The following is a 56543-nucleotide window of genomic DNA, read 5'->3' on the forward strand; positions in this document are numbered from 1 at the left end:
GTGATCGACGTGCTGTTGCATGGGGCGCTGGAGCGTTTCGTGCTGGACCCGCGCCTGACCGCACGGGCCTTGCAGAACCTGCTGCGCAACGCCATGCGTTATTGTGAAAAGCGCATCCAGGTCGGTGTGCTGGTGGGTGATCAAGGCTGTGAGATCTGGGTCGACGACGACGGCATCGGCATTCCCGACAGTGAGCGCGAGCGCGTGTTCGAGCCGTTCTACCGTCTGGATCGCAGCCGCGACCGCGCCACCGGCGGCTTCGGTCTTGGCCTGGCCATCAGCCGCCGGGCCCTGGAAGCTCAGGGCGGCACGCTGACCGTCGAAGCCTCGCCACTGGGTGGCGCGCGCTTCAGGCTGTGGCTGCCAACACCTGATAGCTAACACCGTCCCTGTGGCGAGGGAGCTTGCTCCCGCTGGGCCGCGAAGCGGCCCCCATACGCCTCACCCAAACAACCCCGCCGCAATATTGATCGAAAACCCCAGGATCGCCGTGTTGAACACAAACCCGATCAACGATTGCGCCAGGACGATCTTGCGCAGTTGCCGCGTGGCGACGCCCACGTCCGAGGTCTGCACCGCCACGCCGATGGTGAAAGAGAAATACAGGAAATCCCAATAGTTGGGCGTGGTCAGCCCTTCGGCAAACCGCAACGCCGGCTCCTTGCCTTCCCAGGTGTAATACAAGCGCGCGTAGTGCACGCTGAAGATCACCCCGATCAGCAACCATGAACCGATCACGGTCATTGCCGTGAAACCGTAATGCAACAGCTTGCTGGCGGCATTCAGGTCGCGGCTGCCGGCCAGTTCGAGGGTGATCGTCGCCAGGCTGGCCAATGCCGCGATGCAGACCACCAGCAGGACCAGCCCGGCATTTTCATCTTCGATTTCGGCGATGCGCCTCACATCGGGCGCCTTGGCCCGCACGGTCAGCCAGGCCATCAGCACCAGGTAGGTCCAGACCCCGGCGTTCCAGCCGATCAGGATTTTGCTGATGATCGAGTCCACGGGAACCAGGATACCCACCGCCAGGCCAAGGACCGTGGCGCTGGACAGACGCGGGTGGGTGCGGGCGAGGAAGGGCATGGAGACTCACTGTCCGAAGGGGGAGGCGGCTAGTATGAGCGATCAAGCGAAGGGGCGACCGTCTATCGCGCTGGACTCGATCAATTGCACGCCCGCTTCCTGCATCCGCCGGATCGCCGCTTCCATCGAACCCTCGCTATCAATACCCCGGCAGGCGTCCAGTACCACAAACGCGTTGAATCCGGCCAACCGGGCATCCAGCGCCGAGAACATTACGCAAAAATCCAGGGCGAGCCCCACCAGGTACACCGTATCGATGCCGCGTTCCTTGAGGTAGCCGGTCAAACCGGTGGGGGTCTGGTGATCCGCTTCCATGAAGGCGGAGTAACTGTCGATGTCCGGGTTGCAGCCCTTGCGAATGATCAGCTTGGCATGCTCAAGCCCAAGTGCCGGGTGCAGCGCGGCGCCGTTGCTGCCCTGTATGCAGTGGTCGGGCCAGAGTTTCTGCTCGCCGTAGGGCAATTGGATGGTGTCGAAAGGTTGCTTGCCCGGGTGGCTGGACGCAAACGAGGCGTGCCCGGCCGGGTGCCAGTCCTGCGCAAGGACGACGTGCCTGAATGAATGGCCGAGCTGGTTGATCAGCGGCACGATCTCATCGCCCCCCGGCACCGCCAGTTGGCCGCCGGGGATGAAGTCGTTTTGTACATCGATTACTACCAGCGCGGTGGTCAAAGCCCGGTTGGCGGGAACGCCCATGAATGAATCCTCCTTGAAGTGGTTCTTCGATAGTAGCTGAATGGCTTGGGCCAGGTGCGTAGACTGACACACCGCCATCGCGAGCAAGCTCGCTCCCACAATGGACTTGCGGTGAACACAAAAGCCATGAACCCTGAGGCCCTCTGTGGGAGCGAGCTTGCTCGCGATGGCTTGGGCACATCCAATGCCCAGGCAAGCTGACACACCGCATCGCGAGCAGGCTCGCTCCCACAAAAAATATTCGCCCTGCGAGGGGTGGTGTCTTTCGTCGAAAATATCCCAGCTTTGATGGCTTTTTGACATTTGGTTCGTGCGTCCCTGTCACGATTAAGTACAATCGCCGGCCTTCAACCGGGCATGGAAGCAGTCCGGTCTCCAGTTACGAGAAAAAACCATGCTCATCGGCAGTTATTCCCCCGCCCTTGTTTCGATTTCCTTGTTTGTTGCTGTGCTTGCTTCCTACACCGCCCTGGACCTGGCCGGGCGGATCGCGACCGCCCAGGGGCGCGCCGCGCATTTGTGGATGACCGGGGGCGCGCTGGCGATGGGGGTGGGCATCTGGTCCATGCACTTCATCGGCATGCTCGCGTTCAGCTTGCCGGTGGAGCTTGGCTACGACATATCGATCACCGCGCTGTCGCTGCTGGTCGCGATTCTTTCCAGCGGTTTTGCCCTGTGGCTGGTCAGCCAGCCACGATTGCCGGCGTGGCAACTGGCCTTCGGTGCGCTGATCATGGGTGCCGGGATCAGCACCATGCATTACACCGGCATGGCTGCGCTGCGAATGCAGCCGGGCATCGACTATGATCCGACGCTGTTCGGGGCTTCGCTGGTGATTGCCGTCGGCGCTTCGGCGGCGGCGCTGTGGATTGCCTTTCGCCTGCGCCAGAACACTCCCCATGTGCGTCTGGCTCGCGCAGGTGCCGCGGTGGTCATGGGCATTGCCATCGTCGGTATGCACTACACCGGCATGGCCGGCGCGCGGTTCAGCGACGGCAGCTTTTGTGGCTCCCTGGACGGTTTGAGCGGCAAGGGCCTGGACAATCTGGTGTTGATCACCACCCTGGCGGTGCTGGCCATTGCCTTGCTGACGTCGATTCTCGATGCACGCCTGGAAGCCCGTACTGCGGAGTTGGCGCAATCGCTGACCCTGGCCAACCGGGAACTGACCCAGTTGGCCCTGCACGACCCCCTCACCGGACTGCCCAACCGGGTATTGCTGGCTGATCGTATCGACCAGGCCATGCACCGTGTGCAGGAGCAGGGTGGCTGCTTCGCCCTGATGTTCATCGACCTGGATGGTTTCAAGCCGGTCAACGACGCCTTCGGTCACCACATGGGCGATTTGTTGCTGCGGGACGTGGCCCTGCGCCTGCGTGAAGACCTGCGCAGCCAGGACACCCTGGCGCGGATCGGCGGTGATGAGTTCGTGCTGTTGGTGCAACTGGCCGAACCCGACGACGCCTTGCGATTGGCGGCACGTCAGGTCGGTTTGATCGGCCGCACGTTCCGGGTGGCAGACCATGACTTGCAGATCTCCGCCAGCGTCGGCATCGCCGTTTACCCTGGCAACGGCCAGAGCGCCGACGAACTATTGATGAACGCCGACGCGGCGATGTACCACGCCAAGGGCGCCGGCAAGAACGGCTACAGCTTTTTCGACGCATCGATGAACAGCAACGCCCGCAAGCAATTGCAGTTGCTGCAAGACTTGCGCATCGCCGTCGAACAGCGGCAATTCAGCCTGTACTACCAGCCCAAGTTCGACGCGGCCAACGGCCGTCCGGTCGGTGCCGAGGCCTTGTTGCGCTGGACCCACCCGACCCAGGGCCTGTTGATGCCCGACACCTTCATCGACCTGGCGGAAAAGACCGGGTTGATCATTCCCATCGGCGAATGGGTGCTGAACGAGGCCTGTCGGCAGATGCGCGAATGGTACGTGCTCGGTTACACCGATTGGCGCATTGCGGTGAACCTGTCGGCCTTGCAGTTCTGCCATACCGGTTTGGTGCAGAGCGTGGCCAAGGCCTTGGAGACGCATCAGCTGCCGGCCAACAGCCTGACCCTGGAAATCACCGAAACCACCGCCATGAGCGATGCGGACGCGAGCATGACGGTGCTGCAACAGCTCTCGGACATGGGTGTGGACCTGTCCATCGACGACTTTGGCACCGGCTATTCGAGCCTGATGTACCTCAAGCGCCTGCCGGCCAACGAGCTGAAGATCGATCGCGGCTTCGTGCGTGACCTGGAACACGACAGCGATGATGCGGCCATCGTCTCGGCCATCGTCGCCCTCGGCCAGGCCCTGGGCCTGCGGATCGTCGCCGAAGGCGTGGAGACCGATGTGCAACAAGACTTCCTGACCCAGTTGGGCTGCGATTCGCTGCAGGGCTATCTGCTGGGGCATCCGCTGCCGGCCGAGCGTTTCCTGCAGGAGATTCGCCAGGCCAAACGCCTGGCGGTGGTCTGAGACGCCCTCAGGGAACGATATCGAACGCCGTGCTACCCAGCCGCTCGCCGTTGACCAGCAGGTGCACGGCATGCCGGCCCGCGTAATGTTTGCGAGTGGTTAATTCGCGAATGTGCTGGGAGCGGCTGAGGTTGACGCAACCCTGGGCGGGCAGGTCGAAGGTCTTGAGCTTGAAGACTTTGGCCGAGGTGCCGCCCGAGGCTTTCACGTAGTCGACGGCATAGTCGATCACCAGGCGTTGGCTCTGCTCTAGGGTTGATTGCACCGTGAAAGACAGGGTGACCTGTTCCCCCAGGCGAATCACCGCAGGCGTCACCTGTAAATCCAGCACCTGGACCTGTGCCTTGCCGCCAACCCCGATGACGCCCAGTGCCCTGGGGTTGCCTTGTTTGATCAGGCTGCGCAGCGCATGCCGGGCGATCCACGCCGTGTGACGGTCTTGCAGGGGCCAACCTTCGATCTGGTCCAGCACCCAGTCGGGATGCTGCTTGGTGACGTCGTTGAGGTGGTTGGCCACGGATTTGCGCACATACAGGCTATCGTCGGCCTTGAGGGTGTCGAGGATCGCGGCGGCGAGGTCGGGGTTGGCCTGGATCGGCTCCAGGTGAAACGACCACGGCAAGCGCGGCCGGCTGCCTTCGCTGGCCAGGCGGCGTACGTGCTCGTTGGCGTCCAGCGCCCAGTCGTGCATGACCTTGAGGGTGCGTTCCAGGTCATCGCGCAGGAAGTGCCGCACGGCGAACTCCGAGGAGCCGAACCGGGTGAAATACTTGAGCGCCTCCAGCGATACGTCGAAGCGATGTCGGCCATAAGACGCCACGTAGTGTGGCAGGAACATGCTGACGAACATGCTGTTCAGGCGCGGGGCCAGGGCCCGCAGCACTTCCAGCGACGCTTCGTAATCGAGGGGCAGCACCGCATGCAGGCACTCACTGACCCGGGCCATGCGCTGCATCACCGATAACTCGGCCAGCCCGTCGTTGGCCATGTGCAAAAACGCTTTGGCGTCGAATGCCGGGTACACCGCGCGCATTTCGCCGGCGATGTGCTCCAGGCGGGCGTTGTTGAAGATTTCCTTGAGGGCAGGGGAAGAGGCGGTGGTGCTCATGATGGGTCCGTCCGGCGGGTGTTGGGCCAAGGCTTGCCACTATGCCATGCCAGGCACAACCCGTGGCGAGGGAGCTTGCTCCCGCTCGGCTGCGCAGCAGTCGTAAACCCGGTGAATACCGTATCACTGGATTACCGCGTTGCCTGGATTGGGGCTGCTGTGCAGCCCAGCGGGAGCAAGCTCCCTCGCCACAGGGGTATGGGGGGCTCCCAGCTTCCAGTCGCTACAGTAAAGGGAATGATTCGCCGCCCGCGAAGTCCCAGATTCAGTCCCTCGAATAACTGGAGTTTTTTTCTATGCGCAAACCATCCCTGATCGCCAGCCTGGTCCTGATCGCCGGCCTTGGAGCCCTTGGGCCTGTTGCGCAAGCGGTCGAGAAAACCGGAGACGCCTTGGAGCATTCTCCGAGCAATGGCCGCAGGCTGGTGGAGAACGACCGGGTACCGGCGGACTACCAGCGCGCGGACAGGGCCATGAAAGACTGGAAACAGAAGCAGCTCGAGCAACCGACAAACGAGCAGCAATGGGTGCAGATCGACGACAAGTACTTGCTGATCGAAACCGTGTCCGGCGCCATCGTCAAGATCGTGCCGGCCACGCGTTAGGTCAGAGCACTTCGCCTTTGTCCCACAGGTGAACCAGCTCGCCGGGTGCCTGGTCCTCAGGCACCTGCAGCACCATCTCGTCGTCCTGGTCGTTGGCGCGATAGTGCACCTCAATCTGGAAAAACCGCTGGTCGCCGCGCCCGGGCGTGGAGGACGTCAGTGGCAGGCATCCCTCCAGGACCGAACTGATGCGCGTGCGCTGGTCGAGGTCGCACTGGGCGAATTCGATTTCCCGTGGTCGGGTCAGCGCATGGATGGCGGCCACGCCGCCCTGGCGCGACAGCCGTATCACCGCTTTGTCGTCTAGGTCTGGAAGGGTTTTCATCAGCTCTCCTGTGTCAGGTCGACGCCGACCTGGGCCCAGCCGTTCTGCACCGCCTGCACTTCCCGCGTGCCGAAGCGCTGGCGGGCGTGCTCGACGGTCAGGCGGGCGAAGGCGCTGAAGGACGCGTCATTGGCCAATCTTCGGTCGCACAAGGTTTCATACCAGATCCGGCCGGCCTTTTCCCAGGCAAATCCGCCCAGCGTGGTCGCCACCAGATAAAAGGCCCGGTTGGGGATGCCGGAGTTGATGTGCACGCCGCCGTTGTCTTCACGGGTAATGACGAATTCGCGCATGTGCGAAGGTTGCGGGTCCTTGCCCAGTAACGGGTCATCGTAGGCGCTGCCGGGGTTGGACATGCTGCGCAGGCCGTCGCCGTTGATCTTGTCGGTGAGCAGGTCGGCGCCGATCAGCCAGTCGGCCTGGTCGGCGGTCTGTTCGAGCACGAACTGCTTGACCAGTACACCGAACACATCGGAGATGGACTCGTTCAGCGCACCGGATTGATTGGCGTAGATCAACCCAGCCTCGCTTTCGGTGACGCCATGGGCCAGCTCGTGGGCCACCACGTCCAGGGAGCGCGTGAAGCGCTGGAAGATTTCGCCATCGCCGTCGCCGAACACCATCTGCGCGCCGTTCCAGAAGGCGTTTTCATAGCCCTGGCCATAATGCACGCTGCCCACCAGGGCGAAGCCTTTGTTGTCGATGGAGTCGCGCCCCAGGACCTTCCAGAAAAAATCATAGGTGGCGCCGAGGGCGTCGTAGGCTTCGTCCACGGCTGGGTCGCCACTGGCCCGCTGGCCTTCCAGGCGGACCGGCTGGCCGGGCAGTTCCATGCTGTTCTGGGCGTCATGCACGCTGCGTTGCGGCTGTCCGGCCTTGCCGGGCTTGGGCAACTTCGCGGCGGCGGGAAGGTTGCCGGGCGGGCCGGGGTTGTGTCGCAGGCTGCGCACGTGGGTCAAGGTGCCAAGGGCCCTGGAGCGTTGCTGTTCGGAGCCGTGGGCAATGATGCGATTGAGGATGTACGGCGGAATGAAACCGTGGAGCGGACGAGAGTCGAACATCAGAAAATCCTTATCTGAAATGCAGGGTCGATACCCATGTGAACCGAAGAGGTCGTCGCGGTTCCCTGGCGCATGGCATACAACGTTTGCCATACGCCCGGATTTCTGCGAAAACCCCGCGCCTGGATCACACGAGGGATACCGCCATGAATGAAGAGCTGCAAATCATCGACCTGGAACAGGGCGACGGCAAAAGCGTAGTCAAAGGTGCGCTGATCACCACCCAATACCGCGGCACCCTCGAAGACGGCACCGAATTCGATTCGTCCTACAGTCGCGGCAAACCCTTTCAATGCGTGATCGGCACCGGTCGCGTCATCAAGGGCTGGGATCTGGGCCTGATGGGCATGCAAGTCGGTGGCAAGCGCAAGTTGTGGGTGCCGGCCCACCTGGCCTACGGTGAGCGGTCCATGGGTGCCCACATCAAGCCCAACGCCAACCTGATCTTTGAAATCGAGTTGCTGGAAGTCCTGACCCGGGACGATTGATGGGGCTGGAGCGGCTCATGGCGTGCCGGCACATGAGTGTTCGCTGAACAGCGGAATACATCGCGGCGGTGATCGGATCCCTGACGCGCTGCTTTGTTCGTGATGGAGAAAGTGTTGCTACTCTCTCCAGTCGATGCATGGCTTGATTCGTCGGGGAGCGAAATATGAACGCAGAGCACCATGACCTGGGCGTGTCCCAAGTGGCCGCGGCCATTGCCGAACCGGCGCGCATCCGGATGCTGTGCGCGTTGATGGACGGCCATGCCCGCACCAGCACCGAATTGGCGAGCATCGCCGAGGTCAGCGCCTCGACCGCCAGCGCCCATCTGGCGAAACTCAAGCAAATGGCCTTGGTGCGCCTGCATGTCCAGGGCCGTCATCGTTATTACAGCCTGGCCGACCCGCGCGTTGCGCAGGCACTGGAGGCGCTGATGGTGATCGGCCAGAGCGCCGCGCCGACCTTCACCCCGCGCACACCGGATCGCTTGCAATTTGCCCGCACTTGTTACGACCACATGGCCGGCACTCTGGCGGTGCGCCTGCATGACCGCATGATCGAGGCCGGGTGGCTGGTGGAGCGGGAGGGCGATGGCTATCGGCTGAGTGAATTCGGCGCGGCGGTGTTCGAAGGATTGGGCATCGACGTCCAGCAACTCGCCACGCAACGCCGCCGATTCGCCTGTCCGTGTCTGGACTGGAGCATGCGCCGCCCCCACCTGGGCGGTGCCTTGGGCGCGGCGTTGCTGCAAGTGGCGATCAAGCGCAAATGGGTGATCCAGGACCTGGACAGCCGGGCGCTGGGGGTGACGGCCAGTGGCCGCAGGGAGATGGCGGCGCGGTTTGGCGTGAGTGCCGAAATTGATGTCAAACCCGTTGGCGCTATCGCGAGCAAGCTCGCTCCCACAGTGGGCCTGCGCTGAACACAAAACCCAGAACACCCGCTCCCACAATGGGCCCTGCGTTGAACACAATACTCATGAACACCCGGAATTCCCTGTGGGAGCGAGCTTGCTCGCGATAGCAGTTTCAGCACCACCCGCGTCATCCAGCCATATGCCTGCGCCGATACTCATCCGGCGTGGTGCCCATCATTTTGCGAAACATGCTGATGAATGCCGAGGCGCTGCTGTAGCCCAGGTCCAGGCCGATGGTTTCCACGCTCTGGCCGCGTTCGAGCAGGGCCAGGGCCTCGATGACTTTCAGGCGCTGGCGCCATTCCACCAATGACATGCCCAGGTCCCGCTGGGCCCGGCGCATCAGTGTGCGCTCGGTGGTGTTGGCGGCGCGGGCCAGTTGCGGCAAGGAGCGCGGGTCGCTGGGGTTTGCCTCCAAGGCCCGCAGCACGGGGCCCAGCAGGGGATCATCCGAGGAGGGGAGGTAGCTGCCGACATGGGGTGCCTGCGCCAGTTTGTCCACCAACACCTGCAGCAAGCGCTGCTGCTCGGGCGTCTGCGGTTGGCTCGGCGGGTCGCTGCGCAACTCTTCCAGCAGGGCACGGATCAGCGGGCTCAAGGTCAGTGCACAGGGTACGGCTGGCAGCGCACTGCACAGTTCGGCGGCCAGGTACAACGAACAATGGCAGGCCTCATGGCGATTGAAGCCAACGTGTTCCATGTCTGGTGGCAGCCAGATGCCGTACTGCGGTGGCGCCAGGTAATGGTGCTGGGCGATCTCGATTTCCATCACGCCACTGTAGGAGTAGACGAACTCACCCCAGGCATGCCGGTGCCGGGGGTAAGTGGCATGGGCCGGCATGCAGGCGCTGCGAAAGAAAATCGGCGAGGGCAGGGCCGCTTCGAACGGAGGAATCTTCAGATGTTGGGCTGGAGGCTGCATATCGACCGCAATGGCGGATTACCGGGATGGCTTGTCGGGTAATCACTATATCCAGCAAAGGTGTCAGGCAGACAATCCTTTCATTCTCTTTCTGCCCAAGGACCGTTCCCATGACCACCCGCCGCGCCCTGGATGGCCAGGTCTGCGCCCTGATGACCGGCCTCTGTGCCATTTGGGGTTTCCAGCAAGTCGCGATCAAGGCCGGCGCCGCCGACATGGCGCCGATGCTGCAACTGGGCGTGCGCTCGGCCATCGCTGCGGTACTGGTCTGGTTGTTGGTGCTGGTGCGCGGTGAACGCCTGTCCCTGGCCGATGGCAGTTGGCGTCCGGGCATGCTGGTGGGGTTGTTGTTTGCCTTGGAGTTCGTGATGGTGGGCGAAGGCCTGCGGCATACGACGGCTTCGCACATGGTGATTTTCCTCTATACCGCGCCGATGTTCGCCGCCCTTGGCTTGCACTGGAAACTGCCGAGCGAACGCCTCAAGCCGGCGCAATGGCTGGGCATCGCCGTTGCATTCGGCGGGATCGTGGTGGCTTTCAGCGGGGGCTCGGGCGCGGCGAACGGCAGTTCGTTGCTCGGTGACGGCATGGGCTTGCTGGCCGGTGCGCTGTGGGGCGCAACCACGGTGACGGTACGCTGTTCGCGGTTGACGAATCTGCCGGCCAGCCAGACGCTGCTTTATCAACTGGTTGGCGCCGGGGTGCTGCTGATCGGAATGTCGATAGCGCTGGGGCAAACGACGATCAACCCCACGCCACAACTCATTGCCAGCATGGCGTTCCAGGTGTTGCTGGTGTCCTTCGCCAGCTTCCTGATCTGGTTCTCCCTGCTGCGCCACTACCTCGCTTCGCAACTGGGGGTGCTGTCGTTCATGACGCCGCTGTTTGGCATCGGTTTTGGCGTCTGGTTGCTGGATGAGCCGCTGGAGCCGAACTTCATCGTTGGCGCGGTTCTGGTGCTGGGCGGGATCTTGCTGGTCAGCGGTTACGGATGGTTTCGCCAGCGTTGGGGGCGGTGGCCGGTTTTGCGTCGAGAGTAGTGGGGGCAGATCCATGTGGCGAGGGAGCTTGCTCCCTCGCCACAAAAGACCCTTAGTGCTACCGGTGGGCTTGGATCAAACCTTGACGATCCAACCCGCTGGCGCTTCCACGTCGCCGGTCTGCACGCCGGTCAGCTCTTTGTAGAGCTTCTGGGTGATCGGGCCGACTTCGGTTTCGCTGTGGAACACGTGCAGCTTGTCCTTGTAGCTGATGCCGCCAATCGGGGTGATCACCGCCGCAGTACCGCAGGCGCCGGCTTCCTTGAAGTCCGACAGCTTGTCGATGAACACGTCGCCTTCGATCACTTCCAGGCCCAGGCGCGATTTGGCCAGTTCGATCAGCGACAGGCGAGTGATGCCCGGCAGGACCGAAGGGGATTTCGGGGTGACGAATTTGTTGTCGTGGGTGATGCCGAAGAAGTTGGCCGAGCCGACTTCCTCGATTTTCGAGTGGGTCATCGGGTCCAGGTAGATGCAGTCGGCGAAACTGGCCTTCTTGGCCTGGGAACCGGGCATCAGGCTGGCGGCGTAGTTGCCACCGACCTTTGCCGCGCCGGTGCCTTGTGGGGCGGCGCGGTCGAAGCTGGAGATCAGGAAGTTGTGCGGGGTCAGGCCGCCCTTGAAGTAGGCGCCGACCGGGATGCAGAAAATCGAGAAGATGAACTCGGGTGCGGTGCGCACACCGATGTTGTCACCCACGCCGATCACGAACGGGCGCAGGTACAGCGCGCCGCCGGTGCCGTAAGGCGGGATGAAGCGCTCGTTGGCGCGGACCACTTGCTTGCAGGCTTCGACGAACTGCTCGGTCTCGACGTGCGGCATCAGCAGGCGGGCGCAGCTGCGCTGCATGCGGGCGGCGTTCTGGTCCGGGCGGAACAGGTTGATGGAGCCGTCCTTGCAGCGATAGGCCTTCAGGCCTTCGAAGCACTGCTGACCGTAGTGCAGGGCGGTGGAGCCCTCGCTGATGTGCAGCACATTGTCTTCGGTCAGGGTGCCCGCGTCCCAGGCGCCATCGCGCCAGTGCGACAGGTAGCGCTTGTCGGTCTTGATGTAGTCAAAGCCCAGTTTGTCCCAATTGATGCTCTCGTTACCCATGACACCCTCTATTTCTTAACAACCGTCGAAACGGTTCAAGGCTTCTGACGTTTTTTGGATGGGGACAACAATACTTCATTCCGGGGCTGTTTCGCAGCCTGCTCGATAGGCGACTGGCAGATTTTCTGCCGTCCCCGTGGCGAGGGAGCTTGCTCCCGCTCGGCTGCGAAGCAGTCGTAACCCGGTCAACGCGGTGTGACTGAATGAGCCTGGTGCCTGAATTGGGGCCGCTTCGCAGCCCAGCGGGAGCAAGCTCCCTCGCCACAGGTGAAACTCATGCCTACAGAGGCGCTACACGTTTACAGATGCAACGCATGCCCCAACGCCCGCAACGCCGCTTCCTGCACGGCCTCGCCCAGCGTCGGGTGAGCGTGGATGGTGCCGGCGATGTCCTCCAGGCGCGCGCCCATTTCCAGGGATTGGCCGAACGCGGTGGACAGCTCCGACACGCCCACGCCAACCGCTTGCCAACCGACGATCAGGTGATTGTCCCGTCGCGCCACGACCCGGACGAAACCGCTTTTCGATTCCAGGGTCATGGCCCGGCCGTTGGCGGCGAACGGGAAGCTCGACACCATGCAATCGAGCCCGGCCGCCTTGGCCTCGTCCGGCGTCTTGCCGACCACCACCAGTTCCGGGTCGGTGAAGCACACCGCGGCGATGGCGGTTGGGTTGAACTCGCGATGCTGGCCGGCGATCAGCTCGGCGACCATTTCACCCTGGGCCATGGCCCGGTGCGCGAGCATCGGTTCACCGCTCAGGTCGCCGATGGCCCAGACGTTGCGCATGCTGGTCTGGCAACGGCTGTCGATTTTCAGCGCCGAACCGTTCATCGCCAAGTCCAGCGCTTCGAGGTTCCAGCCCTGGGTGTTGGGTTTGCGCCCAACGGCCACCAGCACCCGGTCGGTGTCCAGGTTCAGCGTCTCGCCATTGGGATCACGCACTTGCAAGGTGCTGGCCTGGGCATCGAAACCTTCGACGCTGTGCTTGAGGTACAGCTTCACGCCCAACTGCTTGAGCGCCTCGTGCACTGGTTGGGTCAGCTCGCCGTCGTAGGCTGGCAGGATCCGTTCCTGGGCCTCGACCACGCTGACCTCGGCGCCGAGCTTGCGGTAGGCAATGCCCAGCTCCAGGCCGATGTAGCCACCGCCGACCACCACCAGGTGCTTGGGCACCGAGGTGGGGGCGAGGGCTTCGGTGGAGGAAATGATCGGCCCGCCAATCGGCAGCATAGGCAGGTCGACGCTTTTCGAGCCGGTGGCCAGCAGCAGGTGTTCGCACTGGATGCGCGTGTCACCGACCTCGACCGTCTTGCCATCGATCACCTTGGCCCAGCCGTGAATGACCTGGACCTTGTGCTTTTTCAGCAATGCCGCGACGCCGGTGGTCAGGCGATCGACGATGCCGTCCTTCCATTCCACGCTCTTGCCGATGTCCAGCGTTGGCGCCGCTACCGTGATGCCCAAGGCCGAACCCTGGCTGTGATGCCGGGTCTGGTGGAACTGCTCGGCCACATGGATCAACGCCTTGGACGGGATACAACCGATGTTCAGGCAGGTACCGCCCAGCGCCTGGCCTTCCACCAGGATCGTTTCAATGCCCAGTTGGCCGGCGCGAATCGCTGCCACGTAGCCGCCAGGGCCGCCGCCAATGATCAGCAGCTTGGTATTCAGAGTTTGCATTGCCTGCTCCACTGATGATTAGTCCACAAACAAGGTGGCGGGTTGTTCGAGCAAGCCACGCAGGGCCTGGATGAATTGCGCCGCGTCCATGCCGTCGACCACCCGGTGATCGAAGGAGCTGGAGAGGTTCATCATCTTGCGGATCACGATCTGGCCCTTGATCACCACCGGCCGCTCGACGATTTTGTTCACGCCGACAATCGCCACTTCCGGCAGGTTCAGCACTGGCGTGCTGACGATGCCGCCAAGGGCACCGAGGCTGGTCAGGGTGATAGTCGAACCGGACAGCTCATCGCGACTGGCCTTGCCCGTGCGGGCTGCCGTGGCCAAGCGGGAGATTTCCGTCGCGCTGTCCCACAGGCTACGGGCTTCGGCGTGACGCACCACCGGCACCATCAGGCCAACATCGCTCTGGGTGGCGACGCCCACATGCACCGCACCTGAGCGGTGAATGACCTGTGCTTCGTCGTCGTAGCGCGCGTTCATCTGCGGGAAATCGCGCAGGGCCACGACCAACGCGCGGACCAGGAACGGCAGCAAGGTCAGCTTGCCGCGACTGGCGCCGTGTTTTTCATTCAAGTGAACCCGCAGCTCCTCCAGGGCGGTGACGTCGATTTCCTCGACGTAGCTGAAGTGGGCGGCGCGTTGGGTCGCTTCCTGCATGCGCTGGGCGATCTTGCGACGCATGCCGATCACCGGGATCTGCTGCTCGTCGTGGCGTTCGGCATAACCCGAGCCACCCTTGGCCTGGGTCGACGGACCTTGGGCCAGATAAGCCTCAAGGTCTTCGTGCAGGACCCGTCCGGCGGGGCCGCTGCCCTGGACCAGGCGCAATTGAATGCCCAGGTCCAGTGCGTGTTTGCGCACGGCCGGCGACGCCAGTGGACGCTCGTCGGGGTCGCGGGCCACAGGCGCTTGCGGGGCGCAGCGGGGCGCGGCGGTTTTTTCCAGCACCGGCTCAGGTGTCGCCACGGGTGCCGGCTTCGGTGCTTGCGCAGTCGGCGCTGGCGTTGGCGCTTGTTGGGCCGATTCTTTCAGGTTACCCGCACCTTCGACTTCAATGCGGATCAGTTCGCTGCCCACCGCCATGACTTCGCCGGGCTCGCCACCCAGGGCGATGACCCGGCCATGCACTGGCGAGGGGATATCCACCATGGCCTTATCGGTCATGACATCGGCCAGCACCTGGTCTTCGACCACCATGTCGCCGACCTTGACGTGCCACACCGACAGTTCAACTTCCGCGATGCCTTCGCCGATGTCCGGCATCTTGATAACGTGCGTGCCCATTCAGACCTCCATGACCCGTTTCAACGCCGCGCCCACACGGGACGGCCCTGGGAAATACGCCCACTCCTGCGCGTGCGGGTAGGGGGTGTCCCAACCGGTGACACGCTCGATAGGCGCTTCCAGGTGGTGGAAGCAGTGTTCTTGCACCAACGCCACCAGCTCGGCGCCGAAACCGCAGGTGCGGGTGGCCTCGTGGACCACCACACAGCGGCCGGTTTTCTTCACGGATTTGACGATGGTCTCAAGGTCCAGCGGCCAGAGGCTGCGCAGGTCGATGACTTCGGCGTCGACACCGGTCTCTTCGGCAGCCACTTGGGAGACATAGACCGTGGTGCCGTAGGTGAGAACGGTCACGTCCTTGCCCGGACGGGTAATGGCGGCGACGTCCAGCGGCACGGTGTAGTAACCGTCCGGCACCTGCGCCGAGGGGTGTTTCGACCACGGTGTTACCGGGCGGTCGTGGTGGCCGTCGAACGGGCCGTTATACAGGCGCTTGGGTTCGAGGAAGATCACCGGGTCATCGTTTTCGATGGAGGCGATCAGCAAGCCCTTGGCGTCGTAGGGGTTGGATGGCATGACGGTGCGCAGGCCGCAGACCTGGGTGAACATCGCTTCGATGCTCTGGCTGTGGGTCTGGCCGCCATAGATACCGCCGCCGCAGGGCATGCGCAGGGTCATCGGTGCGGTGAACTCGCCGGCCGAGCGATAGCGCAGGCGCGCGGCTTCGGAAATGATCTGGTCCGACGCCGGGTAGACGTAGTCGGCGAACTGGATCTCCGCCACCGGGCGCAGGCCGTAGGCGCCCATGCCCACTGCCACGCCGACGATGCCGCTTTCGGAAATCGGTGCGTCGAACACTCGCGAGGTGCCGTACTTGTTCTGCAGGCCTTCGGTGCAGCGGAACACGCCGCCGAAGTAACCCACGTCCTGGCCGAACACCACGACGTTGTCGTCGCGCTCGAGCATCACGTCCATGGCCGAGCGCAGGGCCTGGATCATGGTCATGGTGGTAGTGGTCATGGCGGTGTCCAACGCAATATTGTTGTTGTGATCGTTCATGTCAGATCCCCAACTGCTGACGCTGGCGCTTCAAGTGCTCCGGCATCTCTTTGTAGACGTCTTCGAACATGGTCGCGGCGCTCGGAATCTGCCCGCCGGCGAGGGTGCCGTACTGCTCGGCCTCCTTCTGCGCGGCGATCACCTCGGCTTCGAGTTCGGCGGTAACTGCCGCATGTTCCTCTTCGGACCACTGGCCGATCTTCACCATGTGCTGCTTGAGGCGCGCAATCGGATCGCCCAGCGGGAAGTGGCTCCAGTCGTCGGCGGGACGGTATTTCGAAGGGTCGTCGGAAGTGGAGTGCGGGCCGGCGCGGTAGGTGACCCATTCGATCAGCGCCGGGCCGAGGTTGCGGCGGGCACGTTCGGCGGCCCAGCGCGAGGCGGCGTAGACCGCCATGAAATCGTTGCCATCCACGCGCAGGGAGGCGATGCCGCAACCGACGCCGCGTCCGGCGAAGGTCGTGGCCTCACCGCCGGCAATGGCCTGGAAGGTGGAGATTGCCCACTGGTTGTTGACCACGTTGAGGATCACCGGCGCCCGGTAGACGTGGGCAAAGGTGAGGGCGGTGTGGAAGTCCGATTCGGCGGTGGCGCCGTCACCGATCCAGGCCGAGGCGATCTTGGTATCGCCCTTGATCGCCGAGGCCATGCCCCAGCCCACGCCCTGGACGAACTGCGTGGCGAGGTTACCGGAAATGGTGAAGAAACCAGCGTCCTTGACCGAGTACATGATCGGCAACTGCCGGCCCTTGAGCGGATCGCGCTCGTTGGACAGCAATTGGCAGATCATGCCCACCAACGGCACGTCGCGGGCCATCAGGATGCTTTGCTGGCGATAGGTGGGGAAGCACATGTCGTCGATGTTCAACGCCAGGGCCTGGCCGCTGCCGATGGCTTCTTCGCCGAGGCTTTGCATGTAGAACGACATCTTTTTCTGCCGCTGGGCGACCACCATGCGGTTGTCGTAGATGCGCGTCTTGAGCATGGCGCGCATGCCTTTGCGCAGGATTTCGAGCGGCACGTCTTCGGCCCATGGACCGTGGGCATTGCCCTGGTCATCGAGCACGCGGATCAGGCTCCGAGCCAGGTCGGCGGTGTCGGACGGTTCGACGTCGATGGAAGGTTTGCGCACCGTGCCGGCATCGGACAGATGCAGGTAGGAGAAGTCGGTCTTGCAGCCGGGACGGCCCGAGGGTTCGGGGACGTGCAGGCGCAGTGGTTCATACGCTGGGTTCATGGCTTTCTACGCTCGATCTTGTGAATTTCTTGTAGTGGGCGCGCTAGCTGACGAATTTCCCCGGGTACGGGAAATTGTCCTACAACAATCATAGGCTCGACGAAGAAGAATATTTTTCTCTGTTAGCTTGCTGTTCAGATCATTTGCAGATAAAAAATCTGCACAACGATAAAAAACAGGATTATTTGTCTCATGCGTAAATTGGATCGCACCGACATCGGCATTCTGAACAGCCTTCAGGAAAACGCCCGCATCACCAACGCCGATCTCGCCCGTTCGGTCAACCTGTCGCCGACCCCGTGCTTCAACCGTGTCCGGGCCATGGAGGAGCTGGGGGTGATCCGCGAGCAAGTCACGCTGCTGGACGCCGACCTGCTGGGCCTGCACGTCAACGTCTTCATCCATGTCAGCCTGGAGAAGCAGGTGGAAGAGGCGCTGCAGCACTTTGAAGAGGCGATTTCCGATCGGCCGGAGGTGATGGAGTGCTACCTGATGGCCGGCGATCCGGATTACCTGATCCGCGTGCTGGTGCCGACCATCCAGTCGCTGGAGCGGTTCATGATGGATTTTTTGACCAAGGTCCCGGGCGTGGCGAACATCCGCTCCAGCTTTGCCCTCAAGCAGGTGCGCTACAAGACCGCGCTGCCGTTGCCGGCCAATGGGTTGACCCTGGGTACCTGAGGCTCAGGGTTAACACCGGACACTGTGGCGAGGGAGCTTGCTCCCGCTGGACTGCGCAGCAGGCCCATCCTTTATGACGCAGGGCGTCTGCTGCGCAGCCGAGCGGGAGCAAGCTCCCTCGCCACAGGAACCTGTTTGGATGGATTACAGGAGTCGGCACTGCATCGAAAACCCCAGCGCCACCGACTGCCCTTGCTCCAGCAAACGCAACCCTGGCCGCCCCGGCAGGTGATGGGCGTTGACCGGGTGGCTGACCGGTTCGATGCAGAAGAAATCCAGGCCCACGGGGCAGTACAGCAGGAAACAGTCGCTGCCACTGGCGCGGCATTCCAGCTCATAACCCAGGTCCGGTTGCTGGACCAGACAGTGCCCGTCCCAACCACCGAAGCCGTTGTCGACCAGCGTGTCTGGCAGTAAACGGGCGTGCTGGAAATCCCACTCTGCGGGGATGTCCCTCAGTTCCGTTGGCAGTTTCGATGCATCGCACAGCCAGACTTCGCTGGCGCGGGTTTGCAAGCGAGTACTGGCGGTGCGCGGAAAATACGGATGCAAACCCAGCCCGTGCCACGCGGCCTGTTCGGCCATGTGGGTGACGTGGATGGCGATTTGTAGCTGACCACCGCTCAAGCGGATCCGCAGGCTGGCGCAATAGGCGAACGGGGATTGGCTGTCGAGTTGCAGCAAGGCTTGCTGGGCACTCTGTTCGACCATCTGCCACGGCTGTTGCCAGGCACTGCCATGGATCGGGAACGGGTCGTTGGGGCTGTTGGCTTCCAGGGCCAGCCAGCCGCCGGGGCAATCGAAACCGCCCTGGGCGATCCGGTTCGACCACGGAATCAACGGGAAGCAGGCGAGTTTGCCGGGCAGGCCGTTTTCCACGGCTTGCGCAGCAGGCGGGCGCAACAAGGGCGCACCGCTGCCGCGCAAGGTCCAGTCGACGAGGCTGGCGCCCAGGTGCGGGGCGAGGGTGAGGCGGGTGAGTTCGTCTTCGAGTTGGAGAAGAGGCGGCGTCATGTTGGCCTTGTTCTGCAAGGTTGAAAAAGCTGATGTGGGAAACGCCGGATTCTTGTGTGCGAACCCTGCTGTGGCGAGGGGATATAGAGAAACGTCGCACCGCACTGTGGGAGCAAAGCTTGCTCGCGATGCAGACTCCTCGGTTCCCAGGGAGACTGCATCATCTTCATCGCGGGCAAGCCTTGCTCCCACAAGGGGTTGTTGTCGTTTGTTTGTTACAACACCAGGTTCGGCAACCACAGCGAAATGGCGGGGATGTAGGTCACGAGCAGCAGTACGAAGAACAGCATGGCGTAGAACGGCAGCAGCGCCTTGACGGTGCTCTCGATGCTGACCTTGCCGATGGCGGAACCGACAAACAACACCGCGCCCACCGGTGGCGTGATCAGCCCGATACCCAGGTTCACCAGCATGATCATGCCGAACTGTACCGGGTCCACGCCGATGCCCACGATCACCGGCATCAGGATTGGCGTCAGGATCAGGATCAGTGGCGCCATGTCCATCACGGTGCCGAGGACCAGCAGCATCACGTTGATGCACATCAGGATCACATAGCGGTTGTCCGACAGTGTCAGGAACGCGGTGGTGATCTTCGCCGGAATTTCCATCAGCGTCATGATGTAGCCGAAGCTGGCGGCGAAGCCGATCAGGATCATCACGATGGAGATGGTGCGTACCGTGCGGTGCATCAGTTTCGGCAACTCGCTCCACTTGTAGTCGCGATAGATGCACATGGTGACGAAGAATGCCCACACCACGGCAATGGCAGCCGATTCGGTGGCGGTGAAAACACCCGAGAGAATGCCGCCAAGGATGATGAACAAGGTCATCATGCCCCACATGGCTTCCCGGCAGATCTTCAACGCTTGCTTGAGGGGAATTACTTCGCCCTTGGGGTAATTGCGCTTTTTCGCGAAGACCAGGCACAGCGCCATCAGGCACAGGTTCATCATGATGCCGGGGACGATGCCGGCCATGAACAGCGAACCGATCGAGACGGTGCCGCCAGCGGCGAGGGAGTACAGCACCGCGTTGTGGCTGGGCGGCGTCAGGAGCGCTTGTACCGAACCACTGACGGTGACGGCGGTGGCGAACTCACGCGGATAGCCGCGGCGTTCCATTTCCGGGATCAGCACCGAACCGACCGAGGCGGTGTCGGCCACCGAGGAACCGGAGATCGCGCCAAAAAAACTCGAGGCCATGAGGTTGACCAGGGACAGGCCACCGCGCACGAAGCCTACCAGCACACTGGCGAAGGCCACCAGTCGGCGGGACATGCCGCCCTCGGCCATGATCGCACCGGCCAACACGAAGAACGGAATGGCCAGCAGCGAGAATTTATTAACCCCTCCCGCGACCTGGATCATCATGGCCTGGAACGGGATATCGATCCACCACGCTCCGATCAGGGCGGCGGCGCCCAATGCGTAGGCGACCGGCATGCCGATCAGGATCAACAGCAAAAAACTGCCCAGCAGAATCAGAGCGTCCATTAAGCGGCACCTTCGTTTTCTTCAACCAGGTCGAACTGCACGACCCGACGCTGGCTTTGATCACCCAGCAAGAGTTTTTCCAAGACAAAAATCAACGTCAGGAAACCACCCACCGGGATCGGCATGTAGGTGATGCCAACGCGCAGGGTAGGGATGGCGCTCATGAATTGATTCCAGGTGGTCATGCACAGCTTGGTGCCCCAGATAGTCATGAAAATGCAGACCGCGGCCATTAATAATTGAGTGAGGATCGACGCTGCGTTTCGCCATTGGGAGGGCAGGCGGCTGGTGACCATGTCCACGGCCATGTGTGAGCCGGAGCGGTAACTGGCGGCGGCGCCAATGAAGGTGAACACGATCATCAGCAAGATGGCGGTCGGCTCTGGCCAACTGGAACCTGAGCCCAGCACATAACGGGCGAATACACCCCAGGGAATCATCAGCGCAACGGCGAGGACAGAGAGGCCGGCCACCCAGATGCACGTCATGTAGATCTTATCGTTGATACGCAGCAGCAAATTCTTCATCGGGTTCCACCGTAACCGGGCGCGCCGTTTAACCGCAGGCGCGCCCAGCCTATTCATGAGTACAGATTGAGAGGCTTTACTGGACAGCTTCGATACGCTTGATCAGGTCGGCATACGGCGCGCCGTATTTGGCCCGGATCGGTGCGGTGGCGTCGTAGAAAGGTTTTTTGTCCACGGTGATGAACTCGACGCCGGCGGCCTTGAGTTTTTCTTCACTGGCGGCGGACTTCTTGTCCCACAGCTCGCGCTCTTCTGCCTGGGCAGCCTTGGCGGCTTTCTTGACCATCACCTGTTGATCAGGAGTCAGTTTTTCCCAGGTGATTTTCGACATCACGATTGGCTCGGGCAGGATCAGGTGACCGGTCAGGCTGTAGTACTTGGCGTTCTGGTAGTGGTTGTGTTCGAGCATGGTCGGTGGGTTGTTTTCCGCGCCGTCGATCACGCCGGTCTGCAAGGCACTGAAGATTTCGCCGGTGTCCATGGCGATGCCGTTGGCGCCCATGGCGTTGAAGGTCTCGATGAACATCGGGTTGCCCTGCACGCGGATCTTCATGCCCTTCAGGTCTTCGAGCTTGCGCACCGGTTTCTTGGTGTAGAGGTTGCGCGTGCCGCCGTCCATCCAGGCCAGGGCCACCAGGCCGAACTCGGAGTTGGTGATCCGGTCGAGAATCGCATCGCCCACGTCACCGTCGATGACGGCGCGCATGTGGGCCTGGTCGCGGAAGATGAACGGCATGTTGAAGACGTTCACGTCCGGCACCACAGGGCCAACGATGCCCAGGCTCACCCGGGACATCTGGATCGCGCCGGCTTGCATCTGCTCGATGACTTCTTTTTCAGAGCCCAGCACGCCGCCTGGGAAATACTTGAATTTCAGCTCGCCGTTGCTCTCTTTTTCCAGGGTTTTACCCATGGATTCCTCGGCGACCACGGTCGGGTAGCCCTTGGGGTGGATGTCGGCGATCTTGATGTCCAGGGCGTGTGCCGCCTGGGCCAGGAAGGCCAGGGGCAGGGCTGCGATCAGAAGCGTGCGTTTGAAATTCATGGTCAATCTCCAGTGTTGTTGTTTTTATGTCTATCGATGTGAAGCAGCAAAGCAGATCAGTTCGCGGAGTGTTTCCGTCCTCCGAAAGCGGGTTCAGCCAGGCCCTTGACCCCTGGGTTAAGGGCGAACACGCCGCCGGCTAGCGATTGCGGGTCGGTGTCGTCACCCGGGCGGATCGAGGTGACGAAGAGGGTGTCCAGGCGACTGCCGCCAAAGGCGCACATGGTCGGCTTCTTCACCGGCACCTCCAGTGAACGGTCTAGGCGTCCGTCCGGGGTGAAACGGTGAATCAGCCCGGCATCGTTGGCGCAGATCCAATAGCAACCGTCGGCATCCACCGCCGCGCCATCCGGGCGCCCGGCCAACGGCATCATGTCGACGAACAGCCGCCGGTTGGACGGCGTGCCGCTGTCAATGTCGTAGTCGAAAGCCCAGATCTGCTGAACCAGCGGGTGTGAATCGGAGAGGTACATCGTGCGTCCGTCCGGGCTGAAGCCCAGGCCATTGGGCACGATGAAACCGCTCAGTTGCGCCTCGACCGGGCTGCGCTGGCCTGCCTCGTAGCGATACATCTGGCCTGCGTCTGCGTTGGCGCCCATGTTCAACACCATGCTGCCGGCCCAGAAGCGGCCCTGGCGGTCGCAACGGCCATCGTTGAGGCGCATGTCTGCGCGGCTGTGTTCCACGCTTGCGCACAGTTCGCTGTCCAGGCTGCCGTCATCATGGGGGTGCAGGCGAAAGAAGCCGCTCTCCATGCCCGCCACCCAGCCGCCGTCCTGGTGACGGGCAATGCAGGCGAGCATTTCAGGGGTTTCCCAGCCCTGGATTTTTCCGCTGCTGGCAGTCCAGCGTTGCAGGCCACCGCTGGGGATGTCCACCCAATACAGGGCGTTTTCCTCGGGGACCCACACCGGGCTCTCCCCGACGGCGTTGCGTGCATCGACAATCAGTTCGGCTTGCATGGTGATTCCTTTGTGCGTGCGTATCCCATGAAAAACAGCGAATCAGTTGTCGAACGGGCCGGCCGCCACAAAGGCGCCACCCTGGTAAACCATGGCCGGGTCATCGGCGGCCGGCATCGGCTGCGCTTCGACCTTGTCGCGGAAAATCTCGGAAGTGTCCTTGGGCTGGTAACCCAAGTGCGCGGCGTGGCTGTTGTCCCACCATACGTCGCGGTTGGCGGACATGCCGTAGACCACGGTGTGACCGACTTTCGGCGTGTAGAGCGAGCATTCGATCAGTTGGGTGAGGTCGTCGAAGCTCAGCCAGGTGCTCATCATCCGGCGGTTCTGCGGTTCGGGGAACGACGAGCCGATGCGGATGCTCACGGTCTCGATGCCGTAGCGATCGAAGTAGAAGTTGGCGACATCTTCGCCGTAGGACTTGGACAGGCCGTAGTAGCCATCCGGGCGGCGAGGGCAGAGGGCGTCGATGGTCTGGTCCTGTTTGTAGAAACCGATGACGTGGTTGGAACTGGCGAAGATCACCCGCTTGACGCCGTGTTTGCGGGCGGCTTCATAAATGTGGAACACGCCGCTGATGTTGGCGCCGAGGATCTCTTCGAACGGACGCTCCACCGAAACACCACCGAAGTGCAGGATGGCGTCGACGCCGTCGACCAGTTGGTGCACGGCCTGCTTGTCCGACAGGTCGCACGGCACCACTTCTTCGCTTTCGTCGATGGCCGGGGCCATGTTGGCGATGTCCGACAGGCGAATCTGGCGGGCGTAAGGCTTGAGGCGTTCGCGCAAGACTTTGCCAAGGCCGCCTGCGGCACCGGTCAATAGGAGGCGATTGAAGGGGTGGCGAATCTGTGTCGTGGTCATGGCATTACCTGAGCAAACAATGAGAGGTACAGTTGTTATAAGTTGTCGTACGACCGAGAGGGAATATCCTTATCCTTCCGCTACCTTGTCAACGTTTGATCGACGAACCGCTCTGGATCGGCGTCCTTGCCGCAGGTTGCCATGGGATGTGCTCATGGCAATGGGTCCTGGTATTACAGAAGCGAAAGCGGGTAGCTGATGAAGATACGGTTCTCGTCGAATTCGTTGGTGCTGAAGTCGCGACGAATCGATGCGTTACGCCATTTCACATTGAGGCTCTTGAGCGCGCCGCTCTGCACGGTGTAGGCCAGTTCGGTTTCACGGCCCCATTCCTTGCCATCGTCGACCGTGGCGGTGTGCACGTTGTCGCCGCTGATGTAGCGGTTCATCAGGGTCAGGCCCGGCACGCCGACGGCGGCGAAGTTGAAGTCGTGGCGCACTTGCCAGGATTTTTCCTGGGCGTTGTCGTAGCTGGAGTTGTAGCTGTCGTTGGCCAGGGTGCCGCCGCTGGTGCCGTTGACGCGCATCCAGGCGTCATCGCCGCTGAGTTTTTGCAGGCCGACGTAGAAGGTGTTGCCACCGTATTTGGCCGAGAGCATGGCGAACGCGGTTTTGTTGTCCAGGTCGCCGGCCAGGGCGCTGCCGTCTTCCTTGCCGATGAAGTAGCCGAGGTTGGCGCCCAGGGTCCAGTCGCCGATAGGCTGGCTGTGGGTCAGGTTGAAGTATTTTTGCTGGTAGATGTCGGACAGTTCCGAGTACCAGACGCCGACCTGGGTGCGTTTTTCGTTGAAGGCGTATTCACCGCCGCCGAAGTTGAAACGGTCGGAGGTGAACGCGCCGCGGCCGTTCATCGACATGTCTTCCATGCTCGCGTCGTTGCGCGGGCTGTTGGCGCGGAACTGCCCACCGTAGAGGCTCAGGCCGTTGATTTCGGTGGAGGTCACCTGGCCGCCGCGGAAGGTTTGCGGCAGGGAGCGGCCATCGTCGGAACGCAGGATCGGCAGCACCGGCATCCATTCACCGACCTTCAGTTCGGTCTTCGACACTTTGCCCTTGAGGGCCACGCCCAGGCGACCGAAGTCGTCGGCGGGGCGACCATCATCATGCACAGGCAGCAATTGTGTACCGGCCGTGCCACGGCCGCCGTCGAGCTTGACCGAGTACATGCCCAGCACATCCACGCCGAAACCGACCGTGCCCTGGGTGAAGCCGGACTTGGCGTCGAGGATGAAACTCTGGGTCCATTCCTCGGCTTTGCCTTGGGCGGCATTGTCGTTGACGAAGTTGCGGTTGAAATAGGCGTTGCGCAAGTTCAGCGTGGCCTTGGCGTCATCGACGAAGCCTTCGGCGTTGGCGGTGGTGGGCAGAAACGCGGCAAGGCTGCTGCAGCCGAGTAGTAGCAGCGTGGGGCTGGCGTTGAGAAGGGTACGGCGGTTTGGACGGTTGTCGGGCGAAAAACGGACACGTGTGCTCACTATGACGCTCCCTACTTTTTTGTTGTTTTTATTTGTCATACGTCGTCGTACAACATGCTGAGGATTATTTGGAAGCCGCTCCTCGTTGTCAACTGGCCATTATCGGAAATATCCAACTTGAGGGTGCTTCAAAATGAGGCGTTTCAACGGTTGCCACCGATCGAGGTCAAGATCGCAGGCCGTGGTGCCGGGGCAAATTCGAGGTTTGAGAATAGCGGGGAGGGTGCTTGGTTATGCGATGACTGGTCTAAGACATTAGTCGAATGTTGGTGATCGGAAGGCTTAAGCGGGCTCTTGTGGCGAGGGAGCTTGCTCCCGCTGGACTGCGAAGCAGGCCCCAGTTTTTTGTGTCAACGCAGAGTTTTTTGGGGCGGCTTCGCCACCCAGCGGGAGCAAGCTCCCTCGCCACAGGTGTTTTGTTAACCCAGGCTTCCAGTGCAACAGGGGGGCGTGTTTATCCAGATGTAGGATCGTTCGGGATCGGGCTACGTTGTCTTGCGCCGTTGCCTACAACTGCGCCAGAATCCGCCGGCTTGTGCGCCTTGGGGGCAGGGCTTTATCGTTTCCGGGTCGCTGATTGAATCAGCGATCGGGTTTGGTAGCCCGGACTCTCTACATGACGCACAGCTTCACTTTTTACAGGTGCATCTCAGCATTTGTATCAATGGTGGCCATGCGTAGGGCGCTCTCGAGCGCGCCGGTGTTCATGTGGACCGGTCTACCAACCTTCGTATGGCCGCCACCCTTCGTTTGGTAGCGAGGGTGATGGTTCCTCCAATTCCACATGAGATTCCATTTATGTTCAAAGCAACCCCCAACCCACCGGACACCGATCCGACTTCACCGCGCAAGAAAACCAAGACCCAAAAACTCGACGAAGCCGCCGAGCGCGCCCTCAACTATTACCTGAACCCCAAACCGGACAAACCCGAAGCCGATGCTGCGGCCGGCCAGCTCTTCACCGTCGTCAAAGGCGTCGACACCGAAACCCTGCTCGCCAACCTCAGCGAAAACCTGGCCTCGGCCAACGCCATGGTCAGCGACCTGGCCTTCGACCTGGAAGGTCCCAGGCGCCACATCGCCCTGGGCATCCAGCAACTGATCGAGCTGAGCGCAATGCTGGCGAACCGCGCGCTGGATAACGTCGAAGCGCGCCCGTCGACATAGCGCATCATCCTGAACAGACACATAGTCAAAATGTGGGAGCGAGCTTGCTCGCGATAGCGGTGGTTCAGCCAATCACAACGTAACTGACCTACCGCTATCGCGAGCAAGCTCGCTCCCACGGGATACCCAGTGTTTTCAAAGTTGGGTGAATGCTAGTCTTGACCAACGCTGTTGCCAGGGAGCCCTCATGGGCAATCTAAGCTCCCGGTTGAGCCTTCAAGCCTGCTCTACATGATCTGCGCCTCGACTCAGCACTACGCCGACTTCTACCACCAGATCAACATCCTCAACGATGATTAGCCTAGTCGTGGAATTGAATTTATTGCGGTCTTTGGCCACGAATTTCCTTCGCGTAATTTTCTACAGCACTGCGCATGGCAGCTTTTCTATTATACTCTTCACGATACCTAAGTTTATCGTACTTACGCTTTTGTTCCTGGGTGTTCGGCGTATGGGTTCTCGACTTTTTAAATTTATTAAATTCATCTAAAGCCTGCTGATGCCGTACTCGAAATGTACTGTCTGCGTATTGATCCAGAGAAGGTCTGAGGGCCTCCCATATTAATACTCCCTCATCTAGGTTTTTTCTAAATTTTTGTTGGCGTGTTGGATCAATATTTTGGGGGGGAACCTTCTTCAATCTCTTTGGGGCTGATCCTGCTGGCTTCTGTCTGCTAGTGGACACAGAGGAGGCGGGGCGACTGGCGCTAGGCTTTTTTAGTAATTCTCGAATTTCGCTTGACGGGCCTGGCATTGGTTCTGAGGCAGATTGGGAAATGGTTTGAGAAACAGTTCTGGATGGGAGGCTCTCTCTCCTTGGTGTAAGTACACTTTCATAAACTATTTCTATGGATATTCTGACCCGTTTTTTGAAGACAGAAAGAGCACCATTCCCACTCGGATCATACCAATTAATCGGATTCCCCCCACAATAAGCATACGGATTAATCCCCCCGTCCCCAAAAGGACTCAACTCATCCGGACTATTAAACCGCATCAATACCGGATTAAAAGCCCGATTACCCTGTCCCAGCAAATAGTGCCCGGTTATTGGATCAGGCCGTTCACCGTTGAAACCGAGCAAGCTGCTCAAGCCACTTTCAGCAGGCTGGTGACCATATGCGGTATAGGCCAGATGCTGGGTGTCTGTGGCTGTCAGGGTGTGCAAAACCGAATCTTGTTGATCCGTTGCCAGCAGCGTCGTCTCGGCGACGTTGGCGATGCTTAGCCGTTGCGCCAGTGGCTGGGCTTCATGGCGAAGGATCGTGAGTTGTACCTGGCCTTCTATCTCATTGACCAGTTCGCTTTCTTTATAAAACCGTTGTGTGCTCAAGCACTCCGGGGGCTTCAAACCGGTGAGGCGATCCAGTGGGTCATACTGATAGCGGCACAATATCTTCATCGATGACGGCGACATGGGCTTGGTACTTCCTGGCGAACGCTACCGAATCAGATTCGAATATTTTTCTAATGATGTCTACTAACAGGACTGTTAGTTCGAGAGCGTGTTTTTGGTGGTGGGCGGACCGGCAACAACGCATCCGTGTTTGAACATGTACTGACCTCCATGGAGACCCGACGAGCCAGCTCGTTCCGACAACCGACACCAATCGTCGTCAGTTGCTGCAAATCATCGCCAGGCCGTCTGACGGGGGTGATGTTGAACGAAACGGCCTGACGCGGTCTTTCAGGCAGACCGCATCAGCCGGTTTACGACTGCTGCGCAGCCGAGCGGGAGCAAGCTCCCTCGCCACGGAAGTCTGTGTTTATCCAGATGTAGGATCGTTCGGGATTGGGCTACGTTGTCTTGCGCCGTTGCCTACAACTGCGCCAGAATCCGCCGGCTTGTGCGCCTTGGGGCCAGGGCTTTATCGTTTCCGGGTCGCTGATTGAATCAGTGATCGGGTTTGGTAGCCCTGGTGTCGGTGCATAACGTCATCTCTTGCAAGTGCAATCACGCACTTCGCTTTTTGGTGGCCATGCGCAGGGTCTCTTCCGAGGCGCCGGCTCCGATGCCCGGTCTACCAACCTTCGTATGGCCGCCACCCTAATTCGTTTGGTAGCGAGAGGGTGTTGGCTCCCATCTACAGCATCGGAGCTTCATCTATGTTCAAACCAACACCCAACCCACCGGATACAGATCCCTCCAACTCAAAAGCGTTCGACAAAGCCGCCGACCGCATCCTCGACCACTACCTCAAGCCCAAACCCAGCAAACTCGAGGCCGATCCCGGCCAACTGTTCACCGTCGTCAACGGCGTCGACACCGAAACCCTGCTCGCCAACCTCAGCGAAAACCTGGCCTCGGCCAATGCCATGGTCAATTACCTGGCCTTCGACCTGGAAGGTCCCAGGCGCCACATCGCCCTGGGCATCCAGCAACTGATTGAACTGAGCGCAATGCTGGCGAATCGTGCGCTGGATAACGTCGAAGCACGCCAGCCGACATAGCGCACTCCCCCTGTGGCGAGGGAGCTTGCTCCCGCTGGGCTGCGCAGCAGCCCCAAAATAGACTGGCGCGGTTTTCCTGGGATACCGCGCCAGCCGGTTTACGACTGCTGCGCAGCCGAGCGGGAGCAAGCTCCCTCGCCACAAAAGCTGCCCCACAAGGATCCCCAGTGTTTTCAAAGTTGGGTGAATGCTAGTCTTGACCAACGCTGTTGCCAGGGAGCCCTCATGGGCAATCACAAGATCGAGATTCGTCGCAGTAACGTCGAGAAAATCCTGTTGGCCGCCGAGAAGGTCTTTGCCGAGAAAGGCTTCGGCAGTACCGCCATGGCCGACATCGCCGCCGAAGTGCAATTGCCCCGTTCCAACCTGCATTACTACTTCAGCACCAAGAGCGAGCTGTACAGCGCCGTGCTGTTCGATCTGCTGGAAGTCTGGAAGCAGGACGCCTTGTGTTTCGAAATGTTCGACGACCCCCGGGTGGTGCTCAGCAGCTACATCCGCGCCAAGATGAACCACTCCCGCAGCCGACCCTACGGCTCCAAGGTCTGGGCCAACGAAATCATCCACGGCGCCCCGACGCTGGGCCAGGCGCTGGACGCCAGCCTCTATGACTGGGCGAAGATGAAGGAAGCGAAAATCCGCCAATGGGTGGAGGACAAACGCATCCTCCCGGTGGAGCCTTCAAGCCTGCTCTACATGATCTGGGCCTCGACCCAGCACTACGCCGACTTCGACCACCAGATCAACATCCTCAATGATCATCAGCCGCTGTCGGACATGCAATTCGAACGGGCGGTGCAGACGGTGACCAGTGTGATTTTGCGGGGGATTGGGTTGGAGCCATAACCTGGGTGCCGGGGTATAACGCCGGAGGTGTATGGAAGTTGAAGAAATGCTGCTTATTTTTTTTGCTTGCCAATTACACCGGAAATTTTGAGGGCGCTCTGCTTGGCGAGTTTTCGAACTTGGGGGACTTTCCATTTTAGCTTACGAAGCCGTTTTTCCGACGTTTCGTTCTTTTCGTCCTTTCGAATTTTTTTTATCTCTTCTAGAGTGTCTATTTCGTTTGTAAGTTTGTCGAATTTTTTTTGCAGTTTTGGGTCTGCCGGTATCGGATTCTCCACAGATACTACTCTGTCGTACAAGAGTGCATTCGCATCGAGTTTTTCGCGATAGATGCGTTGAGATGTTTGATACTTGAGTTCCTCTTCAAGGTTTACTGCCACTCTTCGTCCCTTAGGTGGTGGCTCAGGAGGCAGTTTTTTTATCGGGGGTTCGACATATCGTTGGGACCAATCAGTTTTTGGTTTGTAGGGTCGCTGAGTAGGTCCGACTATTACTGATTTTCTTACTATTACTGAATTTCTTAGCATGGGGGCACGAGTAGGAGAAGGAATATTCCCACTCGGATCATACCGATTAACCGGATCCCCTCCACAATAAGCATACGGATTAATCCCCCCATCCCCAAACGGACTAAACTCATCCGGGCTATTAAACCGCATCAACACCGGATTAAAAGCCCGATTACCCTGTCCCAGCAAATAGTGCCCGGTTATTGGATCAGGCCGTTCACCGTTGAACCCGAGCAAGCTGCTCAAGCCACTTTCAGCAGGCTGGTGCCCGTATGCGGTGTAGACCAGGCGCCGAGTGTCTGTGGCTGTCAAGGTTTGCAGCACCGAATGTTGTTGATCCGTTGCCAACAGCGCCGTCTCGGCGACGTTGGCGATGCTCAGTCTTTGCGCCAGCGGCTGGGCTTCATGGCGAAGGATCGTGAGTTGTATCTGGCCCTCGATCTCATTGACCAAATCGTTTTCTTGATAGAACCGTTGTGTGCCCAAACTTTCCAGAGGCTTCAAGCCTACGAGGCGATCCAGTGGGTCGTATTGGTAGCGGCACAGTATCTTCATCGATGACGTCGACATGGGCTTGGCTCTTGCGGATGGATTCGGCTGTGTCAGGCTCAGGGATTTTTTCAGTGGCGTCTACTAGCAGAACTGTTAGTCAAGAGGGGGCGTCTTGAGGTTTTTGGTGTGGCTGATGGCCTCATCGCGAGCAAGCTCGCTCCCACACTGGATCTCTGGTGTACACAACATCTGTGAACGACATGATCCACTGTGGGAGCGAGCTTGCTCGCGATGGCGCCAGTCCAGGCACCCTAACCCTCAGGCAGTGACATGATAGGGATTACGCGGATCATGATTCCAATCCAGGAACGGCTTGCCGGTGTCCACCGTCACCATCTCGATGCAGTCCTGCACCGGGCAGGTGATTTGGCACAGGTTGCAGCCCACGCATTCGTCATCGATCACTTCATATTTATGGGTGCCGTCAGCCTGCTTGAGACTGGCGATGGCCTGGTGTGAGGTGTCCTCGCAGGCGATGTGGCAGCGGCCGCATCCGATGCAGGCTTGTTGATCGATCTTGGCGATGACCTGGTAGTTGATGTCCAAGTACTTCCAATCGGTGGTGTTGCCCACCGCGCGACCGGAAAACGCCTGGAGGTTGGCGTGCCCGTGATCGTCCATCCAGCGCGACAGGCCGTCCTTCATCTCTTCGACGATGCGAAAACCATGCAGCATCGCCGCCGTGCAAACCTGCACCGCGCCGCTGCCCAGGGCGATGAATTCGGCGGCGTCGCGCCAGCTGCCGATGCCGCCGATGCCGCAAATTGGCAAACCTTGGGTCTGTGGGTCACGGGCGATTTCGGCGACCATGTTCAGCGCGATCGGCTTGACCGCCGAACCGCAATAACCGCCATGGGTGCTCTGGCTGCCGACGCTGGGCAGGGCGACCATGCGGTCCAAATCGACGCTGGTGATGGAGTTGATGGTGTTGATCAATGACACCGCATCCGCGCCGCCGCGATGGGCCGCGCGGGCGGCGACGCGGATGTCGGTGATGTTCGGCGTGAGCTTGACGATCACCGGCAGCGAACAATAGGTCTTGCACCAGCGGGTCACCTGCTCGACGTATTCCGGCACCTGGCCGACCGCCGCGCCCATGCCCCGTTCCGGCATGCCGTGGGGGCAACCGAAGTTCAGCTCGATGCCGTCGGCGCCGGTGGCTTCCACCAAAGGCAGGATGCGTTTCCAGGACTCTTCGACGCAGGGCACCATCAGCGACACGATCAACGCCCGGTCCGGCCAGTCCTTCTTCACCTGGGTGATTTCCCGCAGGTTGATCTCCAGCGAACGGTCGGTGATCAGCTCGATGTTATTGATGCCCAATACCTCGCGATTGGCACCGTAGTGGGCCGAATAGCGCGAGGACACGTTCACCGCTGCCGGATCCTCCCCGAGGGTTTTCCAGACCACGCCACCCCAGCCGGCCTCGAAGGCACGCACGACGTTGTAGGCCTTGTCGGTGGGGGGCGCGGAGGCCAGCCAGAACGGATTGGGGGCTTTGATGCCGGCGAAGACAATCGATAGATCGGCCATTTACGCAGCCTCCACGTTGAGCATCAATTGAGCGTTGATCGCCTCGGCGGCGAGCTTGCCGTGCTGCACGGCCTGCACGGTGAGGTCTTGATCCAGGCTGGTGCAGTCGCCGCCGGCGTAGACACCGGGAATGCTGGTGCGCAGGTGTTCGTCCACCAAAATCCGCCCGTCCTGGCGCTTGAGTTCCCGGGCCAGCGGATCCACCAGCGCGTTGTCGTCGAAGGCTTGGCCGATGGCTTTGAAAATGGCGTCGGCGGGCAGGTCGAAGGTGTCGGTGCCGATGACCAGCCGGCCGTTCTCCAGGTGCGTGCGGGAGAAGCGCATGCCGCACACATGCCCGGCGCCATCGAGCAACACCTGTTGCGGTTGGGCCCAGGTCAGCAGGCGTACCTGATTGGCCTTGGCGATGTCTTGCTCGTGCAAGGTGGCCCCCATGTCTTCAAGGCCGCGACGGTAGACCAGGTTGACATCCCGGGAGCCGAGGCGAGCCATTTGCACGGCCATGTCGATGGCGGTGTTACCGGCGCCGAGGACGATGCAACGGTCGGCCAGGGGCAACTGGCTGAGGTCGTCGGCCTGGCGCAGTTCGCGGATGTACTCCGTGGCGGCCAGCAGCCCCGGAGCCTGTTCATCGCTCAGGCCCAGTTGTTTGCTGGCGGCCAGGCCGAGGCCGAGGAACACTGCGTCGAACTGCTGGTGCAGGTCGCTCAGGCTCAGGTTCTCGCCGAGTTTCTGACCGTGGCGGATTTCGATGCCGCCGATCTCCAGCAGGAAGTCCAGTTCACGTTGGGCGTAGTCGTCCACCAGTTTGTACTTGGCGATCCCGTATTCGTTGAGGCCACCGGCTTTGTCCCGGGCTTCGAACATCACCACCTCATGGCCGTGCATTGCGCTGCGATGCGCGCACGACAACCCCGCCGGCCCGGCCCCGACCACGGCGATGCGCTTGCCGGTGGCGGCGGCTCGCTGGAACGGGTGCTCGCTGAAGTGGGCGTTGTCCACCGCGTAGCGTTGTAGTGAGCCGATCAACACCGGCGCGCATTCATGGGCGTTGTTGCGCACGCAGGCTTGCTGGCACAGGACCTCGGTGGGGCAGACCCGGGCGCAACTGCCGCCGAGGATGTTGGCCGAAAGAATCTTCTGCGCCGCGCCTTGGACGTTGTCCTGGTGGATGTTGCGAATGAACGAGGGAATGTCGATCTCGCTTGGGCAAGCATTCACACACGGCGCGTCGTAGCAGTACAGGCACCGGGACGCTTCCAGGTGGGCCTGGCGCGCGTTGAGTGGCGGCGCCAGGTCGCTGAAGCGAGCGGCGAGGGTGGCCGGGTCTTCCTGGGAATGGGGGAGGTGACTCAAGGGCTGGATCATGGAATGGGCCTCACGGTGTTTGAGGTGCTGCCTCTGGTGGGCAGTGGTTTTTTTCGTTGTCTGGACTGACGCCTTCGCGAGCAAGCCCGCTCCCACATGGAATCTGTTGTGTACACAGATTCTGTGCCTGCCCGAGATTCAGTGTGGGAGCGGGCTTGCTCGCGAAGGCCGAAGGCCTCGATTTCAGCGTTTCACGGCGGTTGGCTTATTCAACTCCGCCCGCTTGCTCAGCAAATCGAACACCGCCGGATACGCCGGCCGTTCGATGTAGCGCCCGGCGCCGCGTTCGGCCCGCAGGTCGCCATCGGCCCAGACCAGCCGACCCTGGCTGATGGTGTGGCTGGGCACGCCGCGTACGGTCTTGCCTTCGAAGATGTTGAAGTCCACTTGCTGATGGTGGGTCTTGGCGGAAATCGTGCGAGTGCCTTGCGGGTCCCAGAGCACCAGGTCGGCATCGGCGCCGACGCGGATCGCCCCTTTGCGTGGGTAGAGGTTGAAGATCTTCGCGGTGTTGGTGGAGGTGAGGGCGACGAAGTCCTGCATCGACAATTTGCCGCTGTTGACCCCTTCGTCCCAGAGCACCGCCATGCGGTCTTCGATACCGGCGGTGCCGTTGGGGATCTTGCTGAAGTCGTCACGGCCGGCGGCTTTCTGTTCGGCACAGAAGCAGCAGTGGTCGGTGGCGGTGGTGTGCAGGTTGCCGGACTGCAAGCCGTGCCAGAGTGCGTCTTGATGCCCGCGCGGACGGAAGGGCGGGCTCATCACATAGCCGGCGGCGGTCTGCCAGTCCGGGTCGCGATAGACGCTGTCGTCCAGCAACAGGTGCCCGGCGAGTACTTCACCGTAGACCGGTTGGCCCTTGCTGCGGGCGTAGGTGATTTCGTCCAGTGCTTCCTTGGTGGACACGTGCACCAGGTACAGCGGCGTGCCCAAGGTTTCGGCGATGCGGATGGCGCGGCTCGCGGCTTCGCCTTCCACTTGCGAGGGCCGCGACAGCGGATGGGCTTCGGGACCGGTGATGCCCTGGGCCAGCAGCTTGCGTTGCAGGTGATAGACCAGTTCACCGTTCTCGGCGTGCACGGTGGGCACAGCGCCCAGTTCCAGACAGCGCTCGAAGCTCGCCACCAACGTGTCGTCGGCGGCCATGATCGCATTCTTGTAAGCCATGAAATGCTTGAAGCTGTTCACGCCGTGATGGCTGACCAGTTCGGCCATTTCTTCACGAACCTGCTCGCTCCACCAGGTGATTGCCACGTGAAAACCGTAGTCGCTGGCGCTTTTCTCGGCCCAGCCACGCCATTGATGAAAGGCTTCCATCAGCGATTGCTGGGGGTTGGGAATCACGAAGTCGATGATCGAGGTGGTGCCGCCGGCGAGGCCTGCCGCCGTGCCGCTGAAGAAGTCTTCACTGGCGACCGTGCCCATGAACGGCAACTGCATGTGCGTATGAGGGTCGATGCCGCCGGGCATCAGGTATTGGCCGCTGCCATCGAGAACTTCGACGCCGGCTGGAACATCCAGGTTTTCACCAATGGCCTTGATCACGCCGTCGGCACACAACACATCGGCGCGATAACTTTCATCATGGGTAATAACGGTGGCACCACGGATCAACAGAGACATTCCGAGTTCCTCGCAGGCATGACCGACTGTTGCCGGTTCTTTATGTTTTATCGATCACGGTTATTGAGTGACGACGTCGTGCAGATTTTCATTCTTGTCACGACTGTCAGGATTAGACGCTAGCTGGAGTTATTGAAATGAGCAAGATTATTTTTTATAAGCTTATTCAATTGTTAAGTAATTGAAATTAAAGGATTAAATTATAAAATCACCAAATTGGTGAGCGTGCTCACCATTTTGACGCACTTGACAGGATCGTTATTTGAGCGAGATTTATCATGGTAAATCAGCGGCTTGAAAGCGCTTGAAGTGCGGTCCAGACACCTCGCCTTGATTCGGGGTGCACCACTTTGAATCTCGAACTCGACAGGACGTACAGGTCATCTAGCCTCAAGTCGATGAGCACGAAGTGAAGCAGGGCGGTTAATTGGCTTTAAATCTTTAGATATCAAATGTTTGAGAAGGTTATATCGATCACCCGGTCAGCTCGGCGCGTTATTCGGCACGGTTATTGAGTGCCGTCGTGGCTTGGCGGGGTGGTCGGTAGCACGCGTGCAAGTACTCCGGCCATCGCCAGTCGATGAGCAAAAATAATGAAAACAGTGGAGCGGACATGACCAGATCAACAGTGACTGAGCGCGACGGGTTGTTCGAGCTTGAAGCCGGCAGCGACGTCCTCGACAGCCCCCGTTATAACCACGACATCGCGCCGACCAAGGTGCACGAGCGAACCTGGAACAAATGGCACATCACCGCATTGTGGGTGGGCATGGCGATCTGCGTGCCGACCTACACCCTCGGCGGCGTGCTCACCGCCTATTTCGGCCTGACGGTGGGCGAGGCGCTGCTGGCGATTCTGTTTGCCAACATCATCGTGCTGATCCCCCTGACCCTGAACGCCTTTGCCGGGACCAAGTACGGCATTCCGTTTCCGGTGCTGTTGCGCTCGTCCTTCGGCGTGATTGGCTCCAACGTGCCGTGCCTGATTCGCGCGCTGGTGGCGTGTGGCTGGTTCGGCATCCAGACCATGTTCGGCGGGCTGGCGATCCACCTGTTTCTCGGCTCGGTGTTCGACGGCTGGAAGAGCCTGGGTGGCACCGGCGAAGTGATCGGCTTCATGGTGTTCTGGGTCATCAACCTGTGGGTGGTGCTGCGCGGTGCCGAGTCGATCAAGTGGCTGGAAACCTTGTCTGCACCGCTACTGGTGCTGGTGGGGGCCGGGCTGTTGGTGTGGGCGTTACCCAATGTCTCGTTGACTGAACTGATGGCGGTCCCGGCCAAACGACCAGAAGGCGCCGGGGTGACCAGCTACTTCCTTGCCGGCCTGACGGCGATGGTCGGTTTCTGGGCCACACTGTCGTTGAACATTCCGGACTTCAGCCGTTACGCCAAGAGCCAGAAAGACCAGATCGTGGGGCAGATCATCGGCCTGCCATTGACCATGTTCCTGTTCGCTTCCCTCGGCGTGGTCATGACCGCGGCCTCGGAAAAACTGGTGGGGGTGACCGTCTCCGACCCGGTGACCTTGATCGGGCACATCCAGAGCCCAGTGTGGGTGGCGCTGGCGATGGTGCTGATCATTGTCGCCACGCTCTCGACCAACACCGCCGCCAACATCGTCTCGCCCACCAACGACTTCCAGAACCTGGCGCCGAAACTGATCGGCCGTACCAAGGCGGTGATGCTCACCGGGCTGGTGGGGTTGGCGCTGATGGCCCACGAACTGCTGAAGAAACTCGGCCTGATCGTGTCCGAGGTCAGCCTGGAGTCGGTCTATTCCAATTGGCTGCTGGGGTATTCGAGCCTGTTGGGGCCGATTGCCGGGATCATGGTGGTGGATTATTTCCTGATCAAGAAACAGCAACTGGACCTGGCCGGGCTGTACCGTGACGACGTTTACCCAGCGTGGAACTGGAACGGCTTCATCGCCTTTGGCGTGCCGGTGGTGCTGACGCTGCTGTCCCTGGGCAGCGATGCGTTCAGTTGGTTCTACAGCTACGGCTGGTTCACTGGCTCGGCGCTGGGCGGGGTGATTTATTACGGGTTGTGCAGTATGCGAGCAAGCCCGTCCGTTGCCAAAACAGCGGTGTGAAGGAGGGCCTCATCGCGAGCAAGCTCGCTCCCACAGGGGATGTGCTGTGCACACAGATTTTGCATCCACCCAAATCCAATGTGGGAGCGAGCTTGCTCGCGATGGCGGCCTCAAGTACACCAAAAACATGCCTGGAAAAATGGAGATCCCCATGAACGCAGCCATCGACGTTCTGCAATCCACCCATCAGCACATCAACCGCGATCGCCTGTGGCAATCGCTCATGGACCTGGCCCAGCTCGGTGCCACGGTCAAGGGCGGGGTGTGCCGATTGGCCCTGACCGACCTCGACCGCCAGGCCCGCGACCTGTTTGTGCAATGGACCCAGGCGGCGGGCTGCACCGTCAGCATCGATGCGGTGGGCAATATCTTCGCCCGTCGCCCGGGGCGCAATCCGAACCTGCCGCCAGTGATGACCGGCAGCCACATCGACACCCAGCCCACCGGTGGCAAGTTCGACGGCTGCTTTGGCGTGCTCTCCGGGCTGGAGGTGCTGCGCACCCTCAATGACCTGAACATCGAAACCGAAGCACCGCTGGAAGTGGTGGTGTGGACCAACGAAGAAGGCTCGCGTTTCGCTCCGTGCATGATGGGCTCCGGGGTGTTCGCGGAAAAATTCACCCTCGAAGAAACCCTCGCCAAGGTCGACGCCGAAGGCATCACCGTGGGCCAGGCGCTCAATGCCATCGGTTATGCCGGCTCGCGCCCGGTCAGTGGGCATCCGGTAGGGGCATATTTCGAGGCACACATCGAACAGGGGCCGATCCTCGAAGACGAGGGCACGACCATCGGTGTAGTAATGGGCGCCCTGGGACAGAAGTGGTTCGACCTGACCTTGCGCGGCGTTGAAGCCCATGCCGGCCCGACGCCGATGCACCTGCGCAAGGACGCCCTGGTGGGTGCCTCGATCATCGTCGGCGCCGTCAACCGTGCCGCCTTGGGTCATCAACCCCATGCCTGTGGCACGGTCGGCTGCCTGCAAGCCTATCCGGGGTCGCGCAATGTCATCCCTGGCGAAGTGCGCATGACCCTGGACTTCCGTCACCTGGAACCGGCGCGCCTGGATTCGATGATCGCCGAGGTCAAGCAGGTGATCGAAGACACCTGTCGGCAGCACGGCCTGACCTTCGATTTGAAACCCACGGCCGACTTCCCGCCGCTGTATTTCGACAAGGGCTGCGTCGACGCGGTACGCGGTGCCGCCCAGGGGCTGGGCCTGTCCCACCTGGACATCGTCAGCGGTGCCGGCCATGACGCGATTTTCCTCGCCGAACTGGGCCCGGCCGGGATGATTTTCGTACCCTGCGAAGGCGGCATCAGCCACAACGAAATCGAGAACGCCGCCCCGGACGACCTCGCCGCCGGCTGCGCGGTGCTGCTGCGAGCGATGCTGGCCGCCTCCCAGGCGATTGCCGAGGGGCGCATGGCGGCTTGAAGGAATCGATGCACTATTGCAAACCCATGTGGTCGTAACTTTCAACGCATCCATGCTTGAAACCTACTGACCACATGGAGACCCAATGAATCAGCAAGTCCCGACCACCGATACCAACCGTCGTCAATTGCTGCAGATCATTGCCGGGCTGTCCGACGGGGTGATGTTGATCGAGGTCGACCAGACCATTGCCTGGGCCAACGCGGCGGCCTTGGCGATGCACGGGGTCGAGGACCTCAGTGGGCTGGGCACCACGGGGAGGCAATACGCCCGGCGTTTCAATCTGCGTTATCGCAACAACCACCCACTGTCCGACGACAACTACCCCATCGCCCGGGTTGCCCGTGGCGATGAGTTCAGCGATGTGCTGGTGGAAGTCACGCCCCAGGCCGACCCGGATCGCACCTGGGTCCATCGCATCCGCAGCATGGTGCTGGCCGACCGCAACGGCGAGCCGGAACTGCTCGTGCTGATCCTCAGCGATGCCACCGAATGGGCCAGCGCCGAGCAGCGTTTCGAAAAAACCTTCGGGGCCAACCCGGCGCCGGCGGTGATCTGTCGCCTCAGTGACCTGCGGTACATCAAGGTCAATCCGGGGTTCCTGGAGATGACCGGCTACAGCCGCGAGCAGGTGATCGGGCGTTCGGTGTATGAGCTTGATGTGCTTGAAGCCGCCGAAAGGCGCGACCTGGCCATCGAACGCCTGGGGCAGGGCGCGACCATTCCGCAAATGCAGGCCGAGTTGAAATTGCCCGACGGCACCAGCAAGCAGGTGATCGTTGCCGGCCAGCCGCTGGACCTGCACGACGAAGACTGCATGCTGTTTTCCTTCATGGACATGGAGCCGCGACGCAAGGCAGAAACGGCGCTGCGCCAGAGCGAGGAGCGCTTTGCCAAGTCGTTCCGCCTGTCGCCCGTACCGACCCTGGTGTGCAGCGCCGAACAGCAGTTGCTGGAAATCAACGAGGCGTTTCTGCAGACCACCGGTTACGCCAGCGAAGAACTGTTGGGCAAAACCGTGGAGGAAATCGGCTTTCTCGCCAAGGACGCCAGCGCCGCGCTGTTTGCCCGGTTGGAAAAGGCTGCCGCTGTTTCAAGTATCGACGTCAAGGTACACAAGAAGGGCGGCGAACTCATCGACTGTGAAGTGGCTGCTGATACGGTGGTCATCCAGGACAAGCCTTGCTATCTGCTGGTGCTGATGAACATCACCGAACGCAAGCGCTCGGAGCTGGAGTTGGTGGCGGCAATCGAAGAAGTGATGAAAGACGCTTCCTGGTTCAGCCGGACCCTGATTGAAAAATTGGCTAACGTGAAGAGCATCAACGCCCAGGTGCCCAGCGTGTCATTCACCGAACTGACGGCCCGGGAGCGCGACGTGCTGGGGCTGATTTGCGAAGGCCTGGCAGACAAGGAAATCGCCGCGCGCCTGAAGCTGGCGCCCAACACCGTGCGCAATCACGTGGCGACGCTGTATTCGAAACTGGATGTCCATAGCCGCAGCGAGGCGATTGTCTGGGCGCGGGAGCGGGGTTTATTCGCCAATGAATGGCGAATGAAGGCACCATGATAGCCAGTGCAAATGCACCGGGCATGCTGGTGCAAATTCGGGTTTTGCATGGGGGGGCGGTTCCTTAGGCTGTCAGTGTGCGACATCGTCTGTGATGTCGTGTCCCCACGAAACAGTCAAGGAATACGCCACAATGTGCAGCGAACGAAACCAGTATGAGAGCGACAGGATGTCTACGCGGACCCGGAGGTTGGAGCTGTCTATCGTTCATTTGCGCCCCCGGGGCTGAGGTGCATCGCATGACCCATCTGGCCCCCTTGCGCACCCGCCTGGAAGAAAGCTTTACGCCGCTGGCCTGCGAATGCAGCCTCAATGGCGACGGTACCCTCACCGTACGTCTGTATCACCGTGAAAGCGGTGAGGTGGACCTGGTGGTGAGCGGCATGAGTGTCGACAGCGTCCGCTCGGAAGAGAGCATTGCCAAGTTGATCGACGAGCTGCGCTATGAGCTGGAAAACATCCCGCTGCATCGCAGTGACCCGGCATAAATGATCAGGACAGCCTGATCACCAGAGATCGGGCACCGCACACCTTGTGGCGAGGGAGCTTGCTCCCGCTGGGGCGCGCAGCGACCCCCCAAAAAACCTGCCAAACCGTATCTGCCGGTTTACGACTGCTTCGCAGCCGAGCGGGAGCAAGCTCCCTCGCCACAGGTGCTGCTCCCGCCCTATGGCTACAACAACGTCGCCCGGCAATCGAGCACCAACCGCGCGCCGCCGTGTTCGCTGCTGGCCACCTCCAGCGTGAACCCATGCAGATTGACGATCGCCGCGACGATCGACAGGCCCAGGCCGAATCCGCCGTGCTGGCTGCTGCCCTCGGCACGGTAGAAGCGGCGAAACACGGCCTTGCGCTCCGCCTCGGGAATGCCCGGGCCCGAATCGAGCACTTCGATGCGCGTGCTGTCGCCCTGATCGACCCCACGCAGGATCACCGTGCCTCCCGGCGGGGTGAACTTGATGGAGTTGCTCAGCAGGTTCGACACGGCCTCGAACAATAATGCCCGGTCGCCGTTGAGCAGCGGCAGGGCGTCGGGCGCCTCCAGGATGAAGGTCAGCTCGCCTTCCTCGGCCAGCGGCAGGTAAAAGTCATGCAGCTCCTGCAGTAACTGCAAAGGGTCGAGGCGCACGAAGCCTGAGCGCCGCTGCTGGTCTTCCAGCTCGGAAATCCGCAACAAGCCACGAAAGCGCGCCATCAGTGTGTCGGTCTCGGCGATCACCTGGTCCATTTGCAAGGCCTCGGGCGAACCGTCCGGCGCTTGCTGCTGGATGCGATAAAGTTGGGCACGCAGACGCGTCAATGGGGTGCGCAGGTCATGGGCGATGTTGTCGCACACGCCCTTGACCTCATTCATCAAGCGTTCGATGCGCTCGAGCATGGCATTGACGATCGCCGCCAGCATGTCCAATTCATCACGCCGGCTCGACAGCGGCAGGCGATGGGTCAGGTCGCCGGCAACGATGGCTTCGGCACTGGCCTGCAGTTTGCGAATCCGCCGCAACGGTCGCCGGCGCAGCAGATGCCAGCCAGCGATGCCCGGCAGGATCGTCAGCGATACTCCCCAGAACAGCGCGTGCAAGATGATCCGCGTCACGGCGAACAGCGAGCCGTTGTCCCGGGCCAGGACCAACCACCGGCCGTCCTGGGTTCGGGTCGCCACCGCGTCGCAGCTGTCGGAAGGCACGCCCGGTTCATCGGAATCGACGCAGCCGCCGAGCATGTGGATCTTGCCGTCCAGCGGCAGGTCGGCAGGAACGCGCTGGATCGGCCCGCTCAAATGGCGCAATTGCGGATCGAACAGGCCGTAGGCATCGACGCCGCGCTCGTCCAGCGTCAGGCTGGCCATGAGCGCGTCTTCCAGTTGATCGCCATGGATGCGGGCGAACAGGTGCTGGCGCTGCATCAAGGAGTGCTTGGCCAGGCTGTCGAGGTAGCCAAACACTTCGTAATACATGACCCCCATCAGAATCGCGCTCCAGATCACGAACAGCGAACTGTACAGCGCCAGCAGACGGCTGCTGGAGGAGCGCCAGCCCTTAGCGGGGTTCAGCAATGACATAGCCGGAGCCCCGTACCGTGCGAATCAGCGGTTCCAGGCCCGGCGGGTCGATTTTCTTGCGCAGGCGGCCGATGTGGACATCGATCAGGTTGGTGCCTGGGTCGAAGTGATAGCCCCAGACTTCTTCGAAAATCATCATGCGCGAGAGGATCTGCCCACTGTTGCGCATCAGGAATTCCAGCAGCTTGTACTCGGTGGGCAGCAGGCTGAGCAGTTGCCCGTTGCGGCTGGCTTCGCGGCTGATCAGGTTCAGCTCCAGGTCGGCCACCCGCAGCACGGTTTCCGGCTCGCGGGCGCCATTGTTGCGCCGCAGCAGCACTTCAACCCGGGCGGCCATTTCGTCGGTGGCGAACGGCTTGGTCAGGTAGTCGTCGCCGCCGGCCCGCAGGCCACGGACCCGTTCATCCACGTCGGAGAGGGCGCTGATCATCAGGATCGGCGTGGCCACGCCCATGGTGCGCAGCGTGGTGACGATCACCAGGCCGTCGAGCTCGGGCAGCATGCGGTCAAGAGTGATCAGGTCGTAGTCGCCGCTTACCGCCCGTTCCAGGCCTTCGCGGCCGTTGTCGACCCAATCGACGTCCAGGCCGTTGCGGGTCAGCTCGGCAACGATTTCACGGGCGGTCACGGCGTCGTCTTCGATGGTCAGGATGCGGTTCATGGGCGGTACCGTGTTGGGAAGTTGGTGCTATTGCGCAGCATTCTGCCAAAGAATACCTGTCGGCTTTCTGAAAAAAAGTTCATGAGCCGGCGAACCGATTCGCTGGCCTGGATCAACACTTGGTCACAAATAATCCCTAACATAAATTTCGCGCGCACTATCATGTGGCGTCTGTTGCCCTGCTTTGGCGCATTGCCGCTGCCGGGCACTGATGCGAACCGGTGATGGTGTGCCGCAAGGAGCCGCGCCCCCACAGAATCTTCAAGGAAGAGCAGTATGATGCAACCTTCAGACCTTCTACGCCGAAAATTCGATATCCAGCCGCTGGTACAGGCCGACATGACAGTGCGCCTGGACGGGCAGGCTGTCAGTGCTGCCCACGGTGAAACCGTCCTCACCGTCATCCAGTCCCTGGGGCAACGCCAGGTGGCCCGCAACGACCACGACCAGATCAGCGGCGCCTACTGCGGCATGGGCGTGTGCCAATGCTGCCTGGTCAGGATCGACGGTCGCCACAAGCGCCGCGCCTGCCAGACCCTGGTACGCCCCGGCATGCAGATCGAAACCCGGGTCAACCGCATCACCGAAACGGAGGCGCCATGAGCCTCGATCCGGTGATTGTCGGCGGTGGGCCGGCGGGCATGGCCGCCGCCATCGAGCTGGCCACGCATGGGGTGCGTTGCACCTTGCTCGAAGAGGCACCGCGCCTGGGTGGCGTCGTCTACCGTGGGCCGCTGCGCGACGGTGTCAGCCTGGACTACCTGGGCCCGCGCTACAGCGAAGCCCTGGAGAAACTCCACGGTGAATTCCAGCAACACGCCGGCCTGATCGACGTGCGATTGAGCAGCCGGGTCATCGGTGCCGAAGGCTTCCGGGCGCTGATGCTGCTGGATGCCGACGAGCGCCTGGTCGAGGTCGCCTATTCCCATCTGGTCCTGGCGGCCGGTTGTCACGAACGCAGCGTGCCGTTTCCTGGCTGGACCCTGCCGGGCGTGATGATGCTTGGCGGCTTGCAATTGCAGATCAAGAGCGGTGTGGTCAAGCCGCCGAGCCCGGTGGTGATCGCCGGCACCGGTCCGTTGTTGCCACTGGTGGCTTGCCAACTGCACGCATCGGGCGTGGCGGTGGCGGGGGTGTATGAGGCCTGTGCGTTCGGCCGGATTGCCAAGGAAAGCCTGGCGTTGCTGAACAAGCCGCAACTGTTCCTCGACGGCCTGAGCATGCTGGCCTACCTCAAGCTCAATCGCATTCCCGTGCGCTATGGTTGGGGCGTGGTGCAGGCTGACGGCGAGGGTGAGTTGAGCGTCGTTACCGTCGCGCCTTATTCCACGAACTGGGAGCCCGACCTCAAACGCGCTGAACAGGTACCGGCCCAGACGTTGGCGGTCGGCTACGGGTTTATCCCGCGGACTCAATTGAGCCAGCAGATGGGCCTGGAGCACGGTTTCAGCGACGACGGCTATTTGCGGGCCGTGTCCGATGCCTGGCAACAAAGCAGCGAAGCGCACATTCACCTGGCCGGCGACATGGGCGGGATTCGCGGCGGTGAAGCCGCCATGCTGAGCGGACGCATCGCGGCGCTGTCGATCCTGATGCAACGTAACGTGCTCGATCCATCCACGGCCCTGGCGCACCGCGAACGCTACCAGGCGCAACTGGAGCGGATCATTCGCTTTCGCGCCGCCGTGGATCGCTACACCCAACGTGGCGCCGGGCAAACCGCATTGCCGGCCGCCGATACGGTGATCTGCCGCTGCGAGCACGCCACCCGCGCCGACATCGACCGGGCGCTGGAGCAAGGCGTGCAGGACATGGCCAGCCTGAAGATGCGCACCCGCGTGAGCATGGGCGATTGCCAGGGGCGGATGTGCGTCGGCTATTGCAGCGACCGCTTGCGCGAGGCCACCGGGCGTGCCGACGTGGGCTGGCTGCGGCCGCGTTTCCCCATCGATCCGATTCCCTTTTCAGCGTTCCAGAACGTCGGCATGGAGGCCGTTTCCCATGATTAAGGATTATGACGTGGTCATCGCCGGTGGCGGTGTGATCGGGGCCTCCTGTGCCTATCAACTGTCCAAGCGCAAACACCTGAAAGTCGCCCTGATCGACGCCAAGCGCCCCGGCAACGCGACCCGTGCGTCGGCCGGTGGCCTGTGGGCCATTGGCGAGTCGGTGGGCCTGGGCTGCGGGGTGATTTTCTTTCGCATGATGTCGGCCAACCGCAAGCGCCAGACCCAGGGTGCGGCGGTGGCGGTAGATGCCAGCACGCCGCACATCCTGCCCGAGTCGTTCTTTGATTTCGCCTTGCAGTCCAACGCGATGTATCCGCAGCTGCACCGCGAGTTGATCGACAACCACGGCATGGATTTCAAGTTCGAGGAGACCGGGCTCAAGTTCGTGATCTACGACGATGAAGACCGTTTGTACGCCGAGCACATCGTCGCCTGCATTCCCCACCTGGCAGACCAGGTGCGCTGGCTTGACCAGGTTGCCCTGCGTGAGGCAGAGCCGAATGTCAGCCATGAAGCCCTGGGGGCGCTGGAGTTTCTCTGCGATCACCAGGTCAGCCCGTTCCGTCTGGCCGACGCCTACACCGAAGGCGCCCGGCAGAACGGCGTCGACCTGTTCTTCAACACCAGCGTGACCGAGGTGCTGCGCAGCGGCACGCGGGTGACAGGCGTGAAAACCGCGGAGGCGGGGACGTTCAACTGCCGGACCTTGATCAACGCGGCCGGTGCCTGGGCGGCGGACCTGAGTGAGCAGGCCACTGGCGTGCGGATTCCGGTCAAACCGGTCAAGGGGCAGATCCTGTTGACCGAGCGCATGCCGAAAATCCTCAACGGCTGCCTGACCACCAGCGACTGCTACGTGGCGCAGAAAGACAACGGTGAAATCCTCATTGGCAGCACCACCGAAGACAAAGGCTTCGACGTGACCACGACCTATCCGGAGATTGAAGGGCTGGTGCAAGGCGCGGTGCGCTGTATTCCGCAACTGGCCGACATCAACCTGAAACGGACCTGGGCCGGCCTGCGCCCGGGGTCACCTGATGAACTGCCAATCCTGGGGCCGATGCGCGGGGTGGAGGGTTATCTCAATGCCTGCGGGCATTTTCGCACCGGCATCCTGACCTCGGCCATCACCGGGGTACTGCTGGATAAACTGGTGAACAACGAACCGTTGCCGCTGGACATCACCCCGTTCCTGGAAGATCGCTTCGAGGTGGCGTCGACAGTAAAGCCCCAGGAAATGGAACTGGCCTGAAGAAACTCTGTGGGGAACACATATCCCACAGTCACCCGAAAACAAACTGTGTGCGAGCCTGTGGGAGCAAAGCTTGCTCGCGATAGCGGTATGCCAGTCAACATTGTTGCTGGATGATCCAGTGCTATCGCGAGCAAGCTTTGCTCCCACAGGTGCTCTGGTTACCCCCAGGTTTTTTTGTTCACGGCCGATTATTCCATCGGCGTACTGACAAACGCCTCCAACCCTTCGGCATAGGCGGTGAACGCGCTGATCAACGGGAAAGCCTTGCCTTGCACCTGGTCCGGCACCACCAGGTTGGTGAAGCTCCAGGCCACTGCCACGGTAATGCCGGCCTGATCGAGTTTGCCATCAGTGCCCAGCGGCTGTTTCTCCAGTTCCTGCTCCAGCATTCCATAAGCCGCAGCCAGTTGGCCTTCCACGCGTTCAACCCAGGGGGCGTGCTGGATCTCTGTCGGTCGCAGGTTGCGTTCGTAGTAGATCTGCACCGACTTCTCGCACGCCGCCAGGGCCAAGCCAATCAGGCGCAGTGCGCGCAGCCGTTGGCCAATGTCGGCCGGCATCAAGCTTTTCCCCGGGGCGGCCAAGGCCTCCAGGTAATCGATGATCAACGTGGAATCCATCAGCACGTCGCCGTCGTCCAGTACCAGGGTCGGGGCCTTGACCACCGGGTTGATGCGCTGGAACTGTTCGAAATGCCTGAACACCGAAACGGACTCGTGCTCCAGGGCAACCCCCAGGCACTTGGCGGAAATGGCGACGCGTCTTACATAGGGCGAGTCCAGCATGCCGATCAGTTTCATGACTTCTCCTTGAGTAATCCTTTGCGGGCGTTAATCCTCGAACCCGACCTGTTCATGGATTTCATCGACCTTGAGTTCCAGTCGGTAAGCCACGGCGATGAACAACGCCTGGCACAGGCACAACGTGGCACTCAACGAACGGAAGGCGAAGGAACTGCCTTCGTTGACCAGCAGCACCGCGTTGGCCCGTTTGGCCAGGGGCGAGAGGTTGCTGTCGGTGATGATCAGGGTCTTGGCCTGGTGGTGCTGGGCAATGCGCAGGCAGTGCTGGGTTTCCTTGCCATAGGGCGTGAAGCTGATGGCGATGACCAGGTCGTTGGCACGCACGCTGCGCATCTGCTCGCGGTAACTGCCCCCCAGACCGGACACCAGGTGAATGCGTTTATTGGTGTGTTGCAGGTTGTAGACCAGGTAATCGGCGACCGCGAACGAGCGGCGTACACCCACCACGTAGATGTTGTCGGCGTTGACCACCAGGTCCACGGCCTTTTCGAACGCCTGGTCGTCCAGCTCCAACCCCAGGCGCTCGATGCCCGACAGGGTGGCGTTGACGCACTCGCGGGCCAGGTCGCCGCCGCTGGCCTTCTGCGACTTGTTAGCGATCATGCTGCGGATGCGCTGCTGGTAGTTCTGCACCGGGGTGGTCTTGTGAGTGTAGGCCTCGCGGAACAACGCCTGCATTTCGCTGAACCCGCTGAAACCGAAACGCTGGGAAAACCTGACGATGGCCGAGGGGTGCACTTCGCATTCCCGGGCGATGTCGCTGATGCGGTCGACCATGATCCGGTCGCTCTGCTGGCTCATGTAGCTGGCGATGCGTTTGAGCTGGCGCGGCAGGCTTTCGTATTCATCGGTGATCAGTTGCAGCAGGCGCTCGGCATTGATCGGTGGGCTCGAGAGCGCGGGTTCGGACGCGCTCTCGGACGGCGCCGGCAGATCATCGGGGCGGGTCATAGAAAATCCTTCTGGCTTGTTCTTATTGGGCGGCCCGAAAAAAGGCCGGCCCTCGACAATAGGTTGGCTGGTCGCAGTCTACAGCGTAGGCGCAGGGAAAATCATGGGCGGACAAATGTTGCAGTAGTGGCTGAAACGATGCACTGCGGTTGGCTCGCTTCGCTCATAGCGTATTGGAAAAAATATTCCACGTAAAAAATTTATAGAATAATTATTGATTATTGCGCGCCGCTCGTTTTAGTCTGCATTCACCAACAGCGTTGGCGCCGGTTTCGGCGACAAGCGCAGGCTGATAAAAATAACAGGAGCCAGCATGGGCCAGACTCGTTTTGCCAGTGGGCGTCAATTGGATGTGATCTGCCTGGGACGCCTGGGCGTCGACCTTTACGCGCAGCAAGTCGGTGCGCGCCTGGAAGATGTCGCAAGCTTCGCCAAGTACCTGGGCGGTTCGTCGGCCAACATCGCTTTCGGCACGGCACGCCTGGGGCTCCGGTCGGCGATGCTGAGCCGGGTAGGGGACGACCACATGGGCCGCTTCCTGGTGGAGTCCCTGGCACGTGAAGGCTGCGATGTCAGTGGCATCAAGGTCGATTCCGAACGCCTGACGGCCATGGTCCTGCTGGGGATCAAGGACCGGGAAACCTTTCCCCTGGTGTTCTACCGGGAAAACTGCGCCGACATGGCGTTGCGCGTCGAAGACATCGACGAAGCCTTCATTGCCTCCAGCAAGGCGCTGCTGATCACCGGCACCCATTTCTCTACCGATGGCGTCTACAAGGCCAGTACCCAGGCCCTGGATTACGCTGAGAAGCACAACGTCAAATGCGTGTTGGACATCGATTATCGGCCGGTGCTCTGGGGCCTGGCGGGCAAGGCCGATGGGGAAACCCGTTTTGTGGCCGACCAGAAGGTCAGCCAGCATGTGCAAGGGATCCTGCCGCGTTTCGACCTGATCGTTGGCACCGAAGAAGAATTCCTCATCGCGGGCGGCAGCGAAGACCTGCTGACCGCGCTACGCACCGTGCGCTCGCTGACGGCGGCGACCCTGGTGGTCAAGCTTGGCCCGCAAGGTTGCACGGTGATTCATGGCGCCATTGCGACCCGCCTTGAAGACGGCGCCCTTTACCCAGGTGTTCGGGTCGAGGTCTTGAATGTACTGGGCGCCGGTGATGCATTCATGTCGGGCTTCCTCGCCGGTTGGCTGGAGGACGCCAGCGATGAGCGCTGCTGTCAGTTGGCCAATGCCTGCGGCGGCCTGGTGGTGTCGCGCCATGCTTGTGCCCCGGCGATGCCAACCCGGGCCGAGCTCGACTATTTATTCAAGAGCCCGGTGCCGATTACCCGGCCGGACCAGGATGCCGTGCTGCAACGACTGCATCAGGTCAGCGTGCCCCGCAAGGCCTGGAAACAACTGTTCATCTTTGCGTTCGACCATCGCTGGCAACTGGTGGAGCTGGCCCAGAAAGGCGGCCGCGACCTGAGCAGCATCAGCGAACTCAAGCAATTGTTCATCCAGGCGGTGGAGCGGGTCGAAGCCGACCTGCAACGCCAAGGCATCGAGGCCGACGTCGGTCTGCTGGCCGACCAACGCTTCGGCCAGGACTCGCTGAACGCTGCCACCGGACGTGGCTGGTGGGTGGCGCGGCCAGTGGAGGTACAGAATTCGCGGCCGCTGGCGTTCGAGCATGGGCGCTCCATTGGCAGCAACCTGATCGCCTGGCCGCAGGAACAGATCATCAAGTGCCTGGTGCAATTTCACCCTGATGATGAGCCACTGCTGCGCCTGGAGCAGGAAGCGCAACTGATGGGCTTGTACAAGGCGTCCCAGGTCAGTGGCCATGAATTGCTGCTGGAAGTCATTCCGCCCAAGGATCATCCGTCACCCCACCCGGACGTGCTCTATCGTGCCCTCAAGCGCCTCTACAACCTGGGTATTTTCCCGGCGTGGTGGAAGATCGAAGCCCAGAGCGCGGAGGAGTGGAAACAGCTCGATGAACTGATCCAGCAACGCGACCCGTATTGCCGCGGCGTGGTCCTGCTGGGCCTCAACGCCCCGGCCGCCGCCCTGGCCGAAGGCTTCCGCCAGGCCAGCCAGAGCACCACCTGCCGAGGGTTCGCCGTGGGCCGCACGATCTTCCAGGAACCGAGCCGGGCCTGGCTGGCCGGGGAAATCGATGATGAAACGCTGATCCGGCAGGTGCAGGGCAGGTTTGTGGAATTGATCGAGGCGTGGCGCAGTGCCCGTGCTTGATGTACAGGGCTTTTGTGGCGAGGGAGCTTGCTCCCGCTGGACTGCGAAGCAGTCCCAAGTCAGCCACCCCGATTCGACAGGTAAACCGCATCCATAGGTTTTGCGACTGCTTCGCAGCCGAGCGGGAGCAAGCTCCCTCGCCACAAGTGATCGGTTGAACATTAGAGACAACAATAAAAGGTGCAGCCATGCCCGCTATTCGAATTGGCATCAACCCGATTTCCTGGAGCAACGACGACTTGCCATCGTTGGGCGGCGAGACGCCGTTGAGTACGGCGCTGAGCGAGGGCAAGGAAATCGGCTACGAAGGTTTTGAACTCAACGGCAAATTCCCCAAGGACGCCAAGGGCGTCGGCGATGTGCTGCGACCTTATGATCTGGCGCTGGTCTCCGGCTGGTATTCCAGTCGCCTGGCCCGGCGTTCGGCGGCGGAGGAAATCGACGCCATCGCCAGCCATGTCGAGCTGCTGGCACAGAACGGCGCCAACGTGCTGGTCTATGGTGAAGTCGCCGATTCCATTCAAGGCCAACGCATTTCACTGATCGAGCGGCCGCGTTTCCATACGGATGAAGCCTGGCAAGCCTACGCCGACAAGCTCACCGAACTGGCGCGCTTCACCTTGTCCCGGGGCGTGCGCCTGGCCTATCACCACCACATGGGCGCCTACGTCGAGTCGCCCGCGGACATCGACAAGCTGATGGCCCTGACCGGCAGCGAAGTGGGCCTGCTGTTCGACTCGGGCCACTGCTACATGGGCGGTGGCGAACCGTTGCAGGTGTTGCGCAAGCACATCGAGCGGGTCTGCCATGTGCACTTCAAGGACGTGCGCAAACCGGTGGTGCAACTGGCGCGCAATAACCTGTGGAGTTTTCCCGACTGCATCATCAACGGCACCTTCACTGTGCCGGGGGACGGCGACATCGACTTCGCCGCGTTGCTCGACGTGCTGCTGGCCGCCGATTACCAAGGCTGGCTGGTGGTGGAAGCCGAGCAGGACCCTGCCGTAGCGCCGAGTTATGCCTACGCCAAGAAGGGCTACGACACCCTGCGTGCCTTGCTGCAAGAAAGGAGCCCGTCATGAGCCTGTTGATCAAGAGCCATTCCAGCGGCCGAACCATGGTCCAGTTGCCGGCAGGTGAGCTGGAATACGTCGGGTTCGCCGCCTATCGCCTGAGCCTCGGTGAAACCCTGCCGGTGGCCGCCGATGACAAGGAACTGTGCCTGGTGCTGCTCAGCGGGCGTATCAGCCTCAAGGGCGAAGCTCCGGGGCAGGGCGCTTTCCATTGGGACAACCTCGGTGATCGCCAGTCGGTGTTCGAGGACAAGTCACCCTATGCCGCTTACCTGCCGCCCGGCAGCCAGGCCCAGGTCACCGCGTTGAGCGATGTGCAGATTGCCGTGTGCGCCGCGCCGGGTTCTGCGCAAAACAGTTATGCCCCACGGCTGATTCGCCCGGACAGCATGAAGCGCAGCGTGCGCGGCAAGGGCGCCAACACCCGTTATGTCTGCGACATCCTGCCCGACAGCGAACCGGCCCATTCGCTGCTGGTGGTGGAAGTGCGTACGCCGTCGGGGCATTCCTCGAGCTACCCGCCGCACAAGCACGACACCGACGACCTGCCGCACCAGAGCTTCCTGGAAGAAACCTATTACCACCAGGTCAACCCGTCCCAAGGCTTCGTGTTCCAGCGGGTCTACACCGACGACCGCAGCATCGACCAGGCCATGGCCGTGGAGAACAGCGACCTGGTGGTGGTGCCCAAGGGTTACCACCCGGTCAGCGTGCCCTACGGTTACGAGTCGTATTACCTGAACGTCATGGCCGGCCCGAAGCGGGTCTGGCAGTTCCATAACGATCCGCAGCACAGCTGGCTGCTGGACCTCTGATTTCCAACATTCGCACGGAGAACAAGAACAATGAGTGACGCCCCGGTAGTAGGCCATTACCTCAACGGCCACGTGCAGGACCGCGACAGCACGCGGTTCAGCAATGTCTTCAACCCGGCCACCGGTGCGGTGCAGGCCCGGGTGGCCCTGGCTGAGCCGGGCACCGTCGACGCGGCAGTGGCCTCGGCACTGGCGGCGTTCCCGGCCTGGTCCGAGCAGTCGTCATTGCGTCGTTCGCGGGTGATGTTCAAGTTCAAGGAACTGCTGGACCGTCATCACGACGAACTGGCGCAGATCATCAGCCGTGAACACGGCAAGGTGCTGTCCGATGCCCACGGCGAAGTCACCCGCGGCATCGAGATCGTCGAGTACGCCTGCGGTGCGCCGAACCTGCTCAAGACCGATTTCAGCGACAACATCGGCGGCGGCATCGACAACTGGAACCTGCGCCAACCCCTGGGCGTTTGCGCCGGGGTCACGCCGTTCAACTTCCCGGTGATGGTGCCGTTGTGGATGATTCCCCTGGCGCTGGTCGCCGGCAACTGCTTCATCCTCAAGCCTTCGGAGCGCGATCCCTCCGCCAGCCTGCTGATGGCCCGTTTGCTGACGGAAGCCGGTTTGCCGGACGGTGTGTTCAACGTGGTCCAGGGCGACAAGGTGGCGGTGGATGCGCTGTTGCAGCACCCGGACATCGAAGCGATTTCCTTTGTCGGCTCCACGCCGATTGCCGAGTACATCCACCAGCAGGGCACGGCGCACGGCAAGCGCGTGCAGGCCCTGGGCGGGGCCAAGAACCACATGATCGTCATGCCCGATGCCGACCTCGACCAGGCGGCGGATGCGTTGATCGGTGCCGCCTACGGCTCGGCCGGTGAGCGCTGCATGGCGATTTCCATTGCCGTGGCAGTGGGCGACGTGGGCGATGAATTGATTGCCAAGCTGTTGCCCCGCATCGACCAACTGAAGATCGGTAACGGCCAGCAGCCCGGCACCGACATGGGGCCGCTGGTCACCGCCGAACACAAGGCCAAGGTCGAAGGCTTCATCGACGCCGGCGTGGCCGAGGGCGCTCGGCTGATCGTCGATGGCCGTGGTTTCAAGGTGCCCGGGGCCGAGCAGGGGTTCTTTGTCGGCGCGACGCTGTTCGACCAGGTCACCGCCGAGATGAGCATCTACCAGCAGGAAATCTTCGGCCCGGTGCTGGGGATCGTCCGTGTACCGGACTTCGCCACGGCGGTGGCGCTGATCAATGCCCATGAGTTCGGCAACGGCGTGTCGTGCTTCACCCGTGACGGCGGCATTGCCCGGGCGTTCGCCCGCAGCATCAAGGTCGGCATGGTGGGCATCAATGTGCCGATTCCGGTGCCCATGGCCTGGCACTCCTTTGGTGGTTGGAAGCGTTCGCTGTTCGGCGATCACCATGCCTACGGTGAAGAAGGCCTGCGTTTCTACAGCCGCTACAAAAGCGTGATGCAACGCTGGCCCGACAGCATTGCCAAGGGTCCTGAATTCAGCATGCCGACTGCTCAATAACGCGTTTTTGAATGACTGCCGGAGGGAGAACAACAATGAACAAGCCCCTGCGTTTTGCCTTGAACCGAATGGTTGCGCCACGCCTGTCACTGCCCGCTTTCATCGACCTGGCCCTGGCGTTGAAAACCGACGCCATCGAGATCCGCAACGATCTGAAGGGCGTCGAGATCGAAGACGGCATGCCGCCGGCCCGGGTGCGCGAGTTGTGCGAGGCGCGCGGCATCAAGGTGCTGTCGATCAACGCCCTGTACCCCTTTGACGTGTGGAACGAAGAGCGCCGCGCCCAGGCCGTGCGGTTGGCCGATTACGCTCGCGAATGCGGTGCCGAGGGCCTGGTGATGTGCCCGCTCAACGACCGCGCCGACCCGCGCAACGAGGCCGAGCGCGCAGCGGGGCTGCGTACGGCCCTCAGTGAACTGGCGCCGATCCTGCGCGCCTTTGGCATCTACGGGTTCATCGAGCCCCTGGGTTTCGAAGAGTGCTCGCTGCGCCGCAAGCGCACGGCGGTGGAAGCGATCAAGAGCATTGGTGGGCTGGATGTGTTCCGCCTGGTGCATGACACCTTTCACCATCATTTGGCCGGTGAGCAGGAGTTCTTCCCCGAGCTGACCGGGCTGGTGCATATCTCCGGTGTCGAGGATGCCCAGGCGCCGCTGGCGACGATCCGTGACGGCCACCGGGTGCTGGTGGGCGCGGCCGACATCCTTGGTAATGCTGCGCAGATCGAGGCGCTGCGGGCTGGTGGCTACGAGGGCTACCTGTCCTTCGAACCATTCGCCGAGAGCGTCCATGACCTGGCCGATATCCGCCAGGCGTTGGGGGCGAGCATGAACCACCTGCAAAGCTCCCAGGCCTGACCCGATTCCCTGAACGATGGCGAAGCCCTGTGGGAGCGAGCTTGCTCGCGATGGCGGCGGCACACTCAACATCTGAGCTGCCTGACACACCGCTATCGCGAGCAAGCTCGCTCCCACAGGGGATTGAGCAAACCGCAAAATTTGCATTCCAGACAAGGTGCAAGCATGACCACAACACGACTGACCATGGCCCAGGCCCTGGTGAAATTCCTCGATAACCAGTACATCGAAGTCGATGGCGTCCAGAGCAAGTTCGTCGCCGGGGTCTTTACCATTTTCGGTCACGGCAACGTGCTGGGCCTGGGCCAGGCGCTGGAGCAGGACAGCGGCGACCTGGTGGTCCATCAGGGCCGTAACGAGCAAGGCATGGCCCATGCCGCCATCGGTTTTGCCAAGCAGCATCTGCGGCGCAAGATCTACGCCTGCAGCTCGTCGGTGGGCCCCGGTGCGGCGAACATGCTGACCGCCGCGGCCACCGCGACAGCCAATCGCATTCCGTTGCTGCTGTTGCCCGGTGATGTCTACGCCAGTCGCCAGCCAGACCCGGTGCTGCAGCAGATCGAGCAGTTCCACGACCTGAGCATCAGCACCAACGATGCCTTCAAGGCCGTGAGCAAATACTGGGATCGCATCAACCGCCCCGAGCAACTGATGACCGCCGCGATCCATGCGATGCGCGTGCTGACCGACCCGGCCGAAACCGGCGCGGTGACTTTGGCCTTGCCCCAGGACGTACAGGCCGAAGCCTACGATTACCCGGATTACTTCCTGCAAAAACGTGTCCACCGCATCGATCGCCGCCCGGCCACCGAGGCGATGCTCGGCGATGCCCTGGCGCTGCTCAAGGGCAAGCGCCAGCCGTTGATCATCTGTGGCGGCGGCGTGCGCTACTCCGGCGCCAACGCCGCGTTGCAGGCCTTTGCCGAACGCTTCGACATTCCGTTCGCCGAGACCCAGGCGGGCAAGAGCGCGGTGGTCTCCAGTCACCCGCTGAACGTCGGTGGCATCGGTGAAACCGGTTGCCTGGCGGCAAACCTGCTGGCGAAGAAAGCCGATCTGATCATCGGCATTGGCACCCGCTACAGCGATTTCACCACGGCATCGAAATGGCTGTTCCAGCACCCGGACGTGCAGTTCCTCAATCTCAACATCAGCCCGTGCGATGCGTTGAAGCTCGATGGCGTGCAACTGCTGGCCGACGCCCGTTCGGGGCTGGAGGCACTGTCTGCCGCAATGGGCGACTATCGCGCCGAATGGGGCGGGCAGGTCGTCGACGCCAAGGCCCAGCTCGACGCCGAAGTGGACCGGATCTATCAGGCGGACTTCCAGACCGAGGATTTTGTCCCGGAAATCAACGACCACATGGACCCGGCGGTGTTTCGCGAATTCATCGAGCTCACCGGTTCCTGCCTGACCCAGAGCCGCGTGCTCGGCACCCTCAACCAAACCCTGGCGGATGACGCCATCATCGTCGCCGCCGCAGGTAGCCTGCCCGGCGATTTGCAGCGCAGTTGGCGCAGCAAGGGCGTGAACACCTATCACGTCGAGTACGGTTATTCGTGCATGGGCTACGAGGTGAATGCGGCATTGGGGGTGAAACTCGCCGAGCCCGACAAAGAGGTCTACGCCCTGGTGGGCGACGGCTCCTACATGATGCTGCACTCGGAGCTGGCGACCTCGATCCAGGAACGCCGCAAGATCAATGTGGTGCTGCTGGACAACATGACCTTCGGTTGCATCAACAACCTGCAAATGGAACACGGCATGGACAGCTTCGGCACCGAGTTCCGCTTCCGCAACCCGGACACCGGCAAGCTCGACGGCGGTTTTGTGCCGGTGGACTTCGCCATGAGCGCCGCGGCCTACGGTTGCAAGACCTACAAGGTCAAGACTCTCGACGAACTGCACGCGGCCCTGGCCGATGCGCGGCGCCAGAGCGTCTCGACGCTGATCGACATCAAGGTCCTGCCCAAGACCATGATCCACAA

At 61.4% G+C, this 56543-nt stretch carries 50 protein-coding genes and 1 pseudogene (2 of these 51 cut by a window edge); 24 read left to right on the forward strand and 27 right to left on the reverse strand.

Features of this window, described 5'->3' with window-relative positions; genetic code table 11:
- A protein-coding gene (locus Q7F16_RS23435; RefSeq protein ID WP_079302362.1) for an ATP-binding protein crosses the window boundary here: on the forward strand, positions 1 to 381 show its 3' portion. It extends 924 nt beyond the left edge of the window; only the last 381 of its 1305 coding nucleotides appear in the window; its start codon lies off the left edge, out of view; its stop codon occupies positions 379 to 381.
- A 60-nt stretch (positions 382 to 441) separates the two neighbouring features.
- Here the strand turns inward: Q7F16_RS23435 and Q7F16_RS23440 are convergent, their stop codons facing one another.
- Positions 442 to 1083: a DUF1345 domain-containing protein gene (locus Q7F16_RS23440; protein WP_046064029.1), complete on the reverse strand. Its 642-nt coding sequence runs from the start codon at positions 1081 to 1083 to the stop codon at positions 442 to 444.
- Positions 1084 to 1125: 42 nt separating this feature from the next.
- Positions 1126 to 1779 (reverse strand): bifunctional nicotinamidase/pyrazinamidase, encoded by a 654-nt coding sequence (gene pncA / locus Q7F16_RS23445; protein ID WP_046064028.1) that lies wholly within the window; start codon positions 1777 to 1779, stop codon positions 1126 to 1128.
- 394 nt (positions 1780 to 2173) lie between these two features.
- On the opposite strand from pncA, the gene Q7F16_RS23450 reads away from it, so the two are divergent.
- Entirely contained in the window at positions 2174 to 4252 is a 2079-nt protein-coding gene (locus tag Q7F16_RS23450; RefSeq protein ID WP_046064027.1) for a putative bifunctional diguanylate cyclase/phosphodiesterase, read from the forward strand.
- A gap of 7 nt (positions 4253 to 4259) precedes the next feature.
- Here the strand turns inward: Q7F16_RS23450 and Q7F16_RS23455 are convergent, their stop codons facing one another.
- The gene (locus Q7F16_RS23455) at positions 4260 to 5360 is read right to left on the reverse strand and encodes a DNA alkylation repair protein (protein WP_046064026.1); all 1101 of its coding nucleotides are present in this window, start codon (positions 5358 to 5360) and stop codon (positions 4260 to 4262) included.
- A 296-nt stretch (positions 5361 to 5656) separates the two neighbouring features.
- On the opposite strand from Q7F16_RS23455, the gene Q7F16_RS23460 reads away from it, so the two are divergent.
- Entirely contained in the window at positions 5657 to 5965 is a 309-nt protein-coding gene (locus tag Q7F16_RS23460; RefSeq protein ID WP_014337834.1) for an RcnB family protein, read from the forward strand.
- 1 nt (position 5966) lies between these two features.
- Here Q7F16_RS23460 and Q7F16_RS23465 read toward each other — a convergent pair whose 3' ends face one another.
- Together Q7F16_RS23465 and Q7F16_RS23470 are read right to left on the reverse strand one after the other, a co-directional pair.
- Entirely contained in the window at positions 5967 to 6290 is a 324-nt protein-coding gene (locus Q7F16_RS23465) for a protealysin inhibitor emfourin (protein WP_003202948.1), read from the reverse strand.
- Positions 6290 to 7351, reverse strand: coding sequence for a M4 family metallopeptidase (locus Q7F16_RS23470; RefSeq protein WP_046064025.1), 1062 nt, complete (start codon positions 7349 to 7351; stop codon positions 6290 to 6292). Before Q7F16_RS23470 ends, Q7F16_RS23465 begins: the two co-directional genes overlap by 1 nt.
- A gap of 146 nt (positions 7352 to 7497) precedes the next feature.
- Here Q7F16_RS23470 and Q7F16_RS23475 point away from each other — a divergent pair, with 146 nt between their 5' ends.
- On the forward strand, positions 7498 to 7839 hold the full coding sequence (locus tag Q7F16_RS23475) for an FKBP-type peptidyl-prolyl cis-trans isomerase (protein WP_003202944.1): 342 nt from the start codon (positions 7498 to 7500) through the stop codon (positions 7837 to 7839).
- Between the two features lie 164 nt (positions 7840 to 8003).
- Entirely contained in the window at positions 8004 to 8759 is a 756-nt protein-coding gene (locus Q7F16_RS23480; RefSeq protein ID WP_409556557.1) for an ArsR/SmtB family transcription factor, read from the forward strand.
- 121 nt (positions 8760 to 8880) lie between these two features.
- Here the strand turns inward: Q7F16_RS23480 and Q7F16_RS23485 are convergent, their stop codons facing one another.
- The gene (locus Q7F16_RS23485) at positions 8881 to 9675 is read right to left on the reverse strand and encodes an AraC family transcriptional regulator (RefSeq protein ID WP_018605876.1); all 795 of its coding nucleotides are present in this window, start codon (positions 9673 to 9675) and stop codon (positions 8881 to 8883) included.
- 110 nt (positions 9676 to 9785) lie between these two features.
- On the opposite strand from Q7F16_RS23485, the gene Q7F16_RS23490 reads away from it, so the two are divergent.
- On the forward strand, positions 9786 to 10715 hold the full coding sequence (locus tag Q7F16_RS23490; protein ID WP_079302356.1) for a DMT family transporter: 930 nt from the start codon (positions 9786 to 9788) through the stop codon (positions 10713 to 10715).
- 75 nt (positions 10716 to 10790) lie between these two features.
- Here the strand turns inward: Q7F16_RS23490 and Q7F16_RS23495 are convergent, their stop codons facing one another.
- The 5 genes from Q7F16_RS23495 to Q7F16_RS23515 all read right to left on the reverse strand — a co-directional run bounded on the left by Q7F16_RS23495 (position 10791) and on the right by Q7F16_RS23515 (position 17078).
- A complete protein-coding gene (locus tag Q7F16_RS23495) occupies positions 10791 to 11810 on the reverse strand; it encodes a branched-chain amino acid aminotransferase (protein ID WP_003202935.1) in 1020 nt (339 codons plus the stop codon).
- A gap of 299 nt (positions 11811 to 12109) precedes the next feature.
- Positions 12110 to 13492 carry a dihydrolipoyl dehydrogenase gene (gene lpdA, locus Q7F16_RS23500; protein ID WP_046064022.1) on the reverse strand — a complete coding sequence of 461 codons (1383 nt, stop codon included), beginning with the start codon at positions 13490 to 13492 and terminating at the stop codon, positions 12110 to 12112.
- Positions 13493 to 13510: 18 nt separating this feature from the next.
- Positions 13511 to 14782: a dihydrolipoamide acetyltransferase family protein gene (locus Q7F16_RS23505; protein ID WP_409556558.1), complete on the reverse strand. Its 1272-nt coding sequence runs from the start codon at positions 14780 to 14782 to the stop codon at positions 13511 to 13513.
- Positions 14783 to 15841, reverse strand: coding sequence for an alpha-ketoacid dehydrogenase subunit beta (locus Q7F16_RS23510; protein WP_046064020.1), 1059 nt, complete (start codon positions 15839 to 15841; stop codon positions 14783 to 14785). It abuts the gene before it with no gap.
- A gap of 1 nt (position 15842) precedes the next feature.
- On the reverse strand, positions 15843 to 17078 hold the full coding sequence (locus Q7F16_RS23515; protein WP_014337844.1) for a 3-methyl-2-oxobutanoate dehydrogenase (2-methylpropanoyl-transferring) subunit alpha: 1236 nt from the start codon (positions 17076 to 17078) through the stop codon (positions 15843 to 15845).
- A 192-nt stretch (positions 17079 to 17270) separates the two neighbouring features.
- Between Q7F16_RS23515 and bkdR the strand changes: the two genes are divergently transcribed.
- Positions 17271 to 17759, forward strand: a complete 489-nt coding sequence (gene bkdR / locus Q7F16_RS23520) for a Bkd operon transcriptional regulator BkdR (protein ID WP_003202929.1) — start codon at positions 17271 to 17273, stop codon at positions 17757 to 17759.
- 144 nt (positions 17760 to 17903) lie between these two features.
- On the opposite strand, the gene Q7F16_RS23525 is transcribed toward bkdR, so the two are convergent.
- The 7 genes from Q7F16_RS23525 to Q7F16_RS23555 form a co-directional block, all read right to left on the reverse strand.
- Positions 17904 to 18773, reverse strand: coding sequence for an aldose 1-epimerase (locus tag Q7F16_RS23525; RefSeq protein WP_409556559.1), 870 nt, complete (start codon positions 18771 to 18773; stop codon positions 17904 to 17906).
- A gap of 215 nt (positions 18774 to 18988) precedes the next feature.
- On the reverse strand, positions 18989 to 20269 hold the full coding sequence (locus tag Q7F16_RS23530) for a TRAP transporter large permease (RefSeq protein WP_409556560.1): 1281 nt from the start codon (positions 20267 to 20269) through the stop codon (positions 18989 to 18991).
- Positions 20269 to 20796: a TRAP transporter small permease gene (locus tag Q7F16_RS23535; RefSeq protein WP_014337847.1), complete on the reverse strand. Its 528-nt coding sequence runs from the start codon at positions 20794 to 20796 to the stop codon at positions 20269 to 20271. Before Q7F16_RS23535 ends, Q7F16_RS23530 begins: the two co-directional genes overlap by 1 nt.
- 76 nt (positions 20797 to 20872) lie before the next feature.
- Positions 20873 to 21841 (reverse strand): TRAP transporter substrate-binding protein, encoded by a 969-nt coding sequence (locus Q7F16_RS23540; RefSeq protein ID WP_409556561.1) that lies wholly within the window; start codon positions 21839 to 21841, stop codon positions 20873 to 20875.
- 56 nt (positions 21842 to 21897) lie between these two features.
- On the reverse strand, positions 21898 to 22803 hold the full coding sequence (locus Q7F16_RS23545; protein WP_079302351.1) for an SMP-30/gluconolactonase/LRE family protein: 906 nt from the start codon (positions 22801 to 22803) through the stop codon (positions 21898 to 21900).
- A 42-nt stretch (positions 22804 to 22845) separates the two neighbouring features.
- Complete coding sequence (locus Q7F16_RS23550; protein ID WP_409556562.1) at positions 22846 to 23667, reverse strand: NAD-dependent epimerase/dehydratase family protein; 822 nt, start codon at positions 23665 to 23667, stop codon at positions 22846 to 22848.
- Between the two features lie 173 nt (positions 23668 to 23840).
- Positions 23841 to 25142: an OprD family porin gene (locus Q7F16_RS23555; protein ID WP_217870545.1), complete on the reverse strand. Its 1302-nt coding sequence runs from the start codon at positions 25140 to 25142 to the stop codon at positions 23841 to 23843.
- Positions 25143 to 25940: 798 nt separating this feature from the next.
- Here Q7F16_RS23555 and Q7F16_RS23560 point away from each other — a divergent pair.
- Entirely contained in the window at positions 25941 to 26309 is a 369-nt protein-coding gene (locus tag Q7F16_RS23560; RefSeq protein ID WP_409556563.1) for a DUF6124 family protein, read from the forward strand.
- Positions 26310 to 26510: 201 nt separating this feature from the next.
- A pseudogene (locus tag Q7F16_RS23565) lies at positions 26511 to 26603 on the forward strand (TetR family transcriptional regulator C-terminal domain-containing protein); the annotation flags it as partial.
- A 25-nt stretch (positions 26604 to 26628) separates the two neighbouring features.
- Here Q7F16_RS23565 and Q7F16_RS23570 read toward each other — a convergent pair.
- Complete coding sequence (locus Q7F16_RS23570) at positions 26629 to 27726, reverse strand: RHS repeat-associated core domain-containing protein (protein WP_409556564.1); 1098 nt, start codon at positions 27724 to 27726, stop codon at positions 26629 to 26631.
- 689 nt (positions 27727 to 28415) lie between these two features.
- Between Q7F16_RS23570 and Q7F16_RS23575 the strand changes: the two genes are divergently transcribed.
- Together Q7F16_RS23575 and Q7F16_RS23580 are read left to right on the forward strand one after the other, a co-directional pair.
- Positions 28416 to 28760, forward strand: coding sequence for a DUF6124 family protein (locus Q7F16_RS23575; RefSeq protein WP_409556565.1), 345 nt, complete (start codon positions 28416 to 28418; stop codon positions 28758 to 28760).
- Between the two features lie 225 nt (positions 28761 to 28985).
- Entirely contained in the window at positions 28986 to 29606 is a 621-nt protein-coding gene (locus Q7F16_RS23580) for a TetR/AcrR family transcriptional regulator (protein WP_003202912.1), read from the forward strand.
- A 53-nt stretch (positions 29607 to 29659) separates the two neighbouring features.
- On the opposite strand, the gene Q7F16_RS23585 is transcribed toward Q7F16_RS23580, so the two are convergent.
- The 4 genes from Q7F16_RS23585 to hydA all read right to left on the reverse strand — a co-directional run bounded on the left by Q7F16_RS23585 (position 29660) and on the right by hydA (position 35191).
- Positions 29660 to 30685, reverse strand: a complete 1026-nt coding sequence (locus Q7F16_RS23585; protein WP_409556566.1) for an RHS repeat-associated core domain-containing protein — start codon at positions 30683 to 30685, stop codon at positions 29660 to 29662.
- A 240-nt stretch (positions 30686 to 30925) separates the two neighbouring features.
- Entirely contained in the window at positions 30926 to 32200 is a 1275-nt protein-coding gene (gene preA, locus Q7F16_RS23590) for an NAD-dependent dihydropyrimidine dehydrogenase subunit PreA (RefSeq protein WP_014337854.1), read from the reverse strand.
- On the reverse strand, positions 32201 to 33568 hold the full coding sequence (locus Q7F16_RS23595; RefSeq protein ID WP_409556567.1) for an NAD(P)-dependent oxidoreductase: 1368 nt from the start codon (positions 33566 to 33568) through the stop codon (positions 32201 to 32203). It lies immediately after the preceding gene.
- 183 nt (positions 33569 to 33751) lie between these two features.
- Positions 33752 to 35191, reverse strand: coding sequence for a dihydropyrimidinase (gene hydA, locus Q7F16_RS23600; protein WP_409556568.1), 1440 nt, complete (start codon positions 35189 to 35191; stop codon positions 33752 to 33754).
- A gap of 613 nt (positions 35192 to 35804) precedes the next feature.
- Here hydA and Q7F16_RS23605 point away from each other — a divergent pair.
- The 4 genes from Q7F16_RS23605 to Q7F16_RS23620 all read left to right on the forward strand — a co-directional run bounded on the left by Q7F16_RS23605 (position 35805) and on the right by Q7F16_RS23620 (position 40776).
- Complete coding sequence (locus tag Q7F16_RS23605; protein ID WP_057451090.1) at positions 35805 to 37283, forward strand: NCS1 family nucleobase:cation symporter-1; 1479 nt, start codon at positions 35805 to 35807, stop codon at positions 37281 to 37283.
- A 151-nt stretch (positions 37284 to 37434) separates the two neighbouring features.
- A complete protein-coding gene (locus tag Q7F16_RS23610; protein WP_046064009.1) occupies positions 37435 to 38718 on the forward strand; it encodes a Zn-dependent hydrolase in 1284 nt (427 codons plus the stop codon).
- A gap of 85 nt (positions 38719 to 38803) precedes the next feature.
- Positions 38804 to 40288, forward strand: a complete 1485-nt coding sequence (locus Q7F16_RS23615) for a helix-turn-helix transcriptional regulator (protein ID WP_409556569.1) — start codon at positions 38804 to 38806, stop codon at positions 40286 to 40288.
- Positions 40289 to 40527: 239 nt separating this feature from the next.
- The gene (locus Q7F16_RS23620) at positions 40528 to 40776 is read left to right on the forward strand and encodes a DUF1652 domain-containing protein (RefSeq protein ID WP_024619842.1); all 249 of its coding nucleotides are present in this window, start codon (positions 40528 to 40530) and stop codon (positions 40774 to 40776) included.
- A 185-nt stretch (positions 40777 to 40961) separates the two neighbouring features.
- Here Q7F16_RS23620 and Q7F16_RS23625 read toward each other — a convergent pair whose 3' ends face one another.
- Complete coding sequence (locus Q7F16_RS23625; RefSeq protein ID WP_046064007.1) at positions 40962 to 42347, reverse strand: sensor histidine kinase; 1386 nt, start codon at positions 42345 to 42347, stop codon at positions 40962 to 40964.
- Positions 42325 to 43008: a response regulator transcription factor gene (locus tag Q7F16_RS23630; RefSeq protein ID WP_039592999.1), complete on the reverse strand. Its 684-nt coding sequence runs from the start codon at positions 43006 to 43008 to the stop codon at positions 42325 to 42327. Before Q7F16_RS23630 ends, Q7F16_RS23625 begins: the two co-directional genes overlap by 23 nt.
- 276 nt (positions 43009 to 43284) lie before the next feature.
- Between Q7F16_RS23630 and hcnA the strand changes: the two genes are divergently transcribed.
- Genes hcnA through hcnC form a run of 3 tightly spaced genes read left to right on the forward strand, consistent with a single transcriptional unit; the run spans position 43285 to position 46269 of the window.
- Positions 43285 to 43611, forward strand: a complete 327-nt coding sequence (gene hcnA, locus Q7F16_RS23635; RefSeq protein ID WP_409556570.1) for a cyanide-forming glycine dehydrogenase subunit HcnA — start codon at positions 43285 to 43287, stop codon at positions 43609 to 43611.
- The gene (hcnB, locus tag Q7F16_RS23640) at positions 43608 to 45017 is read left to right on the forward strand and encodes a cyanide-forming glycine dehydrogenase subunit HcnB (RefSeq protein WP_046064006.1); all 1410 of its coding nucleotides are present in this window, start codon (positions 43608 to 43610) and stop codon (positions 45015 to 45017) included. Before hcnA ends, hcnB begins: the two co-directional genes overlap by 4 nt.
- Positions 45010 to 46269, forward strand: coding sequence for a cyanide-forming glycine dehydrogenase subunit HcnC (hcnC, locus tag Q7F16_RS23645; RefSeq protein WP_079302341.1), 1260 nt, complete (start codon positions 45010 to 45012; stop codon positions 46267 to 46269). The genes hcnB and hcnC overlap by 8 nt, the downstream gene beginning before the upstream one ends.
- A gap of 191 nt (positions 46270 to 46460) precedes the next feature.
- On the opposite strand, the gene Q7F16_RS23650 is transcribed toward hcnC, so the two are convergent.
- Both Q7F16_RS23650 and Q7F16_RS23655 read right to left on the reverse strand, forming a co-directional pair.
- Positions 46461 to 47072 (reverse strand): glutathione S-transferase, encoded by a 612-nt coding sequence (locus tag Q7F16_RS23650; RefSeq protein WP_409556571.1) that lies wholly within the window; start codon positions 47070 to 47072, stop codon positions 46461 to 46463.
- Between the two features lie 30 nt (positions 47073 to 47102).
- Positions 47103 to 48026, reverse strand: a complete 924-nt coding sequence (locus Q7F16_RS23655) for a MurR/RpiR family transcriptional regulator (RefSeq protein WP_014337867.1) — start codon at positions 48024 to 48026, stop codon at positions 47103 to 47105.
- A gap of 313 nt (positions 48027 to 48339) precedes the next feature.
- Between Q7F16_RS23655 and Q7F16_RS23660 the strand changes: the two genes are divergently transcribed.
- From Q7F16_RS23660 to iolD, 6 genes are all read left to right on the forward strand, one after another.
- The gene (locus tag Q7F16_RS23660) at positions 48340 to 50277 is read left to right on the forward strand and encodes a bifunctional 5-dehydro-2-deoxygluconokinase/5-dehydro-2-deoxyphosphogluconate aldolase (protein ID WP_409556572.1); all 1938 of its coding nucleotides are present in this window, start codon (positions 48340 to 48342) and stop codon (positions 50275 to 50277) included.
- Positions 50278 to 50465: 188 nt separating this feature from the next.
- Positions 50466 to 51359 carry a myo-inosose-2 dehydratase gene (gene iolE, locus Q7F16_RS23665; protein ID WP_018612783.1) on the forward strand — a complete coding sequence of 298 codons (894 nt, stop codon included), beginning with the start codon at positions 50466 to 50468 and terminating at the stop codon, positions 51357 to 51359.
- Positions 51356 to 52165: a 5-deoxy-glucuronate isomerase gene (iolB, locus tag Q7F16_RS23670; protein WP_014337870.1), complete on the forward strand. Its 810-nt coding sequence runs from the start codon at positions 51356 to 51358 to the stop codon at positions 52163 to 52165. Before iolE ends, iolB begins: the two co-directional genes overlap by 4 nt.
- Before the next feature lie 30 nt (positions 52166 to 52195).
- Positions 52196 to 53698, forward strand: coding sequence for a CoA-acylating methylmalonate-semialdehyde dehydrogenase (locus Q7F16_RS23675; protein ID WP_013693593.1), 1503 nt, complete (start codon positions 52196 to 52198; stop codon positions 53696 to 53698).
- A gap of 35 nt (positions 53699 to 53733) precedes the next feature.
- On the forward strand, positions 53734 to 54555 hold the full coding sequence (locus Q7F16_RS23680; protein WP_046064001.1) for a TIM barrel protein: 822 nt from the start codon (positions 53734 to 53736) through the stop codon (positions 54553 to 54555).
- A gap of 165 nt (positions 54556 to 54720) precedes the next feature.
- Positions 54721 to 56543, forward strand: the 5' portion of a protein-coding gene (gene iolD, locus Q7F16_RS23685; protein WP_409556573.1) for a 3D-(3,5/4)-trihydroxycyclohexane-1,2-dione acylhydrolase (decyclizing). 109 nt of this gene lie beyond the right edge of the window; 1823 of the gene's 1932 nt are visible here — the first part of the coding sequence; its start codon is at positions 54721 to 54723; its stop codon lies beyond the right edge, outside the window.

The sequence above is a fragment of the Pseudomonas sp. Lb2C2 genome (assembly GCF_052112205.1).
GTDB lineage: Bacteria > Pseudomonadota > Gammaproteobacteria > Pseudomonadales > Pseudomonadaceae > Aquipseudomonas > Aquipseudomonas kilonensis.

Excerpts from the sequence above, each read along its gene's own strand:
- Q7F16_RS23440 (WP_046064029.1), bottom strand. The coding sequence starts at position 1,083 with ATGCCCTTCCTCGCCCGCACCCACCCGCGTCTGTCCAGCGCCACGGTC.
- pncA (WP_046064028.1), bottom strand. The coding sequence starts at position 1,779 with ATGGGCGTTCCCGCCAACCGGGCTTTGACCACCGCGCTGGTAGTAATC.
- Q7F16_RS23450 (WP_046064027.1), top strand. The coding sequence starts at position 2,174 with ATGCTCATCGGCAGTTATTCCCCCGCCCTTGTTTCGATTTCCTTGTTT.
- Q7F16_RS23455 (WP_046064026.1), bottom strand. The coding sequence starts at position 5,360 with ATGAGCACCACCGCCTCTTCCCCTGCCCTCAAGGAAATCTTCAACAAC.
- Q7F16_RS23460 (WP_014337834.1), top strand. The coding sequence starts at position 5,657 with ATGCGCAAACCATCCCTGATCGCCAGCCTGGTCCTGATCGCCGGCCTT.
- Q7F16_RS23465 (WP_003202948.1), bottom strand. The coding sequence starts at position 6,290 with ATGAAAACCCTTCCAGACCTAGACGACAAAGCGGTGATACGGCTGTCG.
- Q7F16_RS23470 (WP_046064025.1), bottom strand. The coding sequence starts at position 7,351 with ATGTTCGACTCTCGTCCGCTCCACGGTTTCATTCCGCCGTACATCCTC.
- Q7F16_RS23475 (WP_003202944.1), top strand. The coding sequence starts at position 7,498 with ATGAATGAAGAGCTGCAAATCATCGACCTGGAACAGGGCGACGGCAAA.
- Q7F16_RS23480 (WP_409556557.1), top strand. The coding sequence starts at position 8,004 with ATGAACGCAGAGCACCATGACCTGGGCGTGTCCCAAGTGGCCGCGGCC.
- Q7F16_RS23485 (WP_018605876.1), bottom strand. The coding sequence starts at position 9,675 with ATGCAGCCTCCAGCCCAACATCTGAAGATTCCTCCGTTCGAAGCGGCC.
- Q7F16_RS23490 (WP_079302356.1), top strand. The coding sequence starts at position 9,786 with ATGACCACCCGCCGCGCCCTGGATGGCCAGGTCTGCGCCCTGATGACC.
- Q7F16_RS23495 (WP_003202935.1), bottom strand. The coding sequence starts at position 11,810 with ATGGGTAACGAGAGCATCAATTGGGACAAACTGGGCTTTGACTACATC.
- lpdA (WP_046064022.1), bottom strand. The coding sequence starts at position 13,492 with ATGCAAACTCTGAATACCAAGCTGCTGATCATTGGCGGCGGCCCTGGC.
- Q7F16_RS23505 (WP_409556558.1), bottom strand. The coding sequence starts at position 14,782 with ATGGGCACGCACGTTATCAAGATGCCGGACATCGGCGAAGGCATCGCG.
- Q7F16_RS23510 (WP_046064020.1), bottom strand. The coding sequence starts at position 15,841 with ATGAACGATCACAACAACAATATTGCGTTGGACACCGCCATGACCACT.
- Q7F16_RS23515 (WP_014337844.1), bottom strand. The coding sequence starts at position 17,078 with ATGAACCCAGCGTATGAACCACTGCGCCTGCACGTCCCCGAACCCTCG.
- bkdR (WP_003202929.1), top strand. The coding sequence starts at position 17,271 with ATGCGTAAATTGGATCGCACCGACATCGGCATTCTGAACAGCCTTCAG.
- Q7F16_RS23525 (WP_409556559.1), bottom strand. The coding sequence starts at position 18,773 with ATGACGCCGCCTCTTCTCCAACTCGAAGACGAACTCACCCGCCTCACC.
- Q7F16_RS23530 (WP_409556560.1), bottom strand. The coding sequence starts at position 20,269 with ATGGACGCTCTGATTCTGCTGGGCAGTTTTTTGCTGTTGATCCTGATC.
- Q7F16_RS23535 (WP_014337847.1), bottom strand. The coding sequence starts at position 20,796 with ATGAAGAATTTGCTGCTGCGTATCAACGATAAGATCTACATGACGTGC.
- Q7F16_RS23540 (WP_409556561.1), bottom strand. The coding sequence starts at position 21,841 with ATGAATTTCAAACGCACGCTTCTGATCGCAGCCCTGCCCCTGGCCTTC.
- Q7F16_RS23545 (WP_079302351.1), bottom strand. The coding sequence starts at position 22,803 with ATGCAAGCCGAACTGATTGTCGATGCACGCAACGCCGTCGGGGAGAGC.
- Q7F16_RS23550 (WP_409556562.1), bottom strand. The coding sequence starts at position 23,667 with ATGACCACGACACAGATTCGCCACCCCTTCAATCGCCTCCTATTGACC.
- Q7F16_RS23560 (WP_409556563.1), top strand. The coding sequence starts at position 25,941 with ATGTTCAAAGCAACCCCCAACCCACCGGACACCGATCCGACTTCACCG.
- Q7F16_RS23570 (WP_409556564.1), bottom strand. The coding sequence starts at position 27,726 with ATGTCGCCGTCATCGATGAAGATATTGTGCCGCTATCAGTATGACCCA.
- Q7F16_RS23575 (WP_409556565.1), top strand. The coding sequence starts at position 28,416 with ATGTTCAAACCAACACCCAACCCACCGGATACAGATCCCTCCAACTCA.
- Q7F16_RS23580 (WP_003202912.1), top strand. The coding sequence starts at position 28,986 with ATGGGCAATCACAAGATCGAGATTCGTCGCAGTAACGTCGAGAAAATC.
- Q7F16_RS23585 (WP_409556566.1), bottom strand. The coding sequence starts at position 30,685 with ATGTCGACGTCATCGATGAAGATACTGTGCCGCTACCAATACGACCCA.
- preA (WP_014337854.1), bottom strand. The coding sequence starts at position 32,200 with ATGGCCGATCTATCGATTGTCTTCGCCGGCATCAAAGCCCCCAATCCG.
- Q7F16_RS23595 (WP_409556567.1), bottom strand. The coding sequence starts at position 33,568 with ATGATCCAGCCCTTGAGTCACCTCCCCCATTCCCAGGAAGACCCGGCC.
- hydA (WP_409556568.1), bottom strand. The coding sequence starts at position 35,191 with ATGTCTCTGTTGATCCGTGGTGCCACCGTTATTACCCATGATGAAAGT.
- Q7F16_RS23605 (WP_057451090.1), top strand. The coding sequence starts at position 35,805 with ATGACCAGATCAACAGTGACTGAGCGCGACGGGTTGTTCGAGCTTGAA.
- Q7F16_RS23610 (WP_046064009.1), top strand. The coding sequence starts at position 37,435 with ATGAACGCAGCCATCGACGTTCTGCAATCCACCCATCAGCACATCAAC.
- Q7F16_RS23615 (WP_409556569.1), top strand. The coding sequence starts at position 38,804 with ATGAATCAGCAAGTCCCGACCACCGATACCAACCGTCGTCAATTGCTG.
- Q7F16_RS23620 (WP_024619842.1), top strand. The coding sequence starts at position 40,528 with ATGACCCATCTGGCCCCCTTGCGCACCCGCCTGGAAGAAAGCTTTACG.
- Q7F16_RS23625 (WP_046064007.1), bottom strand. The coding sequence starts at position 42,347 with ATGTCATTGCTGAACCCCGCTAAGGGCTGGCGCTCCTCCAGCAGCCGT.
- Q7F16_RS23630 (WP_039592999.1), bottom strand. The coding sequence starts at position 43,008 with ATGAACCGCATCCTGACCATCGAAGACGACGCCGTGACCGCCCGTGAA.
- hcnA (WP_409556570.1), top strand. The coding sequence starts at position 43,285 with ATGATGCAACCTTCAGACCTTCTACGCCGAAAATTCGATATCCAGCCG.
- hcnB (WP_046064006.1), top strand. The coding sequence starts at position 43,608 with ATGAGCCTCGATCCGGTGATTGTCGGCGGTGGGCCGGCGGGCATGGCC.
- hcnC (WP_079302341.1), top strand. The coding sequence starts at position 45,010 with ATGATTAAGGATTATGACGTGGTCATCGCCGGTGGCGGTGTGATCGGG.
- Q7F16_RS23650 (WP_409556571.1), bottom strand. The coding sequence starts at position 47,072 with ATGAAACTGATCGGCATGCTGGACTCGCCCTATGTAAGACGCGTCGCC.
- Q7F16_RS23655 (WP_014337867.1), bottom strand. The coding sequence starts at position 48,026 with ATGACCCGCCCCGATGATCTGCCGGCGCCGTCCGAGAGCGCGTCCGAA.
- Q7F16_RS23660 (WP_409556572.1), top strand. The coding sequence starts at position 48,340 with ATGGGCCAGACTCGTTTTGCCAGTGGGCGTCAATTGGATGTGATCTGC.
- iolE (WP_018612783.1), top strand. The coding sequence starts at position 50,466 with ATGCCCGCTATTCGAATTGGCATCAACCCGATTTCCTGGAGCAACGAC.
- iolB (WP_014337870.1), top strand. The coding sequence starts at position 51,356 with ATGAGCCTGTTGATCAAGAGCCATTCCAGCGGCCGAACCATGGTCCAG.
- Q7F16_RS23675 (WP_013693593.1), top strand. The coding sequence starts at position 52,196 with ATGAGTGACGCCCCGGTAGTAGGCCATTACCTCAACGGCCACGTGCAG.
- Q7F16_RS23680 (WP_046064001.1), top strand. The coding sequence starts at position 53,734 with ATGAACAAGCCCCTGCGTTTTGCCTTGAACCGAATGGTTGCGCCACGC.